Origin of the sequence: Streptomyces fungicidicus, from assembly GCF_003665435.1 — a bacterium.
In the GTDB taxonomy this organism is placed as follows: Bacteria; Actinomycetota; Actinomycetes; order Streptomycetales; family Streptomycetaceae; genus Streptomyces; species Streptomyces fungicidicus.
In genome coordinates, this window is the sequence record NZ_CP023407.1 from 2,091,496 (window position 1) to 2,147,035 (window position 55,540).

Sequence of the window (55,540 nt, forward strand, 5' to 3'; positions counted from 1 at the left end):
GTGCTCTCACGCCCTCCGGGCCGTGCCCAGCAAGTGAGACACGCAATACGCTCCGTGGACATGGGGTAGGGTGCGTCGCATGTTCGCGCACTCGATCCAGAACTGGTGGTGGCCCGCTTCTCCGGCGGCCCACTGACTGCGCGTATCCACAGACTTCGCGAAGGCCGCCCGAGGGGCGGCCTTCGGTGTTTCTCCGGGGTCGTTCCTCACGCTCACGACAGCGACGAGAACGAGGAAGGCCCCCATGGACCTGGCACAGCTCCCGCACGACGACCGACCCTTCGCCCTGCTGCGCCGCCGCACGCCGGGCCGCGACCACGACGTGGTCGAGCTGCTGATCGGCCCGGCCGGCACGCGTGACCTCCTGTCCGAGCTGCCGGACGAGTGCCTGGCGGTCGTCCCGTTCCGGCAGATCCGCGAGCGCGGCTTCGACGTCCGCGACGACGGCACCCCGCTGCTGGTCCTGACGCCCGAGGAGCGGTACGAGATCCCGCTCGCCGACGCCCTCGACCTGCTCCCCGCCCATGACGTCCGCGTCGAGGGCGGCGGCTTCGACGTCGGCGACGAGGAGTACGCGCGGATCGTCGGGCGGGTGCTGGACGAGGAGATCGGACGGGGCGAGGGCGCCAACTTCGTGATCCGGCGGACGTACCAGGGGCGGATCCCCGGGTTCGGGCGGGCCGACGCGCTGGCGCTGTTCCGGCGCCTGCTGGAGGGCGAGCGGGGCGCGTACTGGACGTTCGTCGTCCACACCGGGGACCGGACGCTGGTCGGGGCCAGCCCCGAGGTGCATGTCCGGGCGTCCGGCGGGACGGTCGTGATGAACCCGATCAGCGGTACCTACCGCTATCCCGCCGAGGGGCCGACCCCCGAGCACCTGCTGGAGTTCCTCGCCGACGGCAAGGAGATCGAGGAGCTGTCGATGGTCGTCGACGAGGAGCTCAAGATGATGTGCACCGTCGGCGACATGGGCGGCGTCGTGGTCGGGCCCCGGCTCAAGGAGATGGCGCACCTCGCGCACACCGAGTACGAGCTGCGCGGCCGGTCCTCGCTGGACGTGCGCGAGGTGCTGAGGGAGACCATGTTCGCGGCGACCGTCACCGGGTCGCCGGTGCAGAACGCCTGCCGGGTGATCGAGCGGCACGAGTCCGGCGGCCGCGGGTACTACGCCGGCGCGCTGGCCCTCATCGGCCGGGAGGAGCCCGCCGGCGCCCAGACGCTGGACTCCCCCATCCTGATCCGCACCGCCGACATCGACGCCTCCGGACGGCTGCGGGTGCCGGTCGGGGCCACGCTGGTGCGCGGCTCGGACCCGGCGGGCGAGGTCGCGGAGACGCACGCCAAGGCGGCCGGGGTGCTGGCCGCGCTGGGCGTGCGCCCGGGACGCCCGGATGCCGGGACCGTACGGCCCCGGCTGGCCGACGACCCCCGGGTGCGGGCCGCGCTGGACGGGCGCCGGGCGGCGCTGGCGCCGTTCTGGCTGCGGATGCAGGAGCGGTCCCGCGCGCTCACCGGTCATGCGCTGGTCGTCGACGGGGAGGACACCTTCACGGCGATGCTCGCGCACGTGCTGCGCGCCGCCGGTCTCGAGGTGACCGTGCGGCGGTACGACGCACCGGGGCTGCGGGAGACGGTCCTGGCGCACGAGGGGCCGCTGGTGCTGGGGCCCGGTCCGGGCGACCCGTCCGACACGGCCGACCCGAAGATGCGGTTCCTGCGCGCGCTGACCGCCGACGTGATCGGGGACAACCGGCACGGCGTGCTCGGGGTCTGCCTCGGCCATGAGCTGATCGCGGCCGAACTGGGCCTGGAGACCGTGCGCAAGGAGGTGCCGTACCAGGGGGCGCAGACCGAGATCGACCTGTTCGGACGGCCGGAGACGGTCGGTTTCTACAACAGCTTCGTGGCGCACTGCGACGAGGACACCGCACGGGAGCTCGCCGCGCACGACGTCGAGGTGAGCCGCGCCGCGAACGGCGAGGTGCACGCGCTCAGGGGACCCGGCTTCGCCGGGGTGCAGTTCCACCCGGAGTCGGTGCTGACCCTGAACGGCGCGGCGATCGTACGGGAGTTGGTGGGTCAGCTGCGGGGCACCAGCACGTTCTCGGAGCGCCGGCCGGCGGTGTAGTCGAGGACGTTGTCCACCGTGGTCGCGATGATCTGCCCTACGGCGTCCACGGTGTAGTACGCCTGGTGGGAGGTGACCAGGACGTTCGGGAACGTGACGAGGCGGGCCAGGGTGTCGTCGTCGACGGCCTCCAGGGACTTGTCGAGGAAGAACAGCCCCGCCTCCGCCTCGTACACGTCCAGACCGACGCCGGTGAAGCGGCCCTCGCGCAGCTCGGCGACGAGGGCCGCGGTGTCGATGAGGCCGCCCCGGCTGGAGTTGACCAGGATCGCGTCGTCCCGCATCGACTTCAGGGCGTCGGCGTCGATGAGGTGCTCGGTCGCCGGCAGCAGCGGGACGTGCAGGGAGACCAGGTCGGACTCGGCGAGCAGCTGCTCCTTGGGGACGTAGGTCATGCCGAGGTCCAGGCAGGCGGGGTTCTCGGTGACGTCCCAGCCGAGCAGCCGCATGCCGAAGCCGTGGGCGATCCGGGCGAACGCCTCGCCGATCTTGCCGGTGCCGAGGACTCCGGCGGTGCGGCCGTGCATGTCGCGGCCCATCAGTCCGTCGAGCCGGAAGTCGAAGTCGCGGGTGCGGATGGAGGCGCGGACGACCCGCCGGTTGACCGCCATGGCGAGGGTCCAGGCGAACTCGGCGACCGAGTACGGCGAGTAGTACGACACCCGGGCGATGGTCAGGCCGAGCCGCTCGGCGACCTCCAGGTCGATGTTGTTGAAGCCGGTGGAGCGCTGGGCGACCATCCGGGTGCCGCCGGCCGCGAGGTCGGACAGGACCTCCGCGCCGAGGTCGCAGTTGACGCTGGTGGAGATGATCTCGTGGCCGGCGGCGATGGGGGCGGTGTCCGCGTTGAGGAAGACGTCGAGGCCGCGCACCTCGTGCCGCCCCTCGAACGCCCGCTCGACCAGGGGCTTCTCGTCGGCCTGCACACCGAACGCCAGGATCTCCACGGTTCCCTCCGGGGGTTGTGCCGGGTTCATTGCCGTACCGGCGAATATACGGGGGCGGTGGAGGACCCGCCTGGGCCGTTCGGGGTATGCCGGGAGGGGCTACTCGTCGTCGAGGCCGCGCTCTATGGCGTAGCGGACGAGCTCCACGCGGTTGTGCAGCTGGAGTTTGCCGAGGGTGTTCTGCACGTGGTTCTGCACCGTGCGGTGGGAGATGACGAGGCGTTCGGCGATCTGCTTGTAGCTGAGGCCCTTGGCGACCAGGCGCAGCACCTCGGTCTCGCGGTCGGTCAGCCGGGGCGCGCCCGGTTCGCCGTCGCCGGGGGCGGGGCCGGCCGGTTCGGAGGCGAGGCGGCGGTACTCGCCGAGGACGAGTCCGGCCAGCCCGGGGGTGAACACCGGGTCGCCGACGGCGGTACGGCGCACGGCGTCCTGCAGGTCCTCGGTGGACGCCGACTTCAGCAGGTAGCCGGTGGCGCCGGACTTCACCGCCTCCAGGACGTCGGCGTGCTCACCGCTGGCGGACAGGACGAGCACCCGGACGGCGGGGTTCGCGGCGACGACCTCCTTGCAGACCTGCACGCCGGGCTTGGCGGGCAGGTTCAGGTCGAGGACGAGGACGTCGGGTGCGGCGGCCTTGGCGCGGCGCACCGCCTGGTCCCCGTCGCCCGCGGTGGCGACGACCTCGAAGCCGGCCTCGGAGAGGTCGCGGGCGACGGCGTCGCGCCACATCGGGTGGTCGTCGACCACCATGACCCTAATCGGGCCCCGGCGGTCCCCGGTGGTGTCCGTCATCGCTGTTCCGCCTTCCCCCGCGGGTCGTCCGTTTCCTGCTTGTCCTTGGGCACCCTGAGTTCGACCTCCGTGCCCTGCCCCGGCACCGAGACCAGTTCCGCGCTGCCGCCGAGGTCGCGGAGGCGGCCCCGGATCGACAGGGCCACGCCGAGCCGTCCCTCCCCTTCCGCCTGGGCGAGCCGGCCCTCGGGGATGCCGGGCCCGTCGTCGCGGACGGTGACGATCACCTCGTCCGGTTCGTCCTCGACGAGGATCCAGGCGCGGGCGTCCTCCCCGGCGTGCCTGCGGACGTTGTCCAGGGCGGCCCCGACGGCGGCGGCCACCTCCCGCGCGGCGTCCGGTGCGAGCCGGACCGGCGCGCCGGGCTCGGCGAGGCTGACCAGGGCTCCGGCGTAGGGGGCGAGCAGTGTGCGCAGGTCGGCCGGGCGGCCGTCCACGGCGCCGTCCGCGTCCACGGCGCCTACGGCGGCGTCCTCCGGGGTGCGGGGGACGGGCACGAGCCCGCCGGAGACCAGGGTGCGCAGCGCCACTTCCTGCTCGCCGGCCATCCGGCCCAGTTCGGCGGCCTCCCCGCCGATCACCGCGCCGCGCCGCTGCACCATCGCCAGCACCTGGAGCACGCTGTCGTGGATGTCCCGCGCGAGCCGCTCCCGCTCCCTGGTCGCGGCCTCGATCTCCAGGGCGCGGGCGAGGGTGCGCTCGGAGGCGCGGGCGACCTCGACGACGTAGCCGATGGCGATGGAGGCGACCCAGACGAGGAGCACGTTGTGCACGGTGTCGCGGGCCGGGCCGCCGCGTTCGACCAGGTTGGCGACGGCGACGAGGGTGGAGGCGAGGGCCGCCCAGCGCCAGCCGCCCTTGATGGCGAACGCCAGCACCGAGCCGGCGGTCCAGATGGACGGCAGGGTCGGGCCGCCCGCCTCGACCCGTTCGGGTGAGTCGGCGACCGGTGTGAGCAGGATGCCGGCGAGCGCGATGGTCAGGTCGGCGGCGAGGAAGCGCTTGGTGCAGGCGGCGGCGCCGGCGGTCCTGGGCAGCGTGGCGAGGGTCCACACCGCGAGGACGGTGAAGTAGCCGACGGCGAGCCAGGGGCGGGGGAACTTCTCGTGGGCGCTGGCGAACAGACCGATCGCGTAGACGAGGGTGAGGATCCGGTAGCCGGTGAGCGCGCGCCACAGCGGCTGCTCCACCGACATGCGCATCACACTCTCGCGCACGGCTTTCTCGCGCCTGGCCATGTCCCCCACTCCCCCGAGCCCCCGACTAGGGGTCGGACCGTCGCCCGTCCTGCTCCCGGTCGGCCTGCTCCATCGCGGCCTTCAGCTTCTCGGCCTGCTCCTTCTCCGCGCGGGCGAGGGCGGCCTTCGCCGCCTTCTCCGCTTCCTTCTCGGCCTTGGCCGCCTCCGTGAGCTGCCGCTTCATGGCGGTGGCGTACATGTCGACGTACTCCTGGCCGGACAGCTTCATGATCTCGTACATGACCTCGTCGGTCACCGCGCGCAGCACGAAGCGGTCGTGCTCCATGCCCTGGTAGCGGCTGAAGTCCAGCGGCTTACCGATCCGGATGCCGGGCTTCATCAGCTTGGGCATCACCTGCCCCGGCGGCTGGATCTTCTCCGTGTCGATCATGGCGACGGGGATGACGGGCGCGCCGGTGGCCAGCGCCACGCGCGCGAGGCCGCCGGGCTTGCCCCGGTAGAGGCGGCCGTCGGGCGAGCGGGTGCCCTCCGGGTAGATCCCGAACAGCTCGCCGCGCTCCAGCACCTCTATGCCGCTCTTGATCGCCGCCTCGCCCGCGCCGCGCGCACCCGAGCGGTCCACCGGGAGCTGGCCCACGCCCTTGAAGAAGGCGGCCGTCAGCCGGCCCTTCACGCCCGGGGTGGTGAAGTACTCGGCCTTGGCGATGAAGGTGACCTTGCGGTCCAGGACGGCCGGCAGGAAGAAGGAGTCGGAGAACGACAGGTGGTTGCTGGCCAGGACGGCCGGTCCCTCGGCGGGTACGTTCTCCAGGCCCTCCACCCAGGGCCTGAAGGCGAGCTTCAGCGGCCCTCCGATGGCGACCTTCATCGTGCCGTACAACAACCGAGTGCCTCCCGTGCGTGTTGGTCAGACCATATCCCGGAGCGCCGTCAATGGACCCGACGGCCCTGGTCGGTGTCAGTGCGGTCGCGTACGGTGAAGGTCCTGCAGTCCGCGTGCGCCCCCCGCCGCGGCCGTCGTGACGTGCCAGACCTTGCCAGACCTTCCTACGAACAGGAGGCCGAAGGTGCCGCTCCTGACCGGAGCCGAGCCGTTCCGCCACGAGGGCGGGGAGACCGCCGTCCTCCTCTGCCACGGCTTCACCGGTTCGCCGCAGTCGCTGCGCCCCTGGGCCGAGCATCTCGCCGCCCGCGGCCTGACCGTCTCGCTGCCGCTGCTGCCCGGGCACGGCACGCGCTGGCAGGACCTCGGGGTCACCGGCTGGCAGGACTGGTACGCGGAGGTGGACCGCGAGCTGCGGGCGCTGCGGGAGCGCGGCGACCGGGTCTTCGTGGCGGGTCTGTCGATGGGCGGCGCGCTGGCGCTGCGGCTGGCCGCGCGGCACGGCGACGCGGTGAGCGGGGTGATGGTCGTCAACCCGGCGAACAAGGTGCACGGCGTGGCCGCGCACGCCCTTCCCGTGCTCCGCCACTTCGTCCCGGCGACGAAGGGCATCGCGAGCGACATCGCCAAGCCGCTGAGCAGGGAGCTCGGCTACGACCGGGTGCCGCTGCACGCGGCGCACTCGCTGCGGAACTTCTTCCGGCTCGTCGACGGCGAGCTGCCCGGGGTCACCCAGCCGCTGCTGCTGATGCGCAGCCCGCAGGACCATGTGGTGCCCCCGGCGGACTCGGCGCGGATCCTCGGCCGGGTGTCCTCGGTGGACGTGACGGAGGTACTCCTGGAACAGAGCTACCACGTGGCGACGTTGGACCATGACGCGGAGCGGATCTTCCGGGAGAGCACCGCGTTCATCGGCCGGCTCGCACCCGGCGCCGTCAGAGAGTCCGGTCTGGGCAAGGAAGGGACGACCGCAGGTGGCTGAGCACGACTCGGACCGCGAGGACCGCGAGGACCGGGAGCCCGAGGAGAAGGGGGTTCCCTTCGACGAGGCGGCCGCGTGGGAGGCGATCGTCGCCGGCTACGGGGACGAGCCGCCGGACCCGCCGGGCGCCAAGCCGTTCAAGTCGGTCGAGGACCTGGCGCTGCTGGAGCCCGAGACCAACGACGACGTGACGGAGACGGAGGCGGACGCGCCGCGGAAGGCCGAGGACGAGCCTGCCAAGCCGCTGGGCGGCTCCGTCTCCTTCGCGCCCGGTGTCGGCGGCCCGCGCGACTACAGCGTGCGGGAGCCCTCGGACGACGACCTCGACGCGACCGACGAGGGCCACTTCGTCCCGCCGGAGCCGCCCCCGCTCCCGGACGCCGACGTCACGTCGAAGTTCGCGTGGCTGGGGGTGCTGGGCGGCCCGCTTCTGCTGCTGCTGGCGATACTGCTGGGCTGGGAGATGTCCTGGTGGCTGACCACGCTGTGCATCGGCGGCTTCCTGGGCGGATTCGCCACGCTGGTGATGCGGATGCGCACGGACGACGAGGACGACGACGACCCGGGCCGGGGCGCGGTGGTCTGACCCGCTCTAGGCGGGAACCCTGACGGCGGCCAGCACCGGGAGGTGGTCCGTGGCCGCCGCGAGGTCGCTTCCGCTCACCCCGGGCTGTTCGAGCGGTACCCCGCAGCCCAGCACCCGCACGCCCTTGGTGGCGAGGAGGGCGTCGATCCGCCGGTGCGGTGCGTCGCGGACCCAGGTGTGCTCGCCGCCCCAGGGGGCCGCGGCCCAGCAGTCGGTGAGGGACTCTGTCAGCCGCCGGAACGTGCGTCCGTCCGGCCGCTCGTTGAGGTCCCCGCCCGCGACCGCGTGCTCGGTCCCCATCGCGGCGAGCCGGTCGAGGAGCATGCCGCCCTGCTCGTACCGCTCGTCCTGGCGCAGGGACAGGTGACAGCTCAGCACCCCGAGCCGGGCGCCGCCGAACCGGACGACGGCGGTGGCGAACCCGCGCCGGTGCTGTCCGGGCGTGAGCGGCAGCAGCACGTCCTCCGTCCGCTCGACGGTGGCCCGCAGCGAACAGAGGATCGCGGGCCCCGCGGCGGTGGCTCCCCCGGTGAGGACGACGAGGCCCGTCTCCGAGGCGAGCCGGGCGAGCTTCTTCCGCCACCGGAAGAACCGGGGCGCTTCCTGGAGCAGCACCAGATCGGGTGCGCAGGCGCCGATCACCCGGGCGAGCGCCCCGGTGTCGTCCCGCATCGAACGGATGTTGTAGCTGAGCACCCGGATGACGGCCGAACCGTCGGACTCGGTCCGGGAGTCGGGCAGCAGCGGAGTCGTCGCCATGGGGATCAACATACGCCGACCGGTCGCGGGGCGAGGGCGGCTGCGCCGCCGTTTCCCGGCCGGGGGATGAGGCGGGCGGCCGGGAAACGGCGGCGCCCGCCGTCCCCGGCCGGGGGATCAGGCGGGCGCCGCCGTGCACGTGGAGGGGTGTCACATGATCGGGTCGGGTTCGCGGGCGAGGTCCGCGGCGCCCACCAGACCCGCCTCGTTGCCCAGTTGGGCGGCGAGGACCTCGGCGACGGGGCGCCAGTTGCTGCCGACCAGCCAGCGCTTGTAGGACTTGCGGATCGGGCCGAGGACCAGTTCGCCCTCGTCGGAGAGGCCGCCGCCGATGATGAAGGCGGAGGGGTCGAAGAGGGAGGCCAGGTCGGCGAGTCCGGCGCCGACCCAGCGGGCCAGCTCGCGGTAGGAGTCGACGGCCACCCGGTCGCCCTGACGGGCGGCCATGGAGATGTGCTTGCCCTCGATGCCCTCGGGCGTGCCGTCGCCGAGGGAGAGCAGCGTCTCCGCGTTCTCGGGGGTGGCGTTGGCGCGCTGCTTGGCGTAGCGGACGAGGGCGCGGCCGGAGGCGTACTGCTCCCAGCAGCCCTGGGAGCCGCAGCCGCACAGCAGGCCGTCGGGCACCATGCGGATGTGGCCGAACTCGGCGGCCACGCCGAAGTGACCGCGGCGCAGCTTGTTGCCGATGATGATGCCGCCGCCGAGGCCGGTGCCGAGCGTGATGCAGATGACGTTGCGGTGGCCGGCGCCCGCGCCGAACTTGTACTCGCCCCAGGCCGCGGCGTTGGCGTCGTTCTCCACGACGACCGGGAGACCCGTGCGGGCCTCGACCTTCTCCTTGAGCGGCTCGTTGCGCCAGTGGATGTTGGGGGCGAAGTAGACCTCGGAGCGCTGACGGTTGACGTATCCGGCCGCACCGATGCCCACGCCGACGATGTCGTGCCCCGCGCGTGCTCCCTCCACCGCGGAGGCGATGGCGTCCACGATGCCCTCGGACGTGCCCGGGGTCGGCACCTTGTGGGTCGAGAGGATGTTGCCTTCCTCGTCGACCACGCCGGCCGCGATCTTCGTGCCGCCGATGTCGACGCCGATGGTGAGTCCCATGAATCCCTCAGTTTCGGTCGAGCCCCGCTACGCCAACGGTACCCGAGGCGATGCCCTGGGAGCCCCGGCGTCCGTACGGTGAGCGGCCCCGCGGGGATCATGGGAGCCCCCGCCGGGCCCTCCCGGGGACCGTGCCGTCAGTCCAGGTCGATGTGCTCGCCGGGGCCGGTGCCGGGGTCGTCGCCCCGGTCGCGGCGCTCGTCGGCGTCGCCGGCGCCGGACTCGCGGGCCGTCCAGCGGCGCTCCTGGTCCTGCACGGCCGAGCGGTAGGCGGCGAGGAGTTCGCTGCCGGCGGCGGCGAGGTGGTCGAAGACGTCCGGGTTGCGTTCGATGACGGGTTCGACGGCGGCCTTCGCCTGCTGGACCACCTGCCGCACCACCTGCTGGGCGGCCGGTCCGGCGACCGCGCCGAGCAGCGGGGACTGCAGGCCCGAGAGCCTGTCGGCGACCGCGTCGACGAGCTTCTTCAGCTCCTCGGCCGCCGAGCCGGGGGGCGGCCCGTACTCGGCGCGGCGCCGGGCCTGCTCCGCCTCCAGGTCCTCGGCGGCGGCCGTGGCCCAGGCGTCGGCGTGCGTCTCGTCCGCCCGTACGTCGTCCACCGGCTTGCCGGCGATCTCGTCCCCGGTCGTCCCGGGCTGCCCGGTCTGGTCCCCGGGGTCGTCGGACGGGGGGAGCTGTTCGCTCATGACGGACTCCTGACTGCGGGTGGGCCCCATCGACGTTACCCGAACGGCCGTCGTCGCTTCAGCGGGTGCGCGGCCACAGTTCCGGATCCGGCCGGAAGCGGACGCGCAGTGCGCCCTCGCGCAGGGCGGCGCCGTCGACGGTGCAGCGGCGCAGCGCGGAGGGCAGCGGGACGATGCGGCGGAACGGTCCCGCGGTGACGACGAGCTCGTCGCCGCGCCGGATCAGGTCGAGTTCGTCGCGGCGGGCGCCCGGCAGGGGGATGTGCCAGACGAGGACGCCGTCGTCGGCCGCGGAGTCGGTGACCGGCCAGGAGACGGCGCCGGGTTCCGCCCCGGCGCCGGGGACGGCCAGTGCGGCCAGGTCGTCGCCGCCCCGCGGGTCGCGGCCCAGATGGGTGACGGGGTGGACGGCGTAGGACTCCTGCCACTCCTCCAGGGTCTTGCGCTGCTGGGCCACCGGCCCGGCGAGCCAGCCGCCCGCCTCGCTCTCCGGCAGGACCCGGGTCGCGACCAGCGCGTCCACCCGCAGTCCGCGCAGGGCGAGCCCGAGGGCCGCGGCGCGTACGGCGTCGGCGCCGGACGGTCCCGGCTCGGCGACCAGGCGTACGAGGGTGTCGCGGTCGGCGAGCACGGCCTCGACGGCGGCCAGTTCGAGGTCGAGGCGGGCCGCCGTCCCGTACAGCCACTCTGCGGGCATCGGGACGCCGGCGAGGCGGCCGAGCACGGGGCGCAGGGCGCGGGCGGCCTGCCGTTCGGGCGGCAGGAGGCGGCGCAGATAGCGGCGGAGTTCCTCGGGGAGGGCGAGGAGGGAGAGGGCCCGCGGGGTGGGCGGGAGGTCCACGACGACGAGGTCGTACGCCTCCTCCTCCGGCTTCGGGAGCGCGGCGTCGCGCAGGGCGCGCAGCACGGCGAGCTCCTCGGCGCCGGGGAGGGGGGCGATCTCCTCGGGGTCGAGCCGGGAGGCGCCGAGGAGGTCGAGGGCGGAGGCGGCCCGGTCCTGGAGGGCGGCGAGGTCGGTGCGGAAGTCCGTGTCGGGGTCGACGCGGCGCACGGTGAGGTGCGGGGTGGCCGCGTCCCCCAGTACGGGGCCCAGGGTGTCCGTGCGGTCGGTGCCGAGGAGGAGGGTGCGGGTGCCCTCGCGGGCGGCGGTGAGCGCGGTGGCGGCGGCGGTGGTGGTGCGGCCGCTGCCGCCGGGGCCCGTGATCAGGAGGGTGCGCATGGGGGTGAACCGTAACGGACGCCGGGCGGGGGTGGGATTTACTCGCCCGCGCCTGCGGGGTGCCGCTGCGCCCACCCGTGCCGCCCAGCGGCACGACTGCCCGCAGCTGCGGCAGCTGGGGGCGGCACGGTTACTTCGTGGGGGACTCCACTCGCTTTTTCAGGCCGGCCAGGGCTCGGTCGATGATGACCTTCTCGGCCTTGCGCTTGATCATGCCGAGCATGGGGATCTTGACGTCCACGGTGAGGCGGTAGGTGACCTCGGTGGTGCCGGGGCCCGCCGGGGTGAGGAGGTAGGAGCCGTCCAGGGAGCGGAGCATCTGGGACTTCACCAGGGTCCAGGAGACCTCGTTCGCACCGGTCCAGGTGTAGGCGAGGGTCTGGTCGTCCTTGATCGCGCCGGCGTCCATGACGAGGCGCACCTGCTCGGCGCGGCCCTCGCCGTCGGTCTTGAGGACCTCCGCCTCCTTCACCTCACCGGTCCAGTCCGGGTAGCGGGCGAAGTCGGCGATCACCCCCATGACGTCGGCCGCCGCCGCCTCGATCGTGATGCTCGAGCTGGTGTGTTCCGCCATCGCCGTGGCTCCTCCGGATGCGGGCCGTTGTTCGTCGTCGCCGTGCGCCGGGCACACTGCGCACTCGCGTGCAGGCGAAGGCTACCGCGCGCCCGGCCGGCCCAACTCACCCGACCTGGGACATCGTCACCATTCCAGCCGCCAGGGGCGCCCGCTGCTCGCGAAGTGCCCCACGTTCACGCATTCGGTGGCCCCGATCCGCATCCGGCGCGCCAGCGGCTGGTGGACGTGTCCGAAGAGGGAGTAGCGGGGCCGGGTGCGCCGGATGGCGTCCAGCAGGGCACGGCTGCCGCGTTCGAAGCGGCGCGCGACGGTGTCGTAGACCAGCTCCGGCACCTCCGGCGGGATGTGCGTGCACAGCACGTCGACCTCGCCGACCGCCTCGATCTTCGCCGCGTACTCCTCGTCGTCGATCTCGTAGGGCGTGCGCATCGGCGTGCGCAGGCCGCCGCCGACGAAGCCGAAGGTCCGGCCGCCGATCTCCACCCGCTGCCCGTCGAGCACGGTGGTGCCGGGGCCGGCGTACTCCTTCCAGAGGGGCGGCATGTCGACGTTGCCGTAGGTGGCGTACGTCGGGACGGGGAAGGCGGCGAACAGCTCCGCGTACTGCTTGCGCACCGCCTTCTCGATCGCCGCCGCCTTGTCCGTGCCGATGTCCGCCCACAGCCGGCGCTGGAACTCGCGCGCCTCCTCGAAGCGGCGGGCGGTGCGCAGCTCCACGATGCGGTCGGCGTTCCCGGCGCCGAACAGGTCGGGGAAGATGCCGCGGGAGTGGTCGGCGTAGTCGAGGAAAAGGACCAGGTCGCCCAGGCAGATCAGGGCGTCGGCGCCCTCGCCGGCACGGGCGAGGTCCCGTGCGTTGCCGTGCACGTCGCTGACCACGTGGACGCGCGTGCGCTGGTTGCCGCCTGGTGTGGATGCCATGGCGATCAAGGGTAAGCGGGTGCGGCGCACGTGAACAATGGCAGGCGGACCTGCGGTTACTGGCTCGTCGGGGAGGGGGTGGACTACTGTGCGCGATGAAACACCAACCTGTGTGACGCAGCGAACATCTCGCCGGGACCCCCTGTCGTAGACGCCATACCGGCGGGTAACGTCCGGGCAGTCCAGTCGTGCTCAGGATTTCAACTTGTGAATCCGCGAGCACCCGCCCGACCCTTGGACCGCGCCGTCGCATCGCACAACGTCGTGGCGCCGGCGCCCTAAGAGGAGCAGCAGTCTTGCGCGAGTTCAGCCTTCCGGCCCTGTACGAGGTCCCCGCGGACGGCAATCTGACCGACATCGTCCACAGAAACGCCGCGCAGCACCCCGACGTCGCCGTCATCGCCCGCAAGGTGGGCGGCGCCTGGCAGGACGTGACGGCCACCACCTTCCTGGCGGAGGTGCGGGCGGCCGCCAAGGGCATGATCGCCGCCGGTGTGCAGCCCGGCGACCGGGTCGGCCTGATGTCCCGCACCCGTTACGAGTGGACGCTGCTGGACTTCGCGATCTGGAGCGCCGGCGCGGTGACCGTGCCGGTGTACGAGACCAGCTCGCCCGAGCAGGTGGCGTGGATCCTCGGCGACTCCGGCGCCACCGCGTGCTTCGTGGAGCTCGACGCCCACGCGGCGACCGTGGAGTCGGTGCGCGACCGGCTGCCCGCGCTGAAGAACCTGTGGCAGATAGAGGCCGGGGGCGTCGAGGAGCTGGGCCGGCTCGGGCAGGACGTCACCGACGGGACGGTCGAGGAGCGCAGTTCGGTCGCCCGGGCGGACGACCCGGCGACCATCGTCTACACCTCCGGCACGACCGGCCGCCCCAAGGGCTGTGTGCTCACCCACCGCAGCTTCTTCGCCGAGTGCGGCAACATCGTGGAGCGGCTGCGTCCGCTGTTCCGCACGGGCGAGTGCTCGGTGCTGCTGTTCCTGCCGCTGGCGCACGTCTTCGGGCGGCTGGTGCAGATCGCGCCCATGATGGCGCCGATCAAGCTGGGCTGTGTGCCCGACATCAAGAACCTCACCGACGAGCTGGCCTCGTTCCGCCCGACGCTGATCCTGGGCGTGCCGCGCGTGTTCGAGAAGGTCTACAACTCGGCGCGGGCCAAGGCGCAGGCCGACGGCAAGGGCAAGATCTTCGACAAGGCGGCGGACACGGCGATCGCCTACAGCCAGGCGCTGGACACCCCGTCCGGCCCGGCCCTCGGCCTGAGGATCAAGCACAAGATCTTCGACCGGCTGGTCTACGGCAAGCTGCGCGCGGTGCTGGGCGGGCGCGGCGAGTACGCCATCTCGGGCGGCGCCCCGCTGGGCGAGCGTCTGGGCCACTTCTTCCGCGGCATCGGCTTCAGCGTGCTGGAGGGCTACGGCCTGACCGAGTCGTGCGCGGCGACCGCGTTCAACCCGTGGGACCGGCAGAAGATCGGCACGGTCGGCCAGCCGCTGCCCGGGTCGGTCGTCCGGATCGCGGACGACGGCGAGGTGCTGCTGCACGGCGAGCACCTGTTCAAGGAGTACTGGAACAACCCGGCCGCGACCGCCGAGGCGCTGGCCGACGGCTGGTTCCACACCGGGGACATCGGCACCCTGGACGAGGACGGCTATCTGCGGATCACCGGCCGCAAGAAGGAGATACTCGTGACGGCGGGCGGCAAGAACGTCGCCCCGGCGGTCATCGAGGACCGGATCCGGGCGCACGCGCTGGTCGCGGAGTGCATGGTGGTGGGCGACGGGCGGCCGTTCGTGGGCGCGCTGGTCACCATTGACGAGGAGTTCCTGGGCCGTTGGTGCGCCGAGCACGGGAAGCCGGCGGGGTCGACGGCGGAGTCGCTGAGCCAGGACCCCGAGCTGCTCGCGGCGATCCAGCAGGCCGTCGACGACGGCAACTCGGCGGTCTCCAAGGCGGAGTCGGTGCGGAAGTTCCGGGTGCTGCCGGCGCAGTTCACCGAGGAGTCGGGGCACCTGACCCCGTCGCTGAAGCTGAAGCGGAACGTGGTCGCCAAGGACTACGCGCACGAGATCGAGGCGATCTACGCCAAGTAGGCAGCGGCGGGGCGCGGTTTGGGGCGCCCCGCGGGGTCCTACAGCAGCGCTTTCAGGTGTTCGGCCAGCAGGTCCCAGCGCCACTTGTCCTCGACCCATTCGCGGCCCCGCTGTCCCATTCTGCGGCGGAGTTCCCCGTCGGCGAGGAGGGCCGTGACGCGGTCGGCCGTGTCGGCGGGGGAGCCGCCGGGGACCACCCAGCCGGTCTCGCCGTCGAGGACCGCGTCCGGGGCGCCGCCGGAGTCGCCGGCGACGACGGGCAGGCCGGTCGCGGATGCCTCCAGGTAGACGATGCCGAGACCCTCGACGTCCAGTCCCCCGCGCCGGGTCCGGCAGGGCATCGCGAAGACGTCACCGGCGCCGTAGTGGGCGGGCAGCTCGGACCAGGGCACCGATCCGGTGAAGCGCACGGAGGCGGCGACGCCGGTGTCGGCGGCGAGGCGGCGCAGGTCCTTCTCGTAGGGGCCGCCGCCGACGATCAGCAGCACCGCGTCCGGCTCGGCGGCCAGGATCGCGGGCATCGCCCGGATCAGCGTGTCCTGGCCCTTGCGCGGCACCAGCCGTGAGACGCACACCACCACCGGCCGGTCGGTCAGCCCGAGCCGCGCCCGCACCTCCTCGCCGCCGGAACCGGGGTGGAAGGTCTTCTCGTCGACCCCGGGCGGCAGTTGCACCATCCGCGCGGCGGCCTCCGGGGTGAGCGCGGAGGCTATCCGGGAACGGGTGTACTCGCCGAGGTAGGTGATCGTGTCGGTGGACTCCCCGATCCGGCGCAGCAGCTGCCGTGCGGCGGGCAGCTGGGCCCAGCCGGCCTCGTGGCCGTGGGTGGTGGCCACGATCCGCTCGGCGCCCGCGCGGCGCAGCGCCGGCGCCATCAGCCCGAGCGGTGCCGCCGCCCCGAACCACACCGAGGTGCACCCGTGCTCGCGCAGCAGCCCGGCCGCCCGCCGGGTGGCGGCCGGCGTCGGCAGCAGCATGGTCGTGCGGTCGCGTACGACGGTGAAGGGCTGCTCGGCGTCGAAGGCGGCGGTGGCCTCGGCGCCCTCCCGGGAGCGCTTCCAGGTGGAGGCGTAGACGACGAGGCGCTCCGGGTCGAGACGCAGCGCCATGTTGTGCAGGAACGCCTGGATGCCGCCGGGGCGGGGCGGGAAGTCGTTGGTCACGATCAGGGTCTTGTGCATCGCCGCCGACCCTACCGAACGGGGTTGCGCCGTCCGCCACGGCCGCGCTCTGTGGCACGCGCACCGGCGTCCGGGACATCATGGCCCCTGACGGACACCGCACCGGACGGGCAGGGAACGCATGAGGACGACGGCCGCACGGGGCTCCCTCGCCCGGCTGCTGCTTCTGTGGGGCCTGACGCGGGCCGCCCTGCTGCTGTGCGTCCTGAAGGTGATCGTCTTCCCCGGGCCCGACGTCACCAGCGACGTGTCGGTGATCTACCGGGGCTGGTACGACGTGCTGCGCACCGGGACCTTCCCGCTGGACGACGTCACCTGGCAGTACCCGCCCGCCGCGGCCCTCGCGGTCCTCTCCCCCGGCCTGCTGCCGTTCCTGGAGTACGCCACCGCGTTCTTCGTGCTGGCCCTCGTCGCCGACCTGGTCACGCTCGCCCTGCTGCGGTACGCCGGGGGCGGTTCCGGGCGGTCGGCGCGCGGGGCCTGGGTGTGGGTGGCGGGCGTGCCGCTGCTCGGGCCGACGGTGTACGCGCGCTACGACGTGATGGTGACCGCGGTCGCCGTGGCGGCGCTGCTGGCGGCCGCCCGGTACCCCCGGCTGGCGGGGGCGCTCGCCGGTCTCGGGGCGCTGGTGAAGGTGTGGCCGGCGCTGCTGCTGCTCGGGGTGCGGCGGCGGTGCGCGTGGGTGTGGGCGGCGGTGACCGGGGCCGGGGTGGCCGCGCTGTTCGCCGTGCTGATGCCGGGGGCGTTCGCGTTCCTCACCTTCCAGCGGGACCGGGGCACGGAGGTCGAGTCGCTGGGGTCGCTCGTCTTCCATGTGGCCCGGCACCACGGCTGGGAAGGCGAGGTGCTGCTCCATTACGGCTCGGTCGAGTTCCTCGGCCCGTACGTGGGCTGGGTGAGCACCGGGGCGCTGGTGCTGAGCGGGGCCGCGCTCGGGTGGCTGGTGCTGTGGCGGCTGAGGGCGACGCGTTTCGAGGCGTGGACCGCGGCCGACGCGGCGTTCACGGCGGTGCTGATGTTCACGACGACGAGCCGGGTGATCAGTCCCCAGTACATGGTGTGGCTGGTGGGGCTCGGGGCGGTCTGCCTCTGCTTCCGGGGGAGCCGGATGGGGGTGCCGGTCGTGCTGGTGCTGGCGGCGTCGGCGGTGACGGTGCTGGAGTTCCCGGTGTGGTTCGCCCATGTGGTGGCGAGTGATCCGCTCGGGATCGCGCTGCTGGGGGCGCGCAACGGGCTGTTGGTTGCGGCGACGCTGGCGGCCGCGCGGGTGCTGTGGCGCGGGACGGTGGCCCGGCGGCGGGCGCTTCCGGCGGTGGGCGGGGTCGGGCGTGCGGCCCGGGCTCCGGTCTCGTCCTGACCGGCCCTTCGGGCTTCGGGGCAGGCACGACCGCCCGGGGTGGCGGGGTCAGGTCACGTCAGGGTGGCTTTCACGTAGTCCTGCCACTGGGCTGTGAACTCCTCGCGGGTCAGGGCGAGTACCCGGTGCATCGCGTCCTCGACGGCGCCCTCCCGGTCCTGGTGGGCGCCCACGGCGCGGTAGAACTCGCGCAGGCGGTCCTCGCCCCAGCGCTCGGCGATGAGGCGGCAGGCCAGCCAGCCGCTCTCGTAGGCGCGGGCCAGACGGTCCGCGTCGCCCGCGAAACCGAAGTCCTCGTCGTCGGGCAGCCCGGCGGGCACCTCGCCCCGGCCCACCGCGTACGCCAGCTCGGGCGCGGCCTCGTCGGGGTGTCGGTCGCCGCCGCGGTAGCCGACCCAGTCGGCGAACCCCTCGGACAGCCACAGCGGGGTGGCGGCGGAGGTGTGGGCGCGGGTGGCGACATGGGTGGTCTCGTGGGTGAGCACGATCTGCCGGCCCGGGTCGCCGAGCAGTCCGAACGCCTCCGGGTTGACGATGACCCGGTCCGCGGGCGCCCGCCCGCCCGTGCCGGTCGCGCCGGTGGTGACCGCGGCGATCCCCCGGTAGGAGGAGGCGGGCGAACCCAGCAGGCCCGCCATGCCCTCCAGGTTCGCCGGGACCAGGACGACCACGCGCCCGGCCCAGCGCGTGCCCCACGCGCCGGACACCGCGGGCACCGAGCGGTCGGCCAGCCCCGCGTAGTCGCGCAGCGTGTCGGCGGACTGCCCGACGCCCAGCACCAGGCTCCGCCCGCCCCGGACGGCGCGTACGGTCCCCTGGTCCCAGAGCTGCTGCCCCGACTTCGCCGCGGGCCGGTCGGAGTCGACGGACCAGCGGCCCTCCGCGTCCCGGCTCAGGCTCAGCGAGCGGGCGGTGACGACCGGGGAGCCGTCGTGGCCCTCGACCCGGTAGCTCAGGTCGGCGGCGGCGGTGGCGGTGTCACCGGTGCGGTCGAGGGCGGTGACGCGGTACGACCAGTCCGCGAGGGGCACCGCGCGCAGGCCGGCGAACCCGGTCCGGGTGCCGGTGCGGGCGTAGGCGGCGGCGTCGCGGTCGAGGACCGCCTCCGCGCGCCGGTCGAGGAGCGACTGCACCTCCGCGCGGGCGGCGTCGACGGCCGGTCCCCCGCCGCACGCCACCAGGGAGACGAGCAGCAGACACAGCGCCACCACCGACGCACCCGACACCCGCCTTCGACCAGCCACCTTCCCGAGGGTACGGGCGCCGCGCCGGTGCGGTCAGACCCTGGTGACCGACGAGACCGGCATCATGCCGACCGGGTCGTAGCGCACGGGGGCGCCGGGGTAGGGCGCGTGGATCACCTGGCCGTTGCCCATGTACATCCCCACGTGGGAGGCGTCGGAGCGGTAGACGACCAGATCACCGGGGCGCGCCTCGGAGAGCGGTACCTGCCGGCCGGCGTACCGCTGGGCCTGCGAGGTGCGCGGCAGCCCGACCCCGGCCTGCGCGTACGACCACTGGACAAGTCCGGAGCAGTCGAAGGAGGACGGGCCCGAGGCGCCCCACACGTAGGGCTTGCCCAGGGCGGAGCGAGCGGCCGCGACGGCGGCCGCCGCGCGGCCCGAGGCGGGGGCGCCTACCGGGCCGAGCAGGTCCGCGCGGGCGGAGCGGGTGGCGCGGTCCCAGGCGGCGCGTTCACCGTCCGGGAGGGAGTTGAGCAGCCGGCGGGCCTCGGCGAGCTTGCTCTCGACGGTCCGCTTGTGGGCGGCGACGGCCCTGCGGCTCCGCTCCAGCGCGGCGAGCCTGTCCGCCGCCTCCGAGCGGTCCTGGGAGAGGGAGCGCAGGGCGCTCCTCAGCCTCCTCAGTTCACCGGCCTGGTGGACGGTGATCCGGTCGAGGGCGGAGGCCTTCTCCAGGAAGTCCTGCGGGTCGTCGGAGAGCAGCAGGGCGAGGGAGGGGTCCAGGCCGCCGGAGCGGTACTGGGCGCCGGCGAGCGAACCCAGCGACTCCCGCATGGTGTTGACGCGCTGCTGCTGCCGGGCGATCCCGTCCTGCGCGGCGGCGATCTCCCGGCGCAGTCCGTCGGCGCGCTCGTCGGCCTCGTTGTACGCCTCGGTCGCCTTCTCGGCCTCCTGGTACAGGCGGTCCACCTCGGCCCGGGTGTCGCCCGGCGGCGTGGCCGCGGCCGGTACGGCGGCGAGGGCGGTGGCCGCGGCGGCCAGCAGCCCGAGGGAGGGGACGGCGCTCCGGCCGGATCCGGACGACGGTGCGGTACGACGATGGGACCCCACGGGAAGCCGCGCTCCTTCCGCTGGCGGACAGGGAAACGCGGCAGACAGTAGCCGTCCCGGCGGCCGGCGAAGCGTCGGCCAGGGCGGGCACATACGGTGACGCCCCGCCTGTGACCTGGGTCAGAGGCGGGGCGCGGGGAAGATCGACGCGGGTGCGAATCCCCCGAACGGGGGCACGCGGACAGTCCTAGACGCGGACGCCGAACATGAACGGGCCGCCGATGGTGTTCATCGACTCGTAGCGCACGACGGTGCCGGTGCGCGGCGCGTGGATGATCTGGCCGTTGCCCGCGTAAAGACCCACGTGGTGCAGGTCGTTGAAGAAGAAGACCAGGTCGCCGACCTTGAGCTGGCTCACCGAGTAGATCTTGGTGCCGGCGCCGGTCTGCGCCTCGGAGGTCCGCGGGATGCCGACGCCCGCCTGCGCGTACGCCCAGGAGGTCAGGCCCGAGCAGTCGAAGGAGGACGGGCCGGTGGCACCGTAGACGTAGGGGGTGCCGAGCTTGCTCTGCGCGGCGGCGAAGGCGGCGGCGGCGCGGCCGGAACCGGCCGGGACGTTGACGTTGAGCGCGTCACGCTCGCTGGCGCGGGTGGCGCGGCTCTCCTCCTGGGCGAGCTGGGCCTTCTCGGCGGCGGTGAGGCTGTTGAGCAGCTTCTGCGCGGAGGCGAGCTTGCCCTGGACTTCCTGCTTCTTCTTGCCCAGTTCGGTGCGGGTGGCGGAGAGGTCCTTGAGCTTCTCGGACGCCTCGGAGCGCTGCTGGGCGAGTTCGCGCTGCTTCTCCTGGATCTTCTTCAGCGAGTCGACCTGCTGGGTGCTCAGCTGGTCCAGGGTGGACGCCTTGTCGAGGTAGTCGTCCGGGTCGGCCGAGAGGAAGAGCTGGACGGAGGGGTCTATGCCGCCGCTGCGGTACTGGGCGCTGGCCATCGAACCGAGGCCGTCGCGCAGCTCGTTGAGCTCCTGCTGGCCCTTGGCGACGTTGTCCTGGATGGTGGAGATCTCCTTCTGGAGCTTCTCCTGCTTCTCCTTGGCCCCGTTGTACTTCTCGGTGGCCTGCTCCGCCTGCTCGTAGAGCTTGTCGACCTTGGCCTTGACCTCGTCCTTGCTCGGCTTCTCGCTCGGCGCGGCGTTGGCCGCCTGAGAGCTCATGACGACGGCAGCGGCGGCAGCGGTGGTGAGCACGGTCACGCGTGCGCGGCTCGGCTGCTTGGGACGACGGTGGGACGCCACGGAGACGAGCTCCTTCTCGAGAGTGATCGCGCGAGCGCGGGTTCGAAGGCTGACCATAGTGATTCTCTTGTGATCAGTTCAAATCCCTGGACACGAAATCTCCGTTACAGCGGGTTTATTGGGTCACAACTCACCTGCAGTGACGCATCCTTGACGCTACGTTGCGTGACGGTTCCGTCAATTCGGGCATAGCTGCCGTACGTTGCACGAGGGACGGATGCGAATGAGGTGTCAGGTAAGCCTTTTGAGGAGCACCGCCGAGGCGACCGGGCGGGCGCCGGCCCGTGCGACGCCGTCGGCGACCTCGCGGTCGGTGGAGGCGACGATGACGGGCCGCCCCGGCGGCTCGGCGCGCACCAGCTGACGGATCAGCTCGTCGGCGGTGACGCCCGGCTTGGAGAACAGCACCCGCACCCCGCGCGGCGGCGCCAGCAGCACCGGCGCGGCGAGTTCGGCGCCGTCGAAGACGCAGGTCACCTCGGCGCCGGTCTGGGCGGCGAGCTGGGCGAGCTGCCCCAGCAGCCTGAGCCGCTGCTTCTCCAGGGGCATCTGGGGATAGCCGGTCTTGGTGACGTTGTAGCCGTCGACGACCAGATGGGCCTGCGGCAGCGCCAGCAACTGGTCGAGGATGGCCGGGTCGTGCTCGGACAGCGCGCGGGCCGCGATGTCCTTCGGGGTCATACGGCCGGGCTCGACGGCGTCCACGGTCTCGGCGGGCCGGACGGACACCGGGGGCAGCGCCAGCTCCCGGCGGAGTCCCTGGGCGGCGTCCAGCACGGTGTCCAGCAGCAGCCGGACCCGCATGTCCTCCACGCTGCGGCCCTCCCGGGCGGCCCGGCGCGCGGCCTCCAGAGCGGCCTCGGTCTCCCCCAGGCGGGCCTTGAGCCGGCGGGTCTCGCTCTCGGCGGCGGAGACCTGGGCGTGCCCCTCGGCGCGCACGGACTCCATCTCGCCGCGCAGCTTGCGCAGCGCTGCCTCGCCGCGCTTGACGTCGCTGAGCGCGGAGCGCAGCTTGCGGTGCAGCGACTCGGACTCCTTCTTCGCCGCTTCCAGCTCGCCGCGCAGCCGCTCGGTCTCGGACCTGGTGTGCTCGCGGGCCCGGTCGAGGTCGGCGCGCAGCCGCTCCAGCTCGGCCCGGCTCTCCTCGCCGGCCCGCTCGGCGTCGGCGCGCTGCGCCTCCTCGCCGGCGGCGGTCACCAGCTTCACCCAGCCCGGCGGGCGGAGCACATAGGCCGCGGCCGCCACGTCGAGCGGGTCCGCGGCCGGGGGCGGGGAGCCGGAGTCCAGGGCGCCGGCCAGTTCCGGCTGGGCCTCTCTCAGCTTCTCCCCGATGCGCTGCCGGAACACCGGGTCGGTCTCCAGGGCCGCGGCCATGGCGTTGCCGGCGAACTTGGCGCGGCGGTTCGGGGCGAAGCGCGCGTACTGCCGCAGCTGGGCGGGCAGCTCGGCGACCGTGAGACCGCCGAAGCCGTCGGCGACGATCTGGACGACGCGGCGGCGCACTCCGTCGGGCAGCGGGCGGTCGAGCACCTCGGCGGCGCCTTCCTGCGGCCCCCCGCCCGTGGTCTCCACCATCCGTCACACCCCAATGCCTGTGGGCGGCCCCGTACGCGGGGTCACCGTCCGCGGGGCCTGCTCCCGCTCAGGAGCCGGCACCCGGCCTGTCCACGAGTTCCACCTGGTCCACGGCGTTGCACCAGCGGCACCGCACCGACTCGATCGTCTCACCGAGCACCTCGCGCTCCTCGACCCTGGGCTCTCCGGCCAGGTCGAGGTGGACGTACTCGACGACCTTCGACGAGCGGGTCACGTCGAAGCGGGTGAGGTTGCCGCAGAGGGTGCAGCGCCACCGCGTCGAGGCGGTCGGCAGTGGAACCGTCATCGTGGCTGTTCGCCTTCCTTCCAGTGTCCGTGACGCACCGGCTCCGCGGTGCGTGTGGCTCGTAACCCTACGGCCTGGCGGGTCTCCGTCGCCCGCCCGTCCACGGCGGCGAGGCGGTCTGCGCTGTTGCGTCCGGTTACGTCATGCTCTGTATTCATGATCCGCAAGTGGTACGCGCCGGCCGCCGGGACGGTCCGGGGCACCTCCGCGCCGGTGACCCGCACCCTCGTCGCACTGTGCTGCCTGGCCTTCCTCATCGGCCCGGCGGCGGGGCTCAACCCGGCGTACGGCTCCGGGGACGAACTCCTCGCCGCGCAGCGGGACTACTTCCGGCGCTGGGGCGTGATCCCCGCAGACCTGTTCGAAGGGTCCCCCGGAGGGCTGCTCACCCCCGCCACGGCGCTGTTCGTGCACGGCAGCTGGGTGCATCTGCTCGGCAACATGCTCTTCCTCCACGTCTTCGGGGCGATGACCGAGGCGCGGATGGGACGGGCCCGGTTCACCCTCTGCTACGCCGGCTGCGGCTGTCTCGCGCTGCTGGGGTACGCCGCCGCCAACGCGGGCTCCGAGCGGGCCCTGGTCGGCGCCTCCGGGGCGATCTCGGCGGTGCTCGGCGCGTTCCTGTTCCTGTTCCCCCGGGCCCGGGTGACCAGCCTCCTGCCGTTCCTGTTCTTCCTGCCCGTGCGCCTGCCGGCGTGGGTGGTGCTGCCGTTCTGGGCGGCGCTGCAGTGGGCGGCGGCGGGGCAGGCCGCCGAGGGACCGGGGGTGGCGTACCTGGCGCACCTGATCGGGTTCGGGCTGGGCTTCGGCTACGCGTGGGTGCGTTTCGGCAGGGCGACTACAGTGAAGGCCACCCCTGCTCCGGCCCCCGAGGGAGAGAACCAGCCGTGATCACCGCGATCGTCCTCATCAAGACCAGCGTGGACCGGATCCCCGAGATCGCGGAGCGGATCGCCGCGCTGGACAGTGTCAGCGAGGTGTTCTCCGTGACCGGCACCTACGACCTGATCGCCATGGTGCGGGTCCGTGACCACGAGGACCTCGCCGAGGTCATTCCCGGCCGGATCAGCAAGATCCCCGGCGTGGAGGGCACCGACACGCACGTGGCGTTCCGCACCTACTCCCAGCACGACCTCGAGGCGGCCTTCGCCATCGGTCTGGACAGCTGAGGCTCCCCGCTCCTCACGCGCCGGAAGGGCTGGACCCGGCCCTCCCGCCGTGCCGCACCAGTTCGCGCACCGCGCGCACGAACCGCTCGACGTGCTCGTCCGGCGTACCCGCCCCGAAGCTGACGCGGACGGCGCCGGAGGACTCCGGCGCACCGCACCCGCCCTCCGCCCGGGCGTCGCCGAGCAGCCCGCTCACCAGCGGGTGCGCGCAGAACAGCCCGTCCCGCACGCCGATGCCGTACTCGGCGGACAGCGCCGCGGCGAAGCGGGAGCCGGTCCAGCCCTCCACGACGAAGGAGAGCACGCCGACGCGCGGGGCGTCGTCCCCGAACAGCGACAGGAACCGCACCTCGGGAACGTCCGCGAGCCCCTCGCGGACCGTGCGGATCAGCCGCTGCTCACGCGCGGCCAGCGCCTCGAAGCCGGCCTCGGTGAGCGCCTTGCAGGCGGAGGCGATGGCGTGGGCGCCGATGACGTTGGGCGAGCCGGCCTCGTGGCGGGCGGCGCCCTCCTGCCACTCCACGTCCACTCCCCCGTCGGCCCGCCGGGTGACCTTGCGGCTGGCGCCGCCGCCGGCGAGGTAGGGCTCGGCCCGCCGCAGCCAGTCGGCGCGCCCGGCCAGCACCCCGGAGCCGAACGGGGCGTACAGCTTGTGCCCGGAGAAGGCCACCCAGTCGACGTCCAGCTCTCGCAGGCTCACCGCGTGGTGCGGGGCGAGCTGCGCGGCGTCAAGGACGATCCGGGCGCCGTGCGCGTGCGCGACGGCGGCCAGTTCCCCTACCGGCCACAGTTCGCCGGTGACGTTGGAGGCGCCGGTGACGCAGACCAGGGCGGGGCCGTGCGGGTCGCGTCCGGCGAGGGCGCGCTCCAGGGACTCCACCGCCTGCCGGGGGCTGCTCGGGGCGTCGAGGAAGGTGACGCGCGAACCCCGCCAGGGCAGCAGGGCGGCATGGTGCTCGGTCTCGAAGACGAACACCTCGCAGCCGTCGGGGAGCGCCGTGGCGAGCAGGTTGAGGGAGTCGGTGGTGGACCGGGTGAACACCACCTGGTCCCCGTCGCGGCAGTCGAGAAACCCGGCGACCGTCCGGCGGGCGTTCTCGAACAGGTCGGTGGAGAGCTGCGAGAGGTATCCGGCGCCCCGGTGCACGCTGCCGTAGTAGGGGGCGTACGCGGCCACGTCGTCCCACACCCGCTGGAGGGCCGGGGCGCTGGCGGCGTAGTCGAGGGCGGCGTAGGCGACCTCGCCCCCGGCGGCGACGGGGACGGTGACGTCCCGGCCCAGCACGGGCAGCGGGGCGCACACGGACCGGTCGGCGGCGGGGACGGCGGAGAGGGCGGAGACGGGCATGGCGGAACTCCCGGTGAGGCAGGCGGAATCCCCGCGCGAGCGGACGACGCTCCAGCGCGGAGTGAAAAGGGAAAGGGGATACGCAGAGGCGGGGCTCGGCGGCCCTAACGCATTCGCTTGCTCATGGAAGGCTCCTCGACGACCAGGACCCCTGGTGTGCGAGGGGTCCGCGCTTGCCGTGAGCCCTGCTGCCCACGGCCTGGTCTTCACCCGGGGCACCCCGCCACGGACGGAGGGTTGCCGGACAGCCGGCCGGGGCCTGATGGCTGTCACTCATGACCTGGAAGGAACGTACGTGAACTGATCGATGTCCCGCAACCCGTGTCCGGATCACGGGACATCGGTCCCGGGGAAAGCCGCCGCTAGGCGTTGCTGACGGTCACCCAGCGCTCCAGGAGCCGCTTGGCGGCCCCCGAGTCGATCGACTCGGCCGCCTTCGCCATCCCGGCGCCGAGCTGCTCCGTGAGGGTGCCGGAGCCGGGCTCCAGGGCCACCAGCGCGGCCGCCGAGTTCAGCAGCACCGCGTCCCGCACCGGTCCCCGCTCGCCGTCGAGGAGCCGGCGGGCGACCTCGGCGTTGTAGGAGGCGTCGGCGCCGCGCAGGGCCTCCACGGGCACCAGCTCGATGCCGACGTCGCGCGGGTCGAAGGTCTGCTCGTCGACCTTGCCGTCGCGGACCACCCACACCCGGGAGGTGGCGGTGGTCGTCAGCTCGTCCAGGCCGTCGTCGCCGCGGAACACCAGCGAGGAGTGACCGCGCCCGGCGAAGACGCCGGCGATGATCGGGGCCATCCGGGCGTCGGCCACCCCGATGGCCTGCGACCGCACCTTGGCCGGATTGGTCAGCGGGCCCAGGAAGTTGAAGACCGTCCGCACCCCGAGCTGCCCACGGGCCGCCGCGACATGACGCAGCGCCGGGTGGAACTTCACCGCGAAGCAGAAGGTGATCCCGGCCTCCTCGGCGACCTCGGCCACCCGCCGCGGCGTCAGCTGCAGATTGACGCCGAGCTTCTCCAGCACGTCGGAGGCGCCGGACGCGGAGGACGCGGCCCGGTTGCCGTGCTTGACGACCTTCACCCCGGTGCCGGCCACCACGATCGAGGACATCGTGGAGATGTTCACCGTCCTGGCGCCGTCGCCGCCGGTGCCGACGATGTCGACCGTCGCGCCCGGCACCTCGATCACGTTGGCGTGGTCGTACATCGCGCGCACGCAGCCGGTGATCTCCTCGACCGTCTCGCCCTTGGCCCGCAGGGAGACGGCGAACCCGGCGATCTGCGCGTCGGTCGCCTCCCCGCGCATGATCAGGTCCATCGCCCAGGCGGTGTCGTCCGCGGACAGGTCCCGGCCGTCCAGCAGTCCGTTCAGCAGGGCGGGCCAGGAGCGGCCCGCCGCGGTGTCGCCTCCAGCGGGGGTCACAGCGCTCATGGCCGCTCCTGAGGGGTGTAGAAGGATCTCGGGAGCCAGCAGGCTCCCGGCCTCCACCTTAACCAGCTCCGGGGACCCCGAAGGGCCCCCGTCCGCAGAACGGACGGGGGCCCTTCGGTGTCGTGTGGCGACTGGGGTGAGGCGCTGAAGGTGATCAGTGGTGGCCGTGGCCGCTCGTGATCTCCTTGTACTCCTCGACGGTCGGCTTCGGAATCTGCGCGTCCTCGCCGTAGTAGCCCTTGCTCAGCTTGGCGCGGAGCTTCTCGGTCGCCGGGACCTTGCGCCGGACGCCGTTCTCGTCGACCGTCGGGCCGATCTCGACCGGCGCGTACTGCTCGTGCGCGGTGAGGGTGTGCAGCTGCTCCTGGCTGAGCGGCTCGTGGACCTCGATGAACTCACCGTGCGGCAGGCGCTTGATGATGCCCGACTCGCGGCCGTGCAGCACCTTGTCCTTGTCCCGGCGCTGCAGGCCGAGGCAGATCCGCTTGGTGACGATGAACGCCACGACCGGAGCGACGAAGAACGCGATCCGCACGAACCAGGTGATGGCGTTGATCGACAGGTGGAAGTGGGTGGCCCACAGGTCGTTTCCACCACCGACCAGGAGCACGAAGTACCACGTGATCCACGCGACGCCGAAGGCGGTGCGGGTCGGGGCGTTGCGCGGGCGGTCCAGGATGTGGTGCTCGCGCTTGTCGCCGGTGACCCAGGACTCGATGAACGGGTACACCGCGATGGCCGCCAGGACCAGCGGGAAGATCACCAGCGGGATGAACACGCCCAGGACGAGCGTGTGACCCCAGAAGTTGATCTCCCAGCCCGGCATGACACGGATCAGGCCCTCGGAGAAGCCCATGTACCAGTCGGGCTGGGCGCCCGTGGAGACCATGTCCGGCCGGTAGGGGCCGATGGCCCAGATCGGGTTGATCGTGGCGATCGCCGAGACGGCCGCGAGCACACCGAAGACCAGGAAGAAGAAGCCTCCGGCCTTGGCCATGTACACCGGCAGCAGCGGCATGCCGACGACGTTGTTGTTGGTCTTGCCGGGGCCCGCGAACTGCGTGTGCTTGTGGTAGAAGACCAGGATCAGGTGCGCCACCACGAGGCCGAGCATGATGCCCGGCAACAGCAGGACGTGGATCGAGAAGAACCTGGCCACGAAGTCGTCGCCGGGGAACTCGCCGCCGAACAGGAAGAACGAGATGTACGTGCCGACGATCGGCACGGACAGGATCGCGCCCTCCATGAAGCGGATACCGGTGCCGGAGAGCAGGTCGTCCGGGAGCGAGTAGCCGGTGAAACCGGTGAACATGCCCAGGACGAACAGCAGGAAGCCGAACAGCCAGTTGATCTCACGCGGCTTGCGGAACGCGCCGGTGAAGAACACGCGCATCATGTGCACGAACATGCCGGCCAGGAAGACCAGCGCCGCCCAGTGGTGGATCTGACGGATCAGCAGACCGCCGCGGACGTCGAAGCTGATGTCCAGCGTCGACTTGTAGGCCTCACTCATCAGCTGGCCCTGCAGCGGGACGTAGCTGCCGTGGTACTCCACCTCGTTCATCGACGGGTGGAAGAACAGCGTCAGGTACACACCCGTGAGGATGATGATGAGGAAGCTGTAGAGGCAGATCTCACCCAGCATGAACGACCAGTGGTCGGGGAAGATCTTCCGCATGTTGGCCTTGGCCAGGGAGTAGATCCCCAGCCGGCCGTCCGCCCAGTCGGCGACGCGTTCGCCGGCCGGAGCCTTCCCGCGCGAGCGGGACTCGGGGGTCGTCGTAGTACTCATCCGCGCTCCCAGAAGGCAGGACCGACGGGCTCGTCGAAGTCGCCGAGCGCTTCGAGATAGCCCTCATCGTTCACGCCGATGCGCAGCTGCGGCAGGGCGTGACCGGCGGGACCGAAGATCACCCGGGCACCGTCGGCGAGGTCGAAGGTGGACTGGTGACAGGGGCACAGCGCGTGGTGCGTCTGCTGCTCGTACAGGGAGATCGGGCAACCGACATGGGTGCAGATCTTCGAGTACGCGAGGATCCCCTCGTGCGACCACTCCAGCGACTGCTTGTCCTTGATGTTGTCCGGCTGGATGCGGACCAGCATCAGGGCGGCCTTGGCGATCTCGGTCTGGAAGCCGTGGTCGTGCTCCTCCAGGCCCTCGGGCTTGGCGAAGGTCAGCGAGCCCACGATGATGTCGGACGGCCGCATCGGCTCGTTCGTGTTCATGTTGACGAGCAGCTTGCCCTTGGACCACAGGGTGTGGCGCAGCTTGGTCCCGGGCAGCGGCCCGAGGTCGCGCAGCAGCACCACGCCGGAGAGCGGGAACAGGGCGAGCGCGCCGAACATCGTGTTGCGGATCAGCTTGCGCCGGCCGAGCACCGACTCCTTGGCGCCCTGGCGGAAGTCGTCCATCACCTTCGCCCGGACCTCGGGGGAGGCCTCGATCGGGTGACGCTCGTCGGCGAGCTCCTGGTCCGACATCAGCGTGCGGGCCCAGTGGACCGCGCCGGCGCCGATGGCGAACAGGGCGACACCGAGGGTCATGCCGAGCGCGAAGTTCAGCGCGCCGATGTGACCGAGCGGGAAGATGTAGACCGACTTGTCGACCGGGATCGTCACGTAGGAGGCGATGAAGCCGACGGTGGCCAGCATCGACAGCGTGAACAGCAGGGCGACCGTACGCTCGGACCGCTTGGCGGCCCGCTCGTCGATGTCCTGGATCCGGTGCTCGTGGGGCGGCAGCCCCGGGTCGGCGAACGGGTTCTTCTCGTCCGCCAGCTTCACCGAGCCGGTGGTGTCCTGCGTCACGGGCAGGTTCTCTTCGGGAATGTCTTGGCTACTCATGACTTCTTGGCCTTTGCGGTCCGAGCGGCGACCCAGACGGCGACCGCGATCAGCGCGCCCAGTCCGAAGACCCACGCGAACAGACCCTCGGAGACCGGGCCGAGTCCGCCGAGCGTCAGGCCGCCGGGGCTCTCGGTCTCTTCGCCGTTGACCGCGTCGAGGTACGCGATGATGTCCTTCTTGTTCTGCTCCGACAGCGTGCTGTCGGGGAAGGAGGGCATGTTCTGCGGGCCGGTGAGCATGGCCTCGTAGATGTGCTTCGGCGAGACGCCGTCGAGGCTCGGGGCGTACTTGCCGTGCGTGAGCGCACCGCCCTTGCCGGTGAAGTTGTGGCACTGCGCGCAGTTGTTGCGGAACAGTTCGCCGCCCTTGGCGGCGTCGGCGCCCTGGGGGCCGTACTGCTCGGCGGTGGGAACGGCCGGGCCGGCGCCCAGGGAGGCGATGTACGCCGCCAGCTGGTCGATCTCGGCCTGGGTGTAGATGGCCTTCTTGCGCGGGATCTGCGCGCCCTGCGAGGTGGCGGCCGGCATACGGCCGGTGCTCACCTGGAAGTCGACGGCTGCGGCGCCCACGCCCACCAGGGACGGGCCGTCGGAGGTGCCCTGACCGCCGGTGCCGTGGCAGCTGGCGCAGCCGACCGAGTAGAGCTTCTTGCCCTCCTCGATGGTGAGGGACTGGGCGGTTTCGTCGGCCTGCGCCTTGTCCGCGGGTGCGAACACGGCGTACAGCCCCCCGGTGCATGCCAGCGCGAGGAGTAGGACGACGAGCGCCGCCAGCGGATGGCGTCGTCGTGCGGAGAGCTTTTTCACGGATTACCCCGGTGTCAGGATCTTCTGCGTCGATGCATCTGGTTGGTGCGCTCGGAAGAGCGCGCGCGGATGTGGGCCCGGCTACTTGATCATGTAGATCGTGGCGAAGAGGCCGATCCAGACGACATCGACGAAGTGCCAGTAGTAGGACACGACGATGGCCGCTGTCGCCTGCTCGTGGGTGAACCTCCGCGCCGCGTAGGTCCGGCCCAGGACCAGCAGGAAGGCGATGAGACCGCCTGTCACGTGCAGGCCGTGGAAACCGGTGGTCAGGTAGAACACCGAGCCGTACGGGTCGGAGGAGAGGGACAGGCCCTCGTGCTTGACCAGCTCGGTGTACTCGAAGACCTGACCGCCGATGAACACCGCGCCCATGATGAAGGTGACGATGAACCACATCCGGAGCTTCTTCACGTCACCGCGCTCGGCGGCGAAGACGCCGAGCTGGCAGGTGAGCGAGGAGAGCACCAGGATCGTGGTGTTCGTCGCCGAGAACGGGAAGTTCAGCAGGTCGGCCTTCTCCGACCAGAAGTCGGGTCCGGTCACCGATCGCAGGGTGAAGTACATCGCGAAGAGGGCCGCGAAGAACATCAGCTCGGAACTCAGCCAGATGATGGTTCCGACGCTGGTGAGGTTCGGTCGGTTGACCGACGGGTGCGCGTGCCCGGTATCTACTGTCGTTGCTGTCGCCACGCCGACATTATGTCGGTCGCTTATCCCGCCCTCACTCCCGGGGGTGCCGTTCGGTGTGTTCGCCCCTCCTGGACTGCCCGGATGGCCCACTGAACGCCCTTTCGAAGCCGTGTCCGAACCGGTGTTGACGAGCGGTCCGAGGGGGTAGCATCCGCGCCATCGGTACCCGAAGTTCCCGACAGAGCCGTGCCCTCTCTCTTACGCGTGGAGGAACAATGCAGGCGACCGCCACGGTGCTGGTCTACAGCGACGACGCCAACACCCGGGAGCAGGTGCGGCTCGCCACCGGGCGGCGGCCGGCGCCGGACGTGCCCGTCGTGGAGTTCGTGGAGTGCGCGACCCCGGCGGCCGTGCTGACGGAGCTGGACCGGGGCGGCATCGACGTGTGCGTGCTGGACGGCGAGGCCGTGCCGATGGGCGGTATGGGGCTGTGCCGGCAGATCAAGGACGAGGTCTTCAACTGTCCTCCGGTGCTGCTGCTGATCGGGCGGCCGCAGGACGCCTGGCTGGCGACGTGGAGCCGCGCGGAGTCGGCGGTGACGCTGCCGGTGGAGCCGGTCGAGTTCGCCGCCGCGCTGGCGTCCCTGCTGCGCCGGAAGGCGCTGCAGGGCGCGTCGTAGGCCGCCGGCCCGGCGCCTCACGTGCTCTGCGGCCGCAGGCGGGCCTGTTCCGCCTGCCCCGTGGCCTTGCCGGGGGTCAGGGCGCTGCCGGCCTGCCACTTGGCCCAGTCCAGGTTCCAGTCGCCGTAGCCGTTGCCGAAGGTCTCCATCGTGTCGCCGGCCGAGTTCTCGACCGTGACGACGTCGCCCTCGCGGACGGTGTCGAAGAACCACTCGGCGTTGTCGGTGCTCATGCCGACGCAGCCGTGGCTGACGTTGGCGTAGCCCTGGGAGCCGACGGACCAGGGGGCGGCGTGCACGTACTCGCCGCTCCAGGTCACCCGGGTCGCGAAGTGCACGTCCAGGTCGTACGACTCGGACGACCCCTCGGCGATGCCGACGGTGGTGCTGCGCATACGTACGAAGCGTTCCTTGGCGAGGACGACCTTGACTCCGTTGCGGGTCTCGAAGCCGGGTTTGCCGGTGGTGACGGGGATCTGCTTGATCTCCTCGTCGTTCTTGTAGACCGTCAGCTGGTGCGTGGCGGCGTCGGTGACCGCTATCACCCGGTCGCCGGTACGGATCGTCAGCGGCTTGGTCCTGCCGCCGCGCAGGCGGTCGTTGACCTTGAGGCCCTCCAGGGTGCTGCGCATGCTGATGGTGGCGTGCGCGGGCCAGTAGTCCTGCGGGCGGAAGTGCAGTTTCTTGTCGTCCACCCAGTGCCAGGAGCCGGACACGGCGGGCGTGGACTCGACCTTCAGGGCGCGCTCCACGACGGCCCGCTGGGCGAGGTCCTTGACGGGGTCGCTGAGTTCGGCCGTGAGGGGCTGGCCGACGCCGTACGTGCCGGCCTTGGGCCCGAAGGTGACGGCAAGGCGCTTGGTCGTGGTCGGTTTGCCGGTGGAGAAGGTGAGGACCTTCCGGCCGGGCGCCCCGTCCTCGTCCTCCGTGCTCACACGGACCGTGTACTGGGCCTCGGCGGCCAGCGGGGAGGTGCTATGCCAACGGCTGCCGTCGGCGGCCAGTTCGCCCGCCACACGGCGCCCTGAGGCGTCCGCGACGGTGACGTCGGTGATGCGTCCGTCGGAGTCCTCCGCGACGATCTCCAGGGGCTCGTCGGGGTCGACCTGCTTGCCCTCTTCGACGGATCCGCTGAAGGAGATCTGGTCCGTGGCGTCGTACGGCTCGGAGGCGAGCGGACTGCCGTCGGAGGAACAGCCGGTGACACCGGCTCCGAGGGCGGCCACCAGCAGCGTGCAGCCGACGACACGGCTCCCGGCGCGGACGCCGCGAGGGGACTCTGTGTGTCTCATGACCTCACGCTAGGAACCCGGACCGTCCCCGGCTCACTGGACGGCCCGAACGGGTGAGGCGACGGCGAAGGGGCCCGGACACTCCTGGTGGAGTGTCCGGGCCCCTTCCGGGCACCGCTGTCGCTTACTGGGTGCGGTTCTCACCGCGGTAGTACTCGAAGACCCAGCCCCAGAGGCCGACCAGGAGCAGGGGCGCCGAGAAGTACAGCAGCCACCAGCCGATCGCCACGCCCATGAAGGCCAGGGCACCGCCCACGGCCAGGGCGAGCGGCTGCCAGCTGTGTGGGCTGAAGAACCCGACCTCGCCGGCGTCGTCGGCGACGTCCGCCTCCTTGTTGTCCTGCGCGCCGACGTCCACCCGCTTGGCCGTGAAGCCCAGGTAGAAGCCGATCATGATGGACAGGCCGAAGGCCAGGAAGAGGGCGGTGGTGCCGGCCGGCTCCTTCGACCACACGCCGTAGACGACCGCTACGGCGAGGAGGAAGACGGCCAGCCACATGAACATCTTGCCCTGGATCTTCACTTGCCGGCCTCCTTGCTCCCGGCGAGGGCCTTCTCGCCGTGACCGGCGTTCTCGAGCTGGTCGAGCGCGGCGATCTCCGGGTGGTGCAGGTCGAACGCCGGGGATTCACTGCGGATCCGCGGCAGGGTGATGAAGTTGTGCCGCGGGGGCGGGCAGGAGGTCGCCCACTCCAGGGAGCGGCCGTAGCCCCACGGGTCGTCGACGCCGACCGGCTTGCCGTACTTGGCGGTCTTCCAGACGTTGTAGACGAACGGCAGGATCGACAGGCCGAGCAGGAACGAGGCGATCGTCGACACCGTGTTCAGGGCGGTGAAGCCGTCGGCCGCGAGGTAGTCCGCGTAGCGGCGCGGCATGCCCTCGGCGCCCAGCCAGTGCTGGACCAGGAAGGTGCCGTGGAAGCCGATGAACAGCGTCCAGAAGGTGATCTTGCCGAGCCGCTCGTCGAGCATCTTGCCGGTGAACTTCGGCCACCAGAAGTGGAAGCCGGAGAACATCGCGAACACCACGGTGCCGAACACCACGTAGTGGAAGTGCGCCACCACGAAGTACGAGTCGGAGACGTGGAAGTCCAGCGGCGGCGAGGCCAGGATGACGCCGGTCAGACCACCGAAGGTGAAGGTGATCAGGAAGCCGGTCGCCCACAGCATCGGCGTCTCGAAGGACAGACTGCCCTTCCACATCGTGCCGATCCAGTTGAAGAACTTCACACCGGTCGGCACAGCGATCAGGAAGGTCATGAAGGAGAAGAACGGCAGCAGCACCCCGCCCGTGACGTACATGTGGTGCGCCCACACCGTCACCGACAGACCCGCGATCGCGATCGTCGCGCCGATCAGACCCATGTAGCCGAACATCGGCTTGCGGGAGAAGACCGGGATGACCTCACTGATGATGCCGAAGAACGGCAGCGCGATGATGTACACCTCTGGATGCCCGAAGAACCAGAACAGGTGCTGCCAGAGCAGCGCACCGCCGTTGGCCGAATCGAACACGTGCGCACCGAACTTGCGGTCCGCCTCCAGCGCGAACAGCGCCGCCGCCAGCACCGGGAAGGCCAGCAGGACCAGCACACCGGTCAGCAGCACGTTCCAGGTGAAGATCGGCATCCGGAACATCGTCATGCCGGGCGCGCGCATGCAGATGATCGTGGTGATGAAGTTGACCGAGCCGAGGATCGTGCCGAAGCCGGAGAAGGCCAGACCCATGATCCACATGTCGGCGCCGATGCCCGGCGAGCGGACCGCGTCCGACAGCGGCGAGTAGGCGAACCAGCCGAAGTCGGCCGCCCCGTCCGGGGTGAGGAAGCCGGCCACCGCGATCAGCGAGCCGAACAGGTACAGCCAGTAGGCGAACATGTTCAGCCGCGGGAACGCCACGTCGGGCGCGCCGATCTGCAGCGGCATGATCCAGTTCGCGAACCCGGCGAACAGCGGCGTCGCGAACATCAGCAGCATGATCGTGCCGTGCATCGTGAACGCCTGGTTGAACTGCTCGTTCGACATGAGCTGCAGACCCGGCCGGGCCAGCTCGGCGCGCATGACCAGCGCCATCACGCCACCGATGACGAAGAACGCGAACGACGTCACCAGATACAGCGTGCCGATCGTCTTGTGGTCCGTGGTCGTCAGCCACTTCACGACGACGTTACCGGGACTCTTGCGCCGCACCGGCAGCTCGTTCTCGTACGAGGCCTCAGCTGCCGCGGCACCCTGGGATTCGTTGAGGATGCTCACAGGTTGTTCGTCTCCCGGTTCTTCTCGTGGCTCGTCTGCGCGATGCCGGCGGGAACGTAACCGGTCTGCCCCTTCTTCGCGAGGTCCTTGAGGTGCTGCTCGTAGCGCTCGGGGGAGACGACCTTCACGTTGAACAGCATCCGGGAGTGGTCGACGCCGCAGAGCTCGGCGCACTTGCCCAGGAAGGTGCCCTCACGGTTGGGGGTCACCTCGAAGGCGTTGGTGTGGCCCGGGATGACGTCCTGCTTCATCAGGAACGGGACCACCCAGAAGGAGTGGATGACATCACGCGAGGTCAGCACGAAGCGGACCCGCTTGCCCTCGGGCAGCCACAGGGTGGGGCCCGGGTTGTTGGTCTGCGGGTTCCGGGTACCGGGGGTACCGCAGTCGTAGACACCGCCGGCGTCGGCCGGGAAGGCGTCCTTGTAGCGGTCCGGAATCGCCTCGAGGTCCTTGGACGTCTTGGCGTCGCCCGTCGAACCGTCCACGTTCTCGACGTAGTTGAAGCACCAGCTCCACTGGAAGCCGACCACGTTGACCGTGACGTCGGGCTTGTCGAGCTTCATCAGCTCGGACTCGTCGCGGGCCGTGAAGTAGAAGAACACCGAGACGATGATGAGCGGAACCACCGTGTACAGCGCCTCGATGGGCATGTTGTACCGGGTCTGCGGAGGTACCTCCACCTTGGTGCGGCTGCGCCGGTGGAAGAATGCACTCCACAGGATCAGGCCCCACACCAGCACGCCGACGGCGAGCGCGGCAGCCCAGGACCCCTGCCACAGGGAGAGGATCCGCGGAGCCTCTTCCGTGGTGGGGGTGGGCATACCAAGGCGGGGGAAGTCCTCCCATGTGCAACCGGTGGCGGTCGCCAGGACCAGGCCCGCGGTCATTGCCTGCAGCAGCTTCCGCCGCATCGGGCGCCGCGGCGAGCGGTCGGAGCCGTTGGGACTCACGTAGCGCCTTCCCGAGAGTCTCGCCCGCGCTGATTGGCTGCGGCCTGCCTTCTCGCTGGTCGGTCGCCGCCCTGCGTCGGGCAGGGGTTTGGATGTTTATGCGGACCAAACCCTAGCCGACGCCTTCCGGGGGTTCGCGGGGAGGGGTACCTAGTGGGTGGGGTGGTTCGCTGGTTTGGCGGGTGCGGGTGGTTCGCGGGGTCGCCGGGGCCCCGTGGCGGAGCCGCACCTCACGGCGGCCGCGCGGCCCTTGGGAGCCGCGGCACGCCTTAACGTTGCCGTGTGGCCTACTTCGACGCTGCTTCCGGTGCACCCCTCCATCCCGTCGCCCGTCAGGCGTTGACGGCGTCGCTCGACGAGGGCTGGGCGGATCCCGCGCGGCTCCACCGGGAGGGACGCCGCGCCCGGATGCTGCTGGACGCGGCGCGGGAGGCCGCCGCGGAGACGGTGGGGTGCCGGGCGGACGAGCTGGTGTTCACCTCCTCCGGTACCGCGGCGGTTCACTCCGGGATCGCGGGGGCGCTGGCCGGGAGGCGGCGCGCCGGGCGTCACCTGATCGTGTCCTCGGTCGAACACTCTTCCGTCCTCCATGCGGCGGAAGTTCACCGGGCGGGTGGAGGGTCCGTCACCGAGGTCGCGGTGGAGCGAACGGGGTCGGTGGACCCGTCGGCCTTCGCCGGGGAGCTGCGGCCGGACACCGCGCTGGCCTGTCTCCAGTCGGCCAACCACGAGGTCGGGACCGTGCAGCCGGTGGCCCGGGTGGCCGAGGCGTGCCGGGCGGCGGGGGTGCCGCTGCTGGTGGACGCGGCCCAGTCGCTCGGCTGGGGGCCGGTGGAGGGCGACTGGTCGCTGCTGACCGCGAGCGCGCACAAGTGGGGCGGCCCGCCGGGGGCGGGGCTGCTCGTCGTCCGCAAGGGGACGCGGTTCGCACCCCAGGGGCCCCGGGACGAAAGGGAGTCGGGGCGGGCGGCCGGCTTCGAGAACCTGCCGGCCATCGTCGCGGCGGCGGCTTCCCTGCGGGCCGTACGGGCGGAGGCGGCCGGGGAGGCGGTACGGCTGCGGGAACTGACGGAGCGGATCCGGGCGCGGGTGCCGGGGCTGGTGCCGGACGTGGAGGTGGTCGGGGATCAGGAGCGGCGGCTGCCCGGGATCGTCACCTTCTCCTGTCTCTATGTCGACGGGGAGACACTGCTGCACGAGCTGGACCGGGCGGGCTTCTCGGTGTCGTCCGGCTCGTCCTGCACGAGCAGCACGCTGACGCCGAGCCATGTGCTGCGGGCGATGGGTGTGCTCAGCGAGGGCAACATCCGCGTCTCGCTGCCGCCGGGCACGCGGGAGGAGGACGTGGAGCGCTTCCTGTCCGTCCTGCCGGAGGCGGTGGCGGGGGTGCGGGAGAAGCTGGGCGCGCCGGTGTCCTCCTCCCCCGCCCCGGCGCGCGAGGAGGACGAGACCCTGGTGGTGGACGCGCTGGGCCGGCGCTGCCCGATCCCGGTCATCGAACTGGCCAAGGCCATCGGACACGTACCGGTCGGCGCCACGATCCGCGTCCTCTCCGACGACGAGGCGGCCCGCCTGGACATCCCGGCCTGGTGCGAGATGCGAAACCAGCAGTACCTGGGCGAGGAACCGACCCCCACCGGAACGGCCTACCTGATCCGCCGCACCACCTGACCACCTTCCGGCAGCGCGGCTTCCTCAGGGGCGCGGGGAACTGCGCATCTTTCCCAGGGCCGCCGGACCTGCGCATCCTCAGGGGCGCGGGGAACTGCGCATCTTTTCCCGAGGGCCGCCGGACCTGCGCATCCCCAGGGGCGCGGGGAACTGCGCATCTTTTCCCGAGGGCCGCCGGACCTGCGCATCCCCAGGGGCGCGGGGAACTGCGCATCTTTCCCAGGGGCGCGGGGAACTGCGCGAACAGCCCCCACACCCCGCTCGCGCTCAGCCCAGGTGCCCCCGGACCTCCTCCGCCGCCTCGTCCCCGTACGCCTTCATGAACCGCTCCATGAAGTGCCCGCGCAGCAACTGGTACTCCTGCGTCCCCACCGTCTCGATGACGAGAGTCGCCAGCATGCACCCGATCTGCGCCGCCCGCTCCAGCGAGACCCCCCACGCGAGCCCCGACAGGAACCCCGCCCGGAAGGCGTCGCCGACGCCCGTCGGGTCGACCTTGCGCTCCTCGTCCGGGCAGCCGACCTCGATCGGGTCCTGGCCGGCCCGCTCGATGCGCACGCCCCGCGCGCCGAGCGTGGTGACCCGGTGGCCGACCCGGTCGAGGATCTCCGCGTCGCTCCAGCCGGTCTTCGTCTCGATGAGCCCCTTCTCGTACTCGTTGGAGAAGAGGTACGTCGCCCCGTCCAGCAGTATCCGGATCTCCTCGCCGTTCATCCGGGCGATCTGCTGGGAGAAGTCCGCGGCGAACGGGATGCCCCGGGTGCGGCACTCCTCGGTGTGCCGGAGCATGCCCTCGGGGTCGTCGGCGCCGATGGAGACCAGGTCGAGGCCGCCCACGCGGTCGGCGACGGTCTTCAGCTCGATCAGCCGGGCCTCGCTCATCGCGCCCGTGTAGAAGGAGCCGATCTGGTTGTGGTCCTCGTCCGTGGTGCACACGAAGCGGGCGGTGTGCAGGGTGTCGGAGATCCGGACGGATTCGGTGTCGACGCCGTGCCGGTCCAGCCACGCCCGGTACTCGTCGAAGTCGAAGCCCGCGGCTCCGACCAGGATCGGACGGGTGCCGAGCTGGCCCATTCCGAAGGCGATGTTCGCGCCCACGCCGCCCCGGCGCACGTCGAGGTTGTCGACCAGGAAGGAGAGCGAGACGGTGTGCAGCTGGTCCGCGACGAACTGGTCGGCGAAGCGCCCGGGGAAGGTCATGAGGTGGTCGGTGGCGATGGAGCCGGTGACTGCGATGCGCACGGCGTGGATTCTCCTGAGGGAGGCGGCTTGACACTTCACGCTACCGGGTCGCGGCGGCCCGTAGAAGCGGCCAAAACTACCCGATAGTAGATCTTTCTTCATGACCTTCGATGTGCATACGGTGCGAACATGACGAACTTCCAGCCGGTTTTGCATGTTCCGGCCGACCTCGACGGCGACCTGGCGTCGCTGCGCGGCGACTGCGCCCGGATGGTCCCCCACTGGGCCGCCCCCGACCGGGTGGCCGCCCGTCCGGTCTCCCCGTCCCTGATCCACGGCGTGACCGTGCCGCCGGCGTCCGCGCGGCTGCTGGACGCCATGTCGGAGTACGGCGACTGAGCCCGCCGCCGGCCGGACCGGCGCCCCGGGGAACCGCGCGCTCCCCCGCTGCGTCCCATCGCTGTCCCCCGTAAAGGGGATGCGGGATACGACCCACGAGCAGTCCCGGCCCGGCCGGGAAGGGTCCTTCCGGGACAGCTGCGCAGCCGAAGGAGCGATGCGGTGAACACCGAGCGACCCGACAACGACGACGCCGACGAGCGCCCTGCTTCCGGCAGCACGCGCGAGACCGGGGGCGCCTCGGGCGGCGACGGTGGGCCGGCCCCCGAGGAGCGGCCGAAGCGGCGGCCCTCTCCCCTGCTGATCGCGTCCGTCGCCGCCGCGGTCCTGCTGGCCGGGGGCGGCGGCGCCTACCTGGCCACCAGCGCCTCCGGCGGTTCCGGGGGCGGTACGGCTCCGGGTGCCAACGGCGACGCCACTCCCCCGCCGCTGGCCCTCGACGGTTACTCCGAGGACGCCCCGAACGGGATCGCGCCCGGCGAGCCCAACCCGTACGGCGCCGTCTACCGCGCCGACGGCCCGCTCCCTGACGGCCCCGGTTCGTCGCCGGTGTACCGCGTCCGGGGCCAGGTCACCGAGGACCGGGTGGTCGCGCTGGCGAAGGCCCTCGGGCTCGAGGGCAAGCCGGTCGACGAGGGCGCGTCCTGGCGGATCGGCGGCAAGGACGGCACAGGGCCCACGCTGCGGGTGGACCGGGAGGCTCCGGGCGCCTGGACGTACGGCAGGAACAACCCGGGCACGGACAACTGCAAGGGCACCTCGTGCAGGGTCCCGCCCGTCGGCGCCGACCCGGAGGTGAGCGAGGCCGCCGCGAAGAAGGCCGCCGCGCCCGTGCTGAAGGCGGTGGGCCAGGACGACGCGAAGCTCGACGCGAGCCAGTCCATGGGCACCGGACGGGCGGTGAACGCCGACCCGGAGGTCGGCGGGCTGCCGACGTACGGCTGGACCACGGGCGTGGTCGTCAACGCCAAGGGCGAGGTGATCGGCGGCAGCGGCATGCTCGCACAGCCCGTGAAGGGCGACACGTACCCCGTGGTGAGTGCCCGGAAGGCGCTGGACCAGATGAACGCGGCGCCGGACGCCGCGCCGGGCTCGGGTATCGGCGGCTGCGCCAGTCCCGTGCCGCTGGACGAGGAGCAGGGGGACGCCTCCTGCGGGACACCGGGCGGTTCGCCCCGGCAGGACACCCTCACGGTCGAGAAGGCGGTGTTCGGACTGGCGGCGCACTCCGTGGACGGCCGGCCGGCGCTGGTGCCGTCCTGGCTGTTCGAGGTGGTGCCGGCGAACGCGCGGGGCACGCTCACCGTGACCCGTCCGGCGGTGGACCCGCGGTACATCGGGTCCGGTTCGCCCTCCGGCCAGGCCAGCCCCGCACCCTCCGGACCCGGAGACGAGCCCACCGCGGCGCCGTCCGCCCGCGAGGTGACCGTCGAGAGCTACACCGCCGAGGGCGACGAGGTGACCGTGACCTTCTCGGGCGGCGTCTGCGCCGACTACAGGGTGACGGCGAGCGAGAAGGGCGACGAGGTGACCGTGCGGGTGACCGAGACGCCCTGGCCGGACAAGGTGTGCATCCTGATCGCCAAGGAGTACCAGCAGACGGTGCGGCTGGACGCGCCGCTCGGCGACCGCACGGTCGTGGGCAAGGACGGCGATCCGGTGCCGCTGCGCAAGGACGGCGCCCGGCTGCCGGCGCCGCCGACCCGGTAGACGCGTCCGGAGAACGCTGAAGGCGGCGGCCCCTTCCTGTCGGAGGGGCCGCCGCCTTCGGGCTTCGCGGTGCCGGGCGGGAAGACCCGGCTCAGCTGAAGGAGTCGCCGCAGGCGCAGGAGCCGGTGGCGTTCGGGTTGTCGATCGTGAAGCCCTGCTTCTCGATCGTGTCGACGAAGTCGATGGTGGCGCCGCCCAGGTAAGGGGCGCTCATGCGGTCGGTGACGACCTTCACGCCGTCGAAGTCCTTCTGCACGTCGCCGTCGAGCGAGCGCTCGTCGAAGAAGAGCTGGTAGCGCAGGCCGGAGCAGCCGCCGGGCTGGACGGCGACACGCAGGGCGAGGTCGTCACGGCCTTCCTGGTCGAGCAGGGCCCTGACCTTGGACGCGGCGGCGTCGGTCAGGACGATGCCGTCGGTGACGGTGGTGGTCTCGTCCGATACGGACATCTACATCTCTCCCGGGTTGTACGGAGACTGCTTGCCGACGGTTGCAACCGGCGGGACCGCGGATTCATTCCGGGCCGGGCGCGTGTTTTCCTCGCCTCCCTCCTCATGCTCGCACACGCCGTGCGGAGCGGAAACCGGCTCCCGCGGGGCCCCGGGGGAATGGATCGGCGCCCGCCGGGATTCACGTCACATGGACGCTATGGCCGTCGTCAAAGTGACGTGAACCGGTTATGATAGATAGCGTCATTTCGACGAGAAGTCGCCAGAACAGAAAGGGTGCGTGTCGTGACCACCGCCCAGACCCGGGAGCTCGACGTACAGCCGACGCCCCTCGCCCTGCTGCTCCTCGGCCGTGAGGCCGACCCGAGGAGCGAGCGAGGTGTGGAGTGTCCCGGCGACCTCCCCTCGCCGTCCGACCCCGATCTGGTGGAGCGCGCCCGCGCCGCCAAGGAGAAGCTCGGGGACAAGGTCTTCGTGCTCGGCCACCACTACCAGCGGGACGAGGTCATCCAGTTCGCCGACGTCACGGGCGACTCCTTCAAGCTGGCCCGGGACGCCGCCGCGCGGCCGCAGGCCGAGTACATCGTGTTCTGCGGTGTGCACTTCATGGCCGAGTCCGCGGACATCCTCACCGGCGACGACCAGAAGGTGGTCCTGCCCGACCTCGCGGCCGGCTGCTCGATGGCCGACATGGCCACCGCCGAGCAGGTCGCCGAGTGCTGGGACGTGCTGACCGAGGCCGGCGTGGCCGAGCAGGTCGTCCCCGTCTCGTACATGAACTCCTCCGCCGACATCAAGGCCTTCACCGGCAAGCACGGCGGCACCATCTGCACCTCCTCCAACGCCCGGCGCGCCCTGGACTGGGCCTTCGAGCAGGGCGAGAAGGTGCTCTTCCTCCCCGACCAGCACCTGGGCCGCAACACGGCGGTGCGGGACATGGGCATGTCCCTGGAGGACTGCGTCGTCTACAACCCGCACAAGCCCAACGGCGGGCTGACGGCGGACGAGCTGCGCACCGCGAAGATGATCCTGTGGCGCGGCCACTGCTCGGTGCACGGCCGCTTCAGCCTGGACTCGGTGAACGACGTGCGCGAGCGCATCCCGGGCGTGAACGTGCTGGTCCACCCCGAGTGCCGGCACGAGGTCGTGGCCGCCGCGGACTACGTCGGGTCGACCGAGTACATCATCAAGGCGCTGGAGGCGGCCCCGGCCGGCTCCAAGTGGGCCATCGGCACCGAGCTGAACCTGGTCCGCCGGCTGGCGAACCGTTTCGCTGCCGAGGACAAGGAGATCGTCTTCCTCGACAAGACGGTCTGCTTCTGCTCCACCATGAACCGCATCGACCTCCCCCACCTGGTCTGGGCCCTGGAGTCCCTCGCCGAGGGCAACCTGGTCAACCGCATCGAGGTCGACAAGGAGACCGAGGCGTTCGCGAAGCTGGCGCTGGAGCGCATGCTGGCACTGCCGTAACGCGAGGCAAGGCACACATGCGGAGGGGCGCCCCGTGGATCCACGGGGCGCCCCTCCCTCGTACCGGCGCGGGTGTCAGACCTGGGCCGGCTCGGGGTCCTGCGAGGGCTCCGGCTGGGCGGGCACGCCCTTCTTCGCCGCGCGCTTCTTCGCCCGGCGCTCCTTGCGGAGCTCCAGCATCGCGTAGAGCGTCGGGACCAGGAGCAGGGTGAGCAGGGTCGACGTGATCAGGCCGCCGATGACCACCACGGCCAGCGGCTGGGCGATGAAGCCGCCCTCGCCGGTGACGCCGAGCGCCATCGGGAGCAGGGCGAAGATGGTCGCCAGGGCCGTCATCAGGATCGGCCGCAGTCGGTGGCGGCCGCCCTCCAGCACCGCTTCGACGACGCCGTAGCCCTGCGCCCGGTACTGGTTGATCAGGTCGATCAGCACGATCGCGTTGGTCACCACGATGCCGATCAGCATCAGCATGCCGATCATCGCCGGGACGCCCATCGGGGTGCCGGTGACCAGCAGCAGGCCGATCGCGCCCGTGGCCGCGAACGGGATGGAGACCAGCAGGATCAGCGGCTGGGCCAGCGACCGGAAGGTGCCCACCAGCAGCATGAAGACGATCGCGATCGCGGCCAGCATCGCCAGGCCGAGGTTGGCGAACGCGTCGTCCTGGTCCTGGGACACACCGCCGATCTCCGCCGTCGCACCCGCGGGGAGCGTCAGCGCGTCGATCTTCGACTGGAGGTCCGCGCTCACCGCGCCCGTGTTGTCGCCGCTCGGCTTCGCGGTGACGGTGGCCGCGCGCTGACCGTCGATCCGGGTCATCGAGACCGGGCCGTCCACCACCTCGACGGTGGCGATGTCGCCCAGCTTCACCGCGCCCAGCCGCAGGTTCTTCAGCTGAGCCACGGTCGTGGCCGGCTCGGCCGAGCGGATGACGACGTCGCGCTCGGTGTCGTCGAGGACCGCCTTGGCGGCCGGGGTGCCCTTCACCGACCGGGTGACGGCCGCGCCGAGGGTCTGGTCGTCGAAGCCGGCCGCGGCGGCCTTGTCGTTGGCCTTCACCGAGACGCGGGGCACGCTCTGCGCCAGGTCGCTGGTGACGTCCGTGACGTCGTCCAGGGACGCCACCGCGTCCCGTACCTGGTCCGCCGCCTTGCGCAGCGTCTGGGCGTCGGCCGCCTTGACGGTCACGCTGAGGTCCTGGCTGCCGAAGCCGTCACCGGCCGCGATGGTGGTGGTGCCGGGGCCGTCGAGGCCGGCGAGCCCCTTCTCCAGGGCGTTCTGCACGTCGTCGGAGGAGGCGTCGTCCTCCAGCATCACCTGGTACGTCGCCTGGTTGGTGTCCGTACCGCCGCCGAAGGCGGCCATGAAGCCGGACGAACCGACCGTCACCTGGTAGTCCTTGACGCCCTCGGTGTCGCCGAGCAGCTTCTCGATCTTCTTCGCCTCGGCGTCGGTCGCCGCCAGGCTGGTGCCGGGCTCCAGCTCCTGCCGGACGGTGAGGACCTGCTGCTCGCCCTGGTCGAAGAAGTTGGTCTTCAGCAGCGGCGCCATGGCGAAGGTGCCGATCAGCACGACCACCGCGATGGCCACACTGGTCAGCCTGCGCCGGGTGGCGAAGCGCAGCACGGGGACGTAGAGGCGCTGCAGACGGCTCTTCGCCTCCTTCTCCTCCGCGAGCCGGCGCGCCTCCTCGGCGTCCTCCGGGGTGCCCTTCGGGGCCCGCAGGAACCAGTACGACAGGACGGGCACGACCGTCAGCGACACCAGCAGGGACGCCAGCAGCGCCGCCGTGACGGTGAGGCTGAAGGAGCCGAACAGTTCGCCCACCATGCCGCCGACCAGGCCGATCGGCAGGAAGACGGCGACCGTGGTGAGCGTCGAGGACGTCACCGCGCCAGCCACCTCGCGCACCGCGTTCATGATCGCCGCGTGGCGCTCCTCGCCGTAGCCGAGGTGGCGCTTGATGTTCTCCAGGACCACGATCGAGTCGTCCACGACCCGGCCGATGGCGATGGTCAGCGCGCCCAGCGTCAGCATGTTCAGGGACAGGTCGCGCGTCCACAGCACGATCAGGGCGAGGACCACGGACAGCGGGATGGACACCGCCGTGACGAGGGTCGAGCGGACCGACGCCAGGAAGACCAGGATCACCAGGACGGCGAAGATCAGGCCGAGCGCTCCCTCGGTGGTCAGGCCGTCGATGGCCTTGGAGACCGCCGGGCCCTGGTCGCTGACGACCGTGAGGGTGGCGCCGTCGCCCAGGTCCTCGCGCAGCTCGGGGAGCTTGTCCTCGACGGCCTCGGAGATGGCGACCGCGCTGCCGTCGTGGTCCATCGTCGCCATCACGGCGAGGCTGGGCCTGCCGTTGGTGCGGGTGAGCGAGTCGGACCCGGCCTCCTCCTCCTTCACCGTGGCGACGTCGGCGAGGCGGACCGGCTTCCCCTTGCCGGGCTCGCCGGCGACCATCAGGTCCTCGATCTGCTTCAGCGAGGTGAGGCCGCCGCCGACCTGGACGGTGCGGTTGGCGCCGTCCTCGTCGAAGGAGCCGGCCGGGACGGTCGCGCCGCCGGCCTGGAGCGCCGCCGCCAGCGACTGCGCGGTGAGGCCGGCCTTCGCCAGCTTCGCGTCGTCGGGCGTGACGGTGACCTGGACGTCGCGGACGCCGTCCACGGTGACCTGGCCGACGCCGTCGATGCCCTCCAGCGCGGGCACCACGGTCCGGTCCAGACGGTCGGCGAGCGCCTGCTGGTCCGTGCCGGAGGTGACGGCGAGCACCACGGTCGGGATGTCGTCCGTGGAACCGGCGACGACCTGCGGGTCCACTCCGTCCGGGAGGCGCGCGCCGGCCCGGTTGACGGCCTGCTGGACGTCGGCGACGAGCTGCTGGGTGTTGTTGCCGTAGTCGAAGGACGCCATGATCACGGCGTTGCCCTCGCTCGCCGTCGAGGTGACGCCGGAGATGCCGTCGACGGCGCCCAGGCTGTCCTCGATGGGTTCGACGACCTGCTTCTCGACGACGTCCGGGGACGCGCCCTGGTAGGGCGCGATCACGGAGACCATGGGCAGTTCGATGGTGGGCAGCAGCTGCTGCTTGAGCTGGGGGATCGCGATCGCACCGAAGACGAGCGCGATGATCGACATCAGTCCGATCAGCGCCCGTTGCGCGAGGCTGAATCTGGACAGCCAGGACATGGTCAGGGTCTCTTTTCCGTGGAGCGGCAGGAGTCCGGCAGGCGGGCGCGCACGTCGGCACCCGCTCTACACCCTGGGCCATGGCGAAGGGCCGATCCGTAGGCCAGAGGTCCGAATCCTCGTACGGCGCCTACTCCCGCCGCAGTACGCCCCGCGGCGGTCAGTCCACCCTCGGACGGACCAGCCCCGACTCGTAGGCGGTGACCACCAGCTGGGCGCGGTCGCGGGCGCCCAGCTTGGCCATGGCCCGGTTGACGTGGGTCTTCACGGTCAGCGGACTGACCTCGAGGCGCTCGGCGATCTCGTCGTTGGAGTGGCCGCCGGCGACCTGCACCAGCACCTCCCGCTCCCGGACGGTGAGCGAGTCCAGCCGCTCGGCGCGGGCCGGGTCCCGGTCGGCCTCCGAGGTGCCCTCCTGCGCGAGGAAGCGGGCGATCAGGCCCTTGGTGGCCACCGGGGACAGCAGGGCCTCTCCCCCGGCCGCGATGCGGATGGCGTTCAGCATCTCGCCGGGCTCGGAGCCCTTGCCGAGGAAGCCGGAGGCCCCGGCCCGCAGCGACTGCACCACGTAGTCGTCGACCTCGAACGTCGTCAGTATCACCACCCGGACACCGGCGAGCTCCGGGTCCGCGCTGATCATGCGGGTGGCGGCGAGCCCGTCGGTGCCGGGCATCCGGATGTCCATCAGGACCACGTCGGCGCGCTCCTCCCGGGCCAGCCGGACCGCCTCGGCCCCGTCCGACGCCTCCCCCACCACCTCCATGTCCGGCTCGGAGTCGACGAGCACGCGGAAGGCGCTGCGCAGCAGTGCCTGGTCGTCGGCGAGCAGGACGCGGATCGTCATACGGGCTCCAGGGGCGTCGCGGTGGGCGTCGGTCAGGGGCGGTCGTCCCGAGCGCCGGACGTGCGGGTGATGACGGGCAGGATCGCATGGACGCGGAAACCGCCGCCGTAGCGGGGACCGGTGGTGAGGGTGCCGCCCAGCGCCGTGACGCGTTCGCGCATGCCGAGCAGTCCGTGTCCGCCGCCGGGGGCGTGGTCCTGGTCCTGGCCGGCGCCGTCGTCGAGGACGGTGATCTCGATCCGGGGCCCCACGCGTACGACGCTGACCTCGGCCCGGGCGTCGGCGCCGGCGTGCTTGCGCACGTTGGTCAGGGCCTCCTGGACGATCCGGTAGGCGGCCAGGTCGACGGCGGCCGGGAGGCCGGCGCCCTCGTCGCCGCGGGCGACCTCGACGGGCAGGCCGGCGCTGCGGAAGGTGCCGGCGAGTTCGTCGAGGCGGTCCAGGCCGGGCGCCGGTTCGGTGGGGGCCTCCGGGTCGCCGGACTGGCGCAGCAGGCCGACGGTGGCCCGCAGCTCGCCCAGGGCGGAGCGGCTGGCCTCGCGGACGTGGGCGAGGGCTTCCTTGGCCTGGTCGGGCCGTTTGTCCATGACATGGGCGGCGACTCCGGCCTGCACGTTGACCAGGGCGATGTGGTGGGCGACCACGTCGTGCAGATCGCGGGCGATGCGCAGGCGTTCCTCGGCGACCCGGCGGCGGGCCTCCTCCTCGCGGGTGCGTTCGGCCCGCTCGGCGCGTTCCCGGATGGCCTGGACGAAGGCGCGGCGGCTGCGGACGGCGTCCCCGGCGGTGGCGCCGATACCGGTCCAGGCGAAGATCGCCAGGTTCTCCTGGGCGTACCAGGGCAGGGGGCCGGCCGCCATCGAGGCGCCGGTGAGGACGGTCGTGGTGAGCAGGCCGATCCGCCAGGTGGTGGGGCGGTCGGTGGTGGCGGCGACGGTGTAGAGCGCGATCACGGCGCACATGGCGACGGGGGCGCGGGGGTCGCCGGTGACGGACTCCACGACGGAGGCGCCCGAGGCGACGGCGAGCACGGTGCGGGGGGCGCGGCGGCGGAACACCAGCGCCGCGGCGGCCAGGGTCATCAGGACCAGGCTCAGGACGTCGGGCGTCCGTACTCCCCAGTCGATGCCCTCGGGGCCGTGCGGTTCGGCGAAGGAGCCGGCGACCATGCACGCGAGGACGCCTGCCGCGAGGGCCGCGTCCGCGGCGACGGGGTGCGCCCTCAGCTTGCGCCGGGCGCGGGTCAGGGTGCTCACGGCCGTTTACGGTAGCCGGGTCCCCTCCCGGGGGCTGCGCCCCGGGCACCTTCCGGCCTGAACGGGGCCCGTCCCCGGACGCCGGACGGGCCGCGGCTACGCGGTGCCCGGGATGAGGCCCTCGTCGCTCAGGAGGTCCTGGACCTCCTTGAGCGTGGCGTCGGGGGACGGCAGGATCAGGTCGGAGGGTTCCAGGGAGTCGTCGGGCAGGGGCTCGCCGAGTTCGCGGACCTTGGCCAGCAGGGCCTGGAGGGTCGCGCGGAAGCCCGGACCGTCGCCGTTCTCCATCTCGGCGAGCAGTTCCTCGTCCAGCTCGTTGAGGTCGGCGAGCCGGCTCTCGGCCAGCGTCACCTGTCCCTCCCCCATGATCCGTACGATCATGTCGCCCTCCTCGGCGTGGCCCCTGCCGTCGTCGGCGCTACTGCTTGTCGAAGCGGGGGGTGTCCTGCGGCTGCTGCCGGGACTGCTCCTCGGTGCTGCCGCCCTCGATGGCCTGCTGTCCGCCGGAGGTGCCTCCGGCCAGCTCGGCCTTCATGCGCTGCAGCTCCAGCTCTACATCCGTACCACCGGAGAGCCGGTCCAGCTCGGCCTGGATGTCGTCCTTGTGCATCCCGGACTGGTCGTCCAGGGCGCCCGAGGCGAGCAGTTCGTCGATCGCGCCGGCCCGCGCCTGGAGCTGGGCGGTCTTGTCCTCGGCCCGCTGGATCGCCAGCCCGACGTCGCCCATCTCCTCGGAGATGCCGGAGAAGGCCTCCCCGATCCGGGTCTGCGCCTGGGCGGCGGTGTAGGTGGCCTTGATGGTCTCCTTCTTCGTGCGGAAGGCGTCCACCTTGGCCTGGAGGCGCTGGGCCGCGAGAGTGAGCTTCTCCTCCTCGCCCTGGAGGGTGGAGTGCTGCGTCTCCAGGTCCGTCACCTGCTGCTGGAGCGCGGCGCGGCGGGAGAGCGCCTCGCGGGCCAGGTCCTCGCGGCCGAGCGCGAGCGCCTTGCGGCCCTGGTCCTCCAGCTTGCCCGACTGGGACTGGAGCTGGTTGAGCTGGAGCTCCAGCCGCTTGCGCGAGGTGGCCACGTCGGCGACGCCGCGGCGGACCTTCTGGAGCAGCTCCAGCTGCTTCTGGTACGAGTAATCGAGGGTCTCGCGCGGGTCCTCGGCCCGGTCAAGGGCCTTGTTCGCCTTCGCGCGGAAGATCATCCCCATACGCTTCATGACACCGCTCATGGGCTTCGCGCGCCCCCTTCTGACCGACTCCAGCTCCAGCACCTGCGACAGAACCCACAGTACGGGCCCTGCATCCATTACCGCACTGTTCGGGGACGGATGCGCTCATCCCCAAGGACGACTGACCGTCCTCCCGATCCGGCGTAGGGAGTAGGTGGTCCCCGGGGTCCGGCCGGGCGGACCACCCGGAGAGCCGCGCAACGTCCCCCTCTGTCCTTTTGGAGACGTGCGGTGTTGCCGGATCGTTCCCCATGGGGCTGGGGTCCAACCCCGGGCACCCCGTACCCTTGGGTTTTGTGTTCCGTAGCCGTGCCAAGGAAGAGAAGGCATCCGCCGCCGACAAGGCGACGGTGACCGACTCCAAGCAGACCCGTCACCCGGAGGCCCCGAAGGGCCGCCCCACACCCAAGCGCAGCGTGGCCCAGACGCAGCGCCGCAGCGTCGCCAACACGTCGATGTCGCGCAAGGACGCCGCCAAGCGGCAGCGCGAGGATCGCCGTGCCGCGCTGGAGCGCCAGCGCCAGGCGCTGGCCAGCGGCGACGAGCGCTACCTGCCCGCCCGTGACAAGGGGCCGGTGCGCAGGTTCGCGCGCGACTACGTGGACTCCCGGTTCAACATCGCGGAGTACTTCCTGCCGATGGCAGTGATCATCCTGGTGCTCAGCATGATCCAGGTGCCGCAGCTGCAGAACGCCGCGCTGCTGCTGTGGCTCGTGGTGATCGTGATGATCGTGCTCGACTCGATCGTCACCGGTTTCCGGCTGAAGAAGCGGCTGGCCGAGCGCTTCCCGGGCGACAGCCGGCGCGGCGCGGTGGCGTACGCGCTGATGCGCACGCTCCAGATGCGCCGGCTGCGGCTGCCCAAGCCCCAGGTCAAGCGCGGGGAGCGGCCCTGAGCGCCACGCTCAGCGGGCTCAGTGGACTCTCCGGGCTGCGTGACGTCGTCCGGCAGGAGCTGGTGGCCCGCCAGCTGGAGGAACAGATAGCGGGGCGCTTCGCGGTCGGGCGACGGCTGCGGGTGCTCGATGTGGGCATGGGCCGGGGCGCGCAGGCGCTCCGGCTGGCCCGGGCCGGTCACCAGGTGACCGGCGTCGAACAGGACGCCGCGATGCTCGCGTCCGCGCGGGAGGCCCTCGCCGGGGAACCGGAGGGCATCCGGGAGCGGATGCGGGTCGTCGAGGGCGACGGCCGGGACACCGGTGTGCACTTCCTGCCCGGCAGCTTCGACGTGGTGCTCTGTCATGGCGTGCTCATGAACGTCGAGGAGCCGGACGCGCTGCTGGCGGGGCTGGCCCGGATGCTGGCGCCCGGCGGGCTGCTGTCGCTGCTGGTGCCCAACGGGGACGCGCGGGCGATGCGGGCAGGGCTGAGCGGCGACTGGGCGGGGGCGCTGGCCGGCTTCGAGACGGGGCCGTACCGGCTGCGGAAGCTGACGGCGACTCTGGCGGGGATCGGGGCGCCGCTGCACACCTGGTACGGCGTGCGGGTGTTCACGGACACCGCGGCGGCGGAGGCGGCGGTGCCGGACGATCCGGAGACGCTGCTGCTGGTGGAGGAACGGGCCGGCCGCACGGACCCCTACCGGGGGGTGGCGGCGTTGCTGCACCTGTGCGGGTACCGGGGCTGAGTTTTCCTCGCCCCCGCCGCCCCTTCCCGTCCCGTCCCCGAGGGGCGCTGCCCCTTGGACCCCGATGTGCGGGTGGGTGGGGGCTGGTCGCGCGGTTCCCCGCGCCCCTGGAGGGGCGCGGGGAACCGCGCGACACCCTGAGTTACGCCTCTTCGGCGTGGAGGCTCATCGGGCCGTAGATCTCCGTGGTGTCCTCCAGCAGCCGCACCTGGTCGGCGCCGCCCTCCGTGAGAGCCTTCCAGTGCTCCCCGATCCAGGACTCGGCGTCCCCCTGTGTGGGGAACTCCTCCGGCGGCACCGCGGGCTCGACCTGAGTCCCGTCGGCCTTCTCGAACCGCCACGTCCATGCCGCCATGTACGCCTCCCAAGAGTGTGATCACACCGGACCCAAAGCCTAGTCGGACGGGCAGCCGGCGTGGGGACGGGTGAAAATCGGGGCGTGGAACTCACTCTGCTCGGCACCGGTGCCCCGGCGGGCCTCCCCCGCCCCGACTGTCCCTGCGCCGCGTGCGCGTCCGCGCTGGGCGCGGACGCGCGGGCGGCCACCTCGCTGCTCGTGGACGGGGCGCTGCTGCTCGACCTCACGCCGGGCGCGGCGTTCGCCGCCGCCCGCGCGGGCCGTTCGCTGGGCGGCGTACGCCAGGTGCTGCTGTCGCATCCGCACGACGGCCCCGCGGTCGAGGTGCCGGCCGGGCTGCCGCAGCCGGGACGGGTGCCCGACGGGCGGGAGTTGGCGCTGCTGACGGGGCATCGGGTGCGGGCGGTGGCACTGGACGCGCCGGGCACCGGGTACGCGGTGACCGGTCCGGACGGGCACCGGCTGCTGTATCTGCCGCCGGGCGGCGCGCCGGCCGGACTGGAGGAGCCCGCCGAGCAGTACGCCATGGTGCTGCTGGACGTCGTGGGGCGGCCGGACGCGCTGGCGCGGCTGCGGGAGGTGGGAGCGGTCGGCCCGACCACGGACGTCGTCGCCGTCCACCTCGACCACGACGTGCCGCAGGGCGGGGAGTTGCGGCGCCGGCTCGCGGCGGCCGGCGCGCGGGCCGTGCCGGACGGGGCCACGCTGGAGGTGGGCGCCTACGAGGACGTGCCCGACGTGCCGCGGCGGGCCCTGGTGCTGGGCGGGGCGCGTTCGGGCAAGTCGGTGGAGGCGGAGCGGCGGCTCGAGTCGTTCCCTGAGGTGCTGTACGTGGCGACCGGAGGGTCGCGCAACGGGGACACCGAGTGGGCGGCGCGGGTGTCGCTCCATCAGGAACGGCGGCCGGGTTCGTGGCGGACCGTGGAGACCTGCGACCTGGTGCCGCTGCTGAAGGACGACGGGCCGCCGCTGCTGATCGACTGTCTGTCGCTGTGGCTGACGGACGCGATGGACGCCGTGGGGGCGTGGGACGACGCGGAGTGGGCCGACGGCGGGGAGCGGGCGCTGCGGGACCGGGTGCGGGAGCTGACGGACGCGGTGCGCGAGACCCGGCGGTCGCTGGTCGCGGTGTCCAACGAGGTCGGCTCGGGCATCGTGCCCGCCACCGCGTCCGGCCGCCGCTACCGGGACGAGCTCGGGCGGCTGAACGCGGCGTTCGCGCGGGAGTGCGAGCAGGTGCTGCTGGTGGTGGCCGGGCAGGCGGTCGTCCTCCGGGGGTGAGAACCCGCGGGGGCGACGCGCCGCCCGGGGCGGTCAGCCCTTCGGCTTCCGCGCGATGATCCGGTACGCGTTGGCGAACGGGGTGTGCCGCAGCAGGGGCGCGAGGGCGAGGTCCGTCACCGCGGCCGCGACCACCAGCGGGGTGCCCGCGCGCAGCAGCACCGTGCGCAGGTGCCGCTGGAACGGGGCGGGCGGGATGGCGCGCCACGGGGTGTCCGGGGCCGGCAGGGCGTGGGAGAGGGCGAGGGCGGTCAGGCCGGCCAGGTCGTGCGGTACGTGCGCGGCGCGGCGCCCGGCGGTGACGAGCGCGCAGCCGCGTCCCTCGAGCTCCGCGCGGAGGTTGCGCGGGGGCAGCAGGTGCAGCCGGCGGGGCTGGTCGTAGGGCAGCCACCAGCGGCCGAACAGGGCGGCGAACGCGCAGCGCGGATCCAGGGTCTCGACGAGCAGATGGCCGCCGGGGCGCAGCGCGTCGAGGGCCGCGTGGAGTTCCGCGCGCGGGTCGGTGGTGTGCTCCAGGTGGTACAGGAGGCTGACCACGTCGTAGCGGCCGGCCAGTCCTGCCATGACCCGGGGGTCGGTCAGCGGCCCGATGTGGGCCTCCTCGACCCGGCCGAGCGCGCGGGCGCGTTCGACGCGCGCGGTGAGGTCGGTGCCGTCGAACGAGGTGTACGGGAAGAACTCCCGGGCGGTCAGCGGGAACCGGGCGAGTCCGGTGCCGACGTCGAGCCAGCTCTCCGGTTCGCCGAAGGCGAGCATCGCGCGGGCGGCGCCCCGGCGGCGGTGCCGGGCGGCGTGCAGGGCCAGGACGCGTTCGGTGGCGGGGTCGCGGGGGGCGCCGCGCACGGCCCGCCGGTAGAAGGCGAGGCCCTCGGCGGTGAGGCGCGGGTTCTGGAAGGTGTGGCCGCAGTCCCGGCACTCGTCGACGGTGAACAGGCCCGGCCGGTGCCGGCGCAGGTCGCCGGTTCTCAGCCGGTTGCGCAGCCGCACGGAACCGCACCAGGGGCAGTCGGGGCGGCGCGGCTCGTGGACGCGGGCGGAGCCGTGGGGGGCGGGGATCGCGGGGGCTGGGTCGGTTGCGGACACGGGCGGCTCCCGGCGTGAGGGCGTACGGCGCGCGGGAGGGCGACGTACGGGACGGGTCGGACGGACGGACCGATGTCCGGCGATACACGGCGAAACGTTACGGAGCGGAGGGCGCTGTGGGGTGGACCGGCACCGGGGTGGCGTGGTGCCGGACGGCGGGACGTCGCGTTCGACCGGGGCCGGTACTGTTCGGCGAATGAGCTCGCTTAATCTCGACGACTTCACCGATCTGATCGAGCGTCCGGACGGCGGGGTGCGCCGTGACGCGGAGGCGCGCCGGGAGCGCCAGATCGTGCCGCCCGGATCGCTGGGCCGCCTGGACGACCTGGGTGAGTGGCTGGCGGCGGCGCAGTCCGCGGTGCCGGTGCGGCCGATCGAACGGCCGCGGGTCGTGCTGTTCGCCGGCGATCACGGGATCGCCGGGCTGGGCGTCTCCGCCCGGGAGGCGGGCAGCGCCGCCGCGCTGGTGCGGGAGGTGCTGGAGGGCGGCCGTCCGGTCTCCGTGCTCGCCCGCCGGCAGGGGGTGCCGGTGCGGGTGGTCGACATGTCCCTGGACTGCGACCCGGAGTCGCTCCCCGAGGACGTCGTACGGCACCGGGTGCGGCGGGGCAGCGGGCGCATCGACATCGAGGACGCGCTGAGCGCGGAGGAGGCCGAGGCGGCCTTCCGCGCGGGGATGGCCGTGGCCGACGAGGAGGCCGACTCCGGTACGGACCTGGTGGTGCTCGGTGATGTGAGCGTGGGCGGGACGACCGCGGCGGGCGTGCTGGTGGCGGCGCTGTGCGGCACGGACGCGTCGGTGGTGACCGGGCGCGGGGGGCAGGCGATCGACGACCTGGCCTGGATGCGCAAGTGCGCGGCGATCCGTGACGCGCTGCGGCGGGCGCGGCCGGTGCTGGGCGATCAGCTGCGGCTGCTGGCGACGGTCGGCGGGGCCGACCTCACCGCGATGACGGGCTTCCTGCTGCAGGCGGCGGTGCGGAAGCTGCCGGTGGTGCTGGACGGGGTCGTGACGGCGGCGTGCGCGCTGGTGGCGCAGCGGGTGGCGTTCCGGGCGCCGGACTGGTGGGTGGCGGCGCACTCGAGCGGGGAGCCGGGCCAGGCGAAGGCGCTGGACCGGATGGCGCTGGATCCCGTGCTGTCGCACGGTGTCACGGTCGGGGAGGCGGCGGGCGGTCTGCTGGCGCTGCCCCTGATCCAGGCCGCGGCGGCCCTGGCGGCGGAGCTCCCGGAGACTCCCGCGAAGCCGGAGTGACCTACCCCGGGGGCCGCGGCCCCCGACCCCCGTACGCGTGGCGCCCCGCTTCCCCTCAGGGGCGCGGGGTCGGATCCGGTCTGCCGCCGAGCCAGTTCTCGACCGTACGCCGGGGACCGGACCAGCGGCGGTCGTGCCGGTAGGCGCGCAGGAAGGACCGCGCCCGGGCCCGCGGCCGCCGCCGGTAGAAGCGCCTGGCCCACGGCGAGTCCGGCCGCGCCAGCCGCACCGAGCCGATCAGGGCGATCACGGGGATGACGACGCCGAAGACGGCGGTGCGCGCCTTGCCCTTGCTGAGGGCGATCAGCGCGAACAGGAAGTT

Annotated in this window: 53 protein-coding genes and 1 riboswitch (1 of these 54 cut by a window edge); of the genes, 17 read left to right on the forward strand and 36 right to left on the reverse strand. The window is 72.2% G+C overall.

All coding sequences use genetic code 11. The annotated features are described in order from the left end of the window. Nucleotides 1–79 precede the first annotated feature (79 nt). Nucleotides 80–136: a trp operon leader peptide gene (locus CNQ36_RS35825; RefSeq protein WP_106429155.1), complete on the forward strand. Its 57-nt coding sequence runs from the start codon at nucleotides 80–82 to the stop codon at nucleotides 134–136. Nucleotides 137–244: 108 nt separating this feature from the next. Beyond that, nucleotides 245–2,128, forward strand: coding sequence for an anthranilate synthase family protein (locus CNQ36_RS09505; protein WP_121545659.1), 1,884 nt, complete (start codon nucleotides 245–247; stop codon nucleotides 2,126–2,128). Here the strand turns inward: CNQ36_RS09505 and CNQ36_RS09510 are convergent. The 4 genes from CNQ36_RS09510 to CNQ36_RS09525 form a co-directional block, all read right to left on the reverse strand. Further along, complete coding sequence (locus tag CNQ36_RS09510; RefSeq protein ID WP_004932197.1) at nucleotides 2,080–3,075, reverse strand: 2-hydroxyacid dehydrogenase; 996 nt, start codon at nucleotides 3,073–3,075, stop codon at nucleotides 2,080–2,082. The two genes, CNQ36_RS09505 and CNQ36_RS09510, sit on opposite strands and share 49 nt — an antisense overlap. Nucleotides 3,076–3,174: 99 nt before the next feature. Continuing rightward, nucleotides 3,175–3,867, reverse strand: a complete 693-nt coding sequence (locus tag CNQ36_RS09515) for a response regulator (RefSeq protein ID WP_121545660.1) — start codon at nucleotides 3,865–3,867, stop codon at nucleotides 3,175–3,177. Further along, nucleotides 3,864–5,105, reverse strand: a complete 1,242-nt coding sequence (gene macS / locus CNQ36_RS09520) for a MacS family sensor histidine kinase (RefSeq protein ID WP_004932189.1) — start codon at nucleotides 5,103–5,105, stop codon at nucleotides 3,864–3,866. The genes CNQ36_RS09515 and macS overlap by 4 nt, the downstream gene beginning before the upstream one ends. A 25-nt stretch (nucleotides 5,106–5,130) precedes the next feature. Then, the gene (locus CNQ36_RS09525; RefSeq protein WP_121548409.1) at nucleotides 5,131–5,934 is read right to left on the reverse strand and encodes a lysophospholipid acyltransferase family protein; all 804 of its coding nucleotides are present in this window, start codon (nucleotides 5,932–5,934) and stop codon (nucleotides 5,131–5,133) included. Nucleotides 5,935–6,133: 199 nt separating this feature from the next. Here CNQ36_RS09525 and CNQ36_RS09530 point away from each other — a divergent pair, with 199 nt between their 5' ends. Further along, nucleotides 6,134–6,931 carry an alpha/beta hydrolase gene (locus tag CNQ36_RS09530; RefSeq protein ID WP_121545661.1) on the forward strand — a complete coding sequence of 266 codons (798 nt, stop codon included), beginning with the start codon at nucleotides 6,134–6,136 and terminating at the stop codon, nucleotides 6,929–6,931. Beyond that, nucleotides 6,924–7,517 (forward strand): hypothetical protein, encoded by a 594-nt coding sequence (locus tag CNQ36_RS09535; protein ID WP_004932184.1) that lies wholly within the window; start codon nucleotides 6,924–6,926, stop codon nucleotides 7,515–7,517. Before CNQ36_RS09530 ends, CNQ36_RS09535 begins: the two co-directional genes overlap by 8 nt. 6 nt (nucleotides 7,518–7,523) lie before the next feature. Here CNQ36_RS09535 and CNQ36_RS09540 read toward each other — a convergent pair whose 3' ends face one another. The 6 genes from CNQ36_RS09540 to CNQ36_RS09565 form a co-directional block, all read right to left on the reverse strand. Then, a complete protein-coding gene (locus CNQ36_RS09540) occupies nucleotides 7,524–8,276 on the reverse strand; it encodes an endonuclease/exonuclease/phosphatase family protein (RefSeq protein ID WP_121545662.1) in 753 nt (250 codons plus the stop codon). A gap of 150 nt (nucleotides 8,277–8,426) precedes the next feature. Beyond that, nucleotides 8,427–9,380 (reverse strand): ROK family glucokinase, encoded by a 954-nt coding sequence (locus CNQ36_RS09545; RefSeq protein ID WP_121545663.1) that lies wholly within the window; start codon nucleotides 9,378–9,380, stop codon nucleotides 8,427–8,429. Nucleotides 9,381–9,517: 137 nt separating this feature from the next. Then, nucleotides 9,518–10,066 carry a DUF5304 domain-containing protein gene (locus tag CNQ36_RS09550; protein ID WP_121545664.1) on the reverse strand — a complete coding sequence of 183 codons (549 nt, stop codon included), beginning with the start codon at nucleotides 10,064–10,066 and terminating at the stop codon, nucleotides 9,518–9,520. Nucleotides 10,067–10,124: 58 nt separating this feature from the next. Continuing rightward, the gene (locus tag CNQ36_RS09555) at nucleotides 10,125–11,285 is read right to left on the reverse strand and encodes an ArsA family ATPase (RefSeq protein ID WP_121545665.1); all 1,161 of its coding nucleotides are present in this window, start codon (nucleotides 11,283–11,285) and stop codon (nucleotides 10,125–10,127) included. Between the two features lie 130 nt (nucleotides 11,286–11,415). Then, entirely contained in the window at nucleotides 11,416–11,859 is a 444-nt protein-coding gene (locus CNQ36_RS09560; RefSeq protein WP_004932167.1) for an SRPBCC family protein, read from the reverse strand. A gap of 126 nt (nucleotides 11,860–11,985) precedes the next feature. Then, on the reverse strand, nucleotides 11,986–12,783 hold the full coding sequence (locus tag CNQ36_RS09565) for a metallophosphoesterase family protein (protein WP_121545666.1): 798 nt from the start codon (nucleotides 12,781–12,783) through the stop codon (nucleotides 11,986–11,988). A gap of 296 nt (nucleotides 12,784–13,079) precedes the next feature. Between CNQ36_RS09565 and CNQ36_RS09570 the strand changes: the two genes are divergently transcribed. Then, nucleotides 13,080–14,876 carry an AMP-dependent synthetase/ligase gene (locus CNQ36_RS09570; protein WP_121545667.1) on the forward strand — a complete coding sequence of 599 codons (1,797 nt, stop codon included), beginning with the start codon at nucleotides 13,080–13,082 and terminating at the stop codon, nucleotides 14,874–14,876. 38 nt (nucleotides 14,877–14,914) lie between these two features. Here CNQ36_RS09570 and CNQ36_RS09575 read toward each other — a convergent pair whose 3' ends face one another. Further along, entirely contained in the window at nucleotides 14,915–16,057 is a 1,143-nt protein-coding gene (locus tag CNQ36_RS09575) for a glycosyltransferase family 4 protein (protein ID WP_121545668.1), read from the reverse strand. A gap of 121 nt (nucleotides 16,058–16,178) precedes the next feature. Between CNQ36_RS09575 and CNQ36_RS09580 the strand changes: the two genes are divergently transcribed. Beyond that, complete coding sequence (locus CNQ36_RS09580) at nucleotides 16,179–17,414, forward strand: glycosyltransferase 87 family protein (RefSeq protein ID WP_121545669.1); 1,236 nt, start codon at nucleotides 16,179–16,181, stop codon at nucleotides 17,412–17,414. A gap of 53 nt (nucleotides 17,415–17,467) precedes the next feature. On the opposite strand, the gene CNQ36_RS09585 is transcribed toward CNQ36_RS09580, so the two are convergent. From CNQ36_RS09585 to CNQ36_RS09605, 5 genes are all read right to left on the reverse strand, one after another. Next, nucleotides 17,468–18,658 (reverse strand): hypothetical protein, encoded by a 1,191-nt coding sequence (locus tag CNQ36_RS09585; RefSeq protein ID WP_163013225.1) that lies wholly within the window; start codon nucleotides 18,656–18,658, stop codon nucleotides 17,468–17,470. A 33-nt stretch (nucleotides 18,659–18,691) separates the two neighbouring features. After that, nucleotides 18,692–19,705 (reverse strand): C40 family peptidase, encoded by a 1,014-nt coding sequence (locus CNQ36_RS09590; protein WP_121545671.1) that lies wholly within the window; start codon nucleotides 19,703–19,705, stop codon nucleotides 18,692–18,694. Nucleotides 19,706–19,892: 187 nt separating this feature from the next. Continuing rightward, entirely contained in the window at nucleotides 19,893–20,933 is a 1,041-nt protein-coding gene (locus CNQ36_RS09595) for a C40 family peptidase (protein ID WP_004932144.1), read from the reverse strand. Nucleotides 20,934–21,164: 231 nt separating this feature from the next. Beyond that, nucleotides 21,165–22,508: an NYN domain-containing protein gene (locus CNQ36_RS09600; RefSeq protein WP_121545672.1), complete on the reverse strand. Its 1,344-nt coding sequence runs from the start codon at nucleotides 22,506–22,508 to the stop codon at nucleotides 21,165–21,167. A 67-nt stretch (nucleotides 22,509–22,575) separates the two neighbouring features. Then, complete coding sequence (locus CNQ36_RS09605; RefSeq protein WP_004932140.1) at nucleotides 22,576–22,815, reverse strand: hypothetical protein; 240 nt, start codon at nucleotides 22,813–22,815, stop codon at nucleotides 22,576–22,578. 156 nt (nucleotides 22,816–22,971) lie between these two features. On the opposite strand from CNQ36_RS09605, the gene CNQ36_RS09610 reads away from it, so the two are divergent. Together CNQ36_RS09610 and CNQ36_RS09615 are read left to right on the forward strand one after the other, a co-directional pair. Continuing rightward, on the forward strand, nucleotides 22,972–23,706 hold the full coding sequence (locus tag CNQ36_RS09610) for a rhomboid family intramembrane serine protease (protein ID WP_121545673.1): 735 nt from the start codon (nucleotides 22,972–22,974) through the stop codon (nucleotides 23,704–23,706). Continuing rightward, nucleotides 23,703–23,984, forward strand: coding sequence for an Lrp/AsnC family transcriptional regulator (locus tag CNQ36_RS09615; protein ID WP_004932133.1), 282 nt, complete (start codon nucleotides 23,703–23,705; stop codon nucleotides 23,982–23,984). Before CNQ36_RS09610 ends, CNQ36_RS09615 begins: the two co-directional genes overlap by 4 nt. A 13-nt stretch (nucleotides 23,985–23,997) precedes the next feature. Here the strand turns inward: CNQ36_RS09615 and CNQ36_RS09620 are convergent, their stop codons facing one another. The 6 genes from CNQ36_RS09620 to ctaE all read right to left on the reverse strand — a co-directional run bounded on the left by CNQ36_RS09620 (nucleotide 23,998) and on the right by ctaE (nucleotide 31,105). Next, nucleotides 23,998–25,332 carry an aminotransferase class V-fold PLP-dependent enzyme gene (locus tag CNQ36_RS09620; protein WP_121545674.1) on the reverse strand — a complete coding sequence of 445 codons (1,335 nt, stop codon included), beginning with the start codon at nucleotides 25,330–25,332 and terminating at the stop codon, nucleotides 23,998–24,000. Between the two features lie 164 nt (nucleotides 25,333–25,496). After that, a riboswitch (SAM riboswitch) is annotated at nucleotides 25,497–25,613 on the reverse strand. An 81-nt stretch (nucleotides 25,614–25,694) separates the two neighbouring features. Continuing rightward, nucleotides 25,695–26,759, reverse strand: coding sequence for an anthranilate phosphoribosyltransferase (trpD, locus tag CNQ36_RS09625; protein WP_121545675.1), 1,065 nt, complete (start codon nucleotides 26,757–26,759; stop codon nucleotides 25,695–25,697). 154 nt (nucleotides 26,760–26,913) lie between these two features. Then, nucleotides 26,914–28,551: a cytochrome bc1 complex cytochrome b subunit gene (gene qcrB, locus CNQ36_RS09630; RefSeq protein ID WP_004932125.1), complete on the reverse strand. Its 1,638-nt coding sequence runs from the start codon at nucleotides 28,549–28,551 to the stop codon at nucleotides 26,914–26,916. Next, nucleotides 28,548–29,603 carry a cytochrome bc1 complex Rieske iron-sulfur subunit gene (qcrA, locus tag CNQ36_RS09635; RefSeq protein WP_004932122.1) on the reverse strand — a complete coding sequence of 352 codons (1,056 nt, stop codon included), beginning with the start codon at nucleotides 29,601–29,603 and terminating at the stop codon, nucleotides 28,548–28,550. Before qcrA ends, qcrB begins: the two co-directional genes overlap by 4 nt. Continuing rightward, complete coding sequence (gene qcrC, locus CNQ36_RS09640; protein WP_004932119.1) at nucleotides 29,600–30,412, reverse strand: cytochrome bc1 complex diheme cytochrome c subunit; 813 nt, start codon at nucleotides 30,410–30,412, stop codon at nucleotides 29,600–29,602. The genes qcrA and qcrC overlap by 4 nt, the downstream gene beginning before the upstream one ends. Nucleotides 30,413–30,493: 81 nt before the next feature. After that, entirely contained in the window at nucleotides 30,494–31,105 is a 612-nt protein-coding gene (gene ctaE / locus CNQ36_RS09645; RefSeq protein ID WP_004932116.1) for an aa3-type cytochrome oxidase subunit III, read from the reverse strand. A 215-nt stretch (nucleotides 31,106–31,320) separates the two neighbouring features. Here ctaE and CNQ36_RS09650 point away from each other — a divergent pair, with 215 nt between their 5' ends. Then, nucleotides 31,321–31,725: a response regulator gene (locus CNQ36_RS09650; protein WP_004932113.1), complete on the forward strand. Its 405-nt coding sequence runs from the start codon at nucleotides 31,321–31,323 to the stop codon at nucleotides 31,723–31,725. Between the two features lie 17 nt (nucleotides 31,726–31,742). Here the strand turns inward: CNQ36_RS09650 and CNQ36_RS09655 are convergent, their stop codons facing one another. The 4 genes from CNQ36_RS09655 to ctaC form a co-directional block, all read right to left on the reverse strand. Then, nucleotides 31,743–33,017, reverse strand: coding sequence for a L,D-transpeptidase (locus CNQ36_RS09655; protein WP_121545676.1), 1,275 nt, complete (start codon nucleotides 33,015–33,017; stop codon nucleotides 31,743–31,745). Between the two features lie 124 nt (nucleotides 33,018–33,141). Further along, the gene (locus CNQ36_RS09660) at nucleotides 33,142–33,540 is read right to left on the reverse strand and encodes a cytochrome c oxidase subunit 4 (RefSeq protein ID WP_004932109.1); all 399 of its coding nucleotides are present in this window, start codon (nucleotides 33,538–33,540) and stop codon (nucleotides 33,142–33,144) included. Continuing rightward, nucleotides 33,537–35,273, reverse strand: a complete 1,737-nt coding sequence (gene ctaD / locus CNQ36_RS09665) for an aa3-type cytochrome oxidase subunit I (protein ID WP_121545677.1) — start codon at nucleotides 35,271–35,273, stop codon at nucleotides 33,537–33,539. Before ctaD ends, CNQ36_RS09660 begins: the two co-directional genes overlap by 4 nt. Then, complete coding sequence (gene ctaC / locus CNQ36_RS09670) at nucleotides 35,270–36,226, reverse strand: aa3-type cytochrome oxidase subunit II (protein ID WP_004932101.1); 957 nt, start codon at nucleotides 36,224–36,226, stop codon at nucleotides 35,270–35,272. The genes ctaD and ctaC overlap by 4 nt, the downstream gene beginning before the upstream one ends. Nucleotides 36,227–36,508: 282 nt before the next feature. Between ctaC and CNQ36_RS09675 the strand changes: the two genes are divergently transcribed. Beyond that, nucleotides 36,509–37,897: a cysteine desulfurase/sulfurtransferase TusA family protein gene (locus tag CNQ36_RS09675; protein WP_121545678.1), complete on the forward strand. Its 1,389-nt coding sequence runs from the start codon at nucleotides 36,509–36,511 to the stop codon at nucleotides 37,895–37,897. A 267-nt stretch (nucleotides 37,898–38,164) separates the two neighbouring features. Here the strand turns inward: CNQ36_RS09675 and CNQ36_RS09680 are convergent, their stop codons facing one another. Beyond that, nucleotides 38,165–39,139 carry a carbohydrate kinase family protein gene (locus CNQ36_RS09680; protein ID WP_121545679.1) on the reverse strand — a complete coding sequence of 325 codons (975 nt, stop codon included), beginning with the start codon at nucleotides 39,137–39,139 and terminating at the stop codon, nucleotides 38,165–38,167. A 129-nt stretch (nucleotides 39,140–39,268) separates the two neighbouring features. Between CNQ36_RS09680 and CNQ36_RS09685 the strand changes: the two genes are divergently transcribed. After that, nucleotides 39,269–39,478: a hypothetical protein gene (locus CNQ36_RS09685; RefSeq protein WP_004932094.1), complete on the forward strand. Its 210-nt coding sequence runs from the start codon at nucleotides 39,269–39,271 to the stop codon at nucleotides 39,476–39,478. Between the two features lie 162 nt (nucleotides 39,479–39,640). Beyond that, the gene (locus tag CNQ36_RS09690; RefSeq protein ID WP_121545680.1) at nucleotides 39,641–41,188 is read left to right on the forward strand and encodes a hypothetical protein; all 1,548 of its coding nucleotides are present in this window, start codon (nucleotides 39,641–39,643) and stop codon (nucleotides 41,186–41,188) included. Between the two features lie 91 nt (nucleotides 41,189–41,279). On the opposite strand, the gene erpA is transcribed toward CNQ36_RS09690, so the two are convergent. Beyond that, on the reverse strand, nucleotides 41,280–41,636 hold the full coding sequence (erpA, locus tag CNQ36_RS09695; RefSeq protein WP_004932090.1) for an iron-sulfur cluster insertion protein ErpA: 357 nt from the start codon (nucleotides 41,634–41,636) through the stop codon (nucleotides 41,280–41,282). 285 nt (nucleotides 41,637–41,921) lie between these two features. On the opposite strand from erpA, the gene nadA reads away from it, so the two are divergent. Next, entirely contained in the window at nucleotides 41,922–43,106 is a 1,185-nt protein-coding gene (nadA, locus tag CNQ36_RS09705) for a quinolinate synthase NadA (protein ID WP_121545682.1), read from the forward strand. Nucleotides 43,107–43,181: 75 nt separating this feature from the next. Here nadA and CNQ36_RS09710 read toward each other — a convergent pair whose 3' ends face one another. From CNQ36_RS09710 to CNQ36_RS09730, 5 genes are all read right to left on the reverse strand, one after another. After that, a complete protein-coding gene (locus CNQ36_RS09710) occupies nucleotides 43,182–46,298 on the reverse strand; it encodes an efflux RND transporter permease subunit (RefSeq protein ID WP_121545683.1) in 3,117 nt (1,038 codons plus the stop codon). A gap of 160 nt (nucleotides 46,299–46,458) precedes the next feature. After that, on the reverse strand, nucleotides 46,459–47,142 hold the full coding sequence (locus CNQ36_RS09715; protein WP_004932083.1) for a response regulator: 684 nt from the start codon (nucleotides 47,140–47,142) through the stop codon (nucleotides 46,459–46,461). A gap of 32 nt (nucleotides 47,143–47,174) precedes the next feature. Then, nucleotides 47,175–48,398 (reverse strand): sensor histidine kinase, encoded by a 1,224-nt coding sequence (locus CNQ36_RS09720; RefSeq protein ID WP_121545684.1) that lies wholly within the window; start codon nucleotides 48,396–48,398, stop codon nucleotides 47,175–47,177. Between the two features lie 96 nt (nucleotides 48,399–48,494). Then, a complete protein-coding gene (pspAA, locus tag CNQ36_RS09725) occupies nucleotides 48,495–48,779 on the reverse strand; it encodes a PspA-associated protein PspAA (protein ID WP_004932078.1) in 285 nt (94 codons plus the stop codon). A gap of 37 nt (nucleotides 48,780–48,816) precedes the next feature. Further along, nucleotides 48,817–49,602: a PspA/IM30 family protein gene (locus CNQ36_RS09730; RefSeq protein WP_260868742.1), complete on the reverse strand. Its 786-nt coding sequence runs from the start codon at nucleotides 49,600–49,602 to the stop codon at nucleotides 48,817–48,819. Between the two features lie 263 nt (nucleotides 49,603–49,865). Here CNQ36_RS09730 and CNQ36_RS09735 point away from each other — a divergent pair, with 263 nt between their 5' ends. Both CNQ36_RS09735 and CNQ36_RS09740 read left to right on the forward strand, forming a co-directional pair. Beyond that, nucleotides 49,866–50,510 carry a DUF3043 domain-containing protein gene (locus CNQ36_RS09735; RefSeq protein ID WP_084828241.1) on the forward strand — a complete coding sequence of 215 codons (645 nt, stop codon included), beginning with the start codon at nucleotides 49,866–49,868 and terminating at the stop codon, nucleotides 50,508–50,510. Nucleotides 50,511–50,572: 62 nt separating this feature from the next. Then, the gene (locus CNQ36_RS09740) at nucleotides 50,573–51,241 is read left to right on the forward strand and encodes a class I SAM-dependent methyltransferase (protein WP_040907400.1); all 669 of its coding nucleotides are present in this window, start codon (nucleotides 50,573–50,575) and stop codon (nucleotides 51,239–51,241) included. A 142-nt stretch (nucleotides 51,242–51,383) separates the two neighbouring features. Here CNQ36_RS09740 and CNQ36_RS09745 read toward each other — a convergent pair whose 3' ends face one another. Beyond that, entirely contained in the window at nucleotides 51,384–51,596 is a 213-nt protein-coding gene (locus tag CNQ36_RS09745; RefSeq protein ID WP_121545685.1) for a hypothetical protein, read from the reverse strand. A gap of 84 nt (nucleotides 51,597–51,680) precedes the next feature. On the opposite strand from CNQ36_RS09745, the gene CNQ36_RS09750 reads away from it, so the two are divergent. Further along, nucleotides 51,681–52,880, forward strand: coding sequence for a bifunctional adenosylcobinamide kinase/adenosylcobinamide-phosphate guanylyltransferase (locus CNQ36_RS09750; protein WP_121545686.1), 1,200 nt, complete (start codon nucleotides 51,681–51,683; stop codon nucleotides 52,878–52,880). Nucleotides 52,881–52,913: 33 nt separating this feature from the next. Here the strand turns inward: CNQ36_RS09750 and CNQ36_RS09755 are convergent, their stop codons facing one another. Continuing rightward, a complete protein-coding gene (locus CNQ36_RS09755) occupies nucleotides 52,914–53,963 on the reverse strand; it encodes a class I SAM-dependent methyltransferase (protein WP_040907398.1) in 1,050 nt (349 codons plus the stop codon). A gap of 196 nt (nucleotides 53,964–54,159) precedes the next feature. On the opposite strand from CNQ36_RS09755, the gene cobT reads away from it, so the two are divergent. Next, entirely contained in the window at nucleotides 54,160–55,218 is a 1,059-nt protein-coding gene (gene cobT / locus CNQ36_RS09760; protein WP_121545687.1) for a nicotinate-nucleotide--dimethylbenzimidazole phosphoribosyltransferase, read from the forward strand. Between the two features lie 55 nt (nucleotides 55,219–55,273). Here the strand turns inward: cobT and CNQ36_RS09765 are convergent, their stop codons facing one another. Next, nucleotides 55,274–55,540: the final stretch of a hypothetical protein gene (locus tag CNQ36_RS09765; protein WP_004932063.1), read on the reverse strand. The gene runs 483 nt beyond the window's last position; only the last 267 of its 750 coding nucleotides appear in the window; its start codon lies beyond the right edge, outside the window — the gene reads right to left on this strand; it ends in the stop codon at nucleotides 55,274–55,276.

Coding starts and splice junctions, on each gene's coding strand:
- CNQ36_RS09505 (WP_121545659.1), top strand. CDS start 245: ATGGACCTGGCACAGCTCCCGCACGACGACCGACCCTTCGCCCTGCTG.
- CNQ36_RS09515 (WP_121545660.1), bottom strand. CDS start 3,867: ATGACGGACACCACCGGGGACCGCCGGGGCCCGATTAGGGTCATGGTG.
- macS (WP_004932189.1), bottom strand. CDS start 5,105: ATGGCCAGGCGCGAGAAAGCCGTGCGCGAGAGTGTGATGCGCATGTCG.
- CNQ36_RS09525 (WP_121548409.1), bottom strand. CDS start 5,934: ATGAAGGTCGCCATCGGAGGGCCGCTGAAGCTCGCCTTCAGGCCCTGG.
- CNQ36_RS09540 (WP_121545662.1), bottom strand. CDS start 8,276: ATGGCGACGACTCCGCTGCTGCCCGACTCCCGGACCGAGTCCGACGGT.
- CNQ36_RS09545 (WP_121545663.1), bottom strand. CDS start 9,380: ATGGGACTCACCATCGGCGTCGACATCGGCGGCACGAAGATCGCGGCC.
- CNQ36_RS09550 (WP_121545664.1), bottom strand. CDS start 10,066: ATGAGCGAACAGCTCCCCCCGTCCGACGACCCCGGGGACCAGACCGGG.
- CNQ36_RS09555 (WP_121545665.1), bottom strand. CDS start 11,285: ATGCGCACCCTCCTGATCACGGGCCCCGGCGGCAGCGGCCGCACCACC.
- CNQ36_RS09560 (WP_004932167.1), bottom strand. CDS start 11,859: ATGGCGGAACACACCAGCTCGAGCATCACGATCGAGGCGGCGGCGGCC.
- CNQ36_RS09565 (WP_121545666.1), bottom strand. CDS start 12,783: ATGGCATCCACACCAGGCGGCAACCAGCGCACGCGCGTCCACGTGGTC.
- CNQ36_RS09575 (WP_121545668.1), bottom strand. CDS start 16,057: ATGCACAAGACCCTGATCGTGACCAACGACTTCCCGCCCCGCCCCGGC.
- CNQ36_RS09580 (WP_121545669.1), top strand. CDS start 16,179: ATGAGGACGACGGCCGCACGGGGCTCCCTCGCCCGGCTGCTGCTTCTG.
- CNQ36_RS09600 (WP_121545672.1), bottom strand. CDS start 22,508: ATGGTGGAGACCACGGGCGGGGGGCCGCAGGAAGGCGCCGCCGAGGTG.
- CNQ36_RS09605 (WP_004932140.1), bottom strand. CDS start 22,815: ATGACGGTTCCACTGCCGACCGCCTCGACGCGGTGGCGCTGCACCCTC.
- CNQ36_RS09610 (WP_121545673.1), top strand. CDS start 22,972: ATGATCCGCAAGTGGTACGCGCCGGCCGCCGGGACGGTCCGGGGCACC.
- CNQ36_RS09620 (WP_121545674.1), bottom strand. CDS start 25,332: ATGCCCGTCTCCGCCCTCTCCGCCGTCCCCGCCGCCGACCGGTCCGTG.
- trpD (WP_121545675.1), bottom strand. CDS start 26,759: ATGAGCGCTGTGACCCCCGCTGGAGGCGACACCGCGGCGGGCCGCTCC.
- qcrB (WP_004932125.1), bottom strand. CDS start 28,551: ATGAGTACTACGACGACCCCCGAGTCCCGCTCGCGCGGGAAGGCTCCG.
- qcrA (WP_004932122.1), bottom strand. CDS start 29,603: ATGAGTAGCCAAGACATTCCCGAAGAGAACCTGCCCGTGACGCAGGAC.
- CNQ36_RS09650 (WP_004932113.1), top strand. CDS start 31,321: ATGCAGGCGACCGCCACGGTGCTGGTCTACAGCGACGACGCCAACACC.
- CNQ36_RS09655 (WP_121545676.1), bottom strand. CDS start 33,017: ATGAGACACACAGAGTCCCCTCGCGGCGTCCGCGCCGGGAGCCGTGTC.
- CNQ36_RS09685 (WP_004932094.1), top strand. CDS start 39,269: ATGACGAACTTCCAGCCGGTTTTGCATGTTCCGGCCGACCTCGACGGC.
- erpA (WP_004932090.1), bottom strand. CDS start 41,636: ATGTCCGTATCGGACGAGACCACCACCGTCACCGACGGCATCGTCCTG.
- CNQ36_RS09710 (WP_121545683.1), bottom strand. CDS start 46,298: ATGTCCTGGCTGTCCAGATTCAGCCTCGCGCAACGGGCGCTGATCGGA.
- CNQ36_RS09715 (WP_004932083.1), bottom strand. CDS start 47,142: ATGACGATCCGCGTCCTGCTCGCCGACGACCAGGCACTGCTGCGCAGC.
- pspAA (WP_004932078.1), bottom strand. CDS start 48,779: ATGATCGTACGGATCATGGGGGAGGGACAGGTGACGCTGGCCGAGAGC.
- CNQ36_RS09730 (WP_260868742.1), bottom strand. CDS start 49,602: ATGAAGCGTATGGGGATGATCTTCCGCGCGAAGGCGAACAAGGCCCTT.
- CNQ36_RS09735 (WP_084828241.1), top strand. CDS start 49,866: ATGGGGCTGGGGTCCAACCCCGGGCACCCCGTACCCTTGGGTTTTGTG.
- CNQ36_RS09745 (WP_121545685.1), bottom strand. CDS start 51,596: ATGGCGGCATGGACGTGGCGGTTCGAGAAGGCCGACGGGACTCAGGTC.
- cobT (WP_121545687.1), top strand. CDS start 54,160: ATGAGCTCGCTTAATCTCGACGACTTCACCGATCTGATCGAGCGTCCG.